The following is a 56,320-nucleotide window of genomic DNA, read 5'->3' on the forward strand; positions in this document are numbered from 1 at the left end:
GCTGTTCCTCCGAGAGTGAGAAGAAGGGTGATGCCAAGGGTGGTGAGGGCTCGGCCCTGAAGACCGCGTCCGCCCTGACGGTCAAGGGGCGGGAGTCCATGTCGGGTTACACCCGGACGAAGTTCGGCCAGGCCTGGGCGGACACCGACGGGAACAAGTGCGGCACCCGGGACGACATCCTCAAACGCGACCTGTCCGAGGTGAAGTTCGGCGACGGCCGCTGCACGGTCACCTCCGGCACGCTCGCCAAGGACCCGTACACGGGGAAGTCGGTCCGCTTCGAGCGGGGGAAGAGCAAGATAGACATCGATCATGTCGTCGCCCTGTCCGACGCGTGGCAGAAGGGCGCCCGCGCGTGGGACCCCGCCAAGCGCGTCGCCCTCGCCAACGACCCGCTCAACCTGATAGCCGCCGACGCCTCCGCCAACCGCAGCAAGGGCGACGGCGACACGGCGAAGTGGCTGCCGGACAACGAGGCCTACCGCTGTGAGTACGTCGCCCGTCAGGTGGCGGTGAAGAAGAAGTACGGCCTGTGGGTGACCGACGTGGAGAAGGCGGCCATGGTGAAGGTCCTCTCCACCTGTCCCTCCCGCAAGCCGCCCACCGGGGGCAACCCCACCGCGGCGCCGACCCGGTTCACGACCAAGTAGACGCAGGTCCTGCCGGCCGGTCACGCCGGCCGACAGGACCTCGTCACGGTCAGGAGCGTGTGGTCGCCGAGGACGGTTTGGGTGTGCCCGGTGCGCTCCCCAGGGGGACGTACCAGGTCTTCCCGGTCCGTTCGAGGGTCAGCCGGTGCCGGTAGGTGCGGCCCTTGCTGTCGGTGCCCCAAATGGCGACGTCCGCGAAGTCGGGGCCGAATTCGTGGTTCACCGCCACGTCCTCGACCTGTATGCCCCGGCCGCCCTCGCGGTTGACGAGGTCGCGGGCCCCCTGCTGCGCGCCCTGGTCGCCGGGGCGCCCCAGCTTCGCCAGGGCGTCCGGGTCACGGGCGTTGAGGGCCTCGACGTAGGCCGAGGCGGTCTCCTTCTCCGTTCTCGCCTCGTCCTGGTTCTCGCTGTCGCAGCCGGTCAGTGCGAGCAGTGCCGCTGTGGCCAACCCTGCCGCGCCGAGCGCGGCCGTGCGACGTGCTGTCATCTGTGCCCCCAGGGCCAGGCGGGTCGGACGGCCCGATACCGGGTCGGTATCAGGTGCGGTGTGCGTAGTACCAGGCGTCGGGACGCTTGGCCAAGAGGTTGCTCAGCTTCCGGTTGTGTGTGTTGCCCGTGTGGTAGGTGAGGTACCGCTCGGTGCGCGTCAGCGCGGTGACGATCATGGAGTGGTCGATGTTGTTGTTGGGGCGCGGGCCCCAGTCGGCCTGGAGCACGTCCGCGGTGCCGAGGGCCCAGATGTTGCGCAGCGGCTTGGTGCGCTTGGAGTGCACCTGGGCGAAGAAGTACCAGTTCTCGGCGCCGGCCCAGGTGTAGCTGGTCCACGGCTGAGGGCCGTAGAACCACTTCTTGTTGTTCCTGCGGTCGAGAAGGGACCCGCCCACGGGCTTCCAGCCGCCCGCGTACATCGCCTGGGAGATGAAGTTGGTGCAGTCGTTGCCGTAGGTGCGGTAGTCGTCGTTCGGGTGCTTCCAGTACTTGTTGGCGTAGGCGACCATCTTGCGGTAGTTGTACGACGCCGCGGCCTTCGGGGACTGCTCCGCGGGGCGGGCGAGCGAGGCCCGCACGGCGGGTGTGTCCTTGTCCTGGGAGTCGGGCTCCGTGCGGCCCTCTTCCGGCGCCGCCGCATAGGTGGTGACGTCGCCGGTGCCCAGGTCCGGCTTGTCGGAGGCGAGCTGCCAGCCGCCCGCCGCGGTCCGGGTGAAGGTGAGCGTGTGGGCGAGGGAGTACTCCTCCGCCTCCGGGGCGCCCTTCGGGACGTCCGGGTAGAGGAGCCTGGTGTCCTCGGTGAGCTCGAGCGTGGCGGTGTCGCCGCTCCGCGTCGCCGCGCCCGGGGTGGCCTTCACCTCGGCGCGGGTGTAGCCGCCGCTGGCCTTCTCGTAGGCGCGGCCCTGCTTGGCCAGGGTCGTGAACTCCTGGGCCAGCCGGGCCCGCAGCGAGGCCTCGGCGGCCTGCGGGACGACGGGCGCCTTCCGGTTCCGCCCGGTGGCGGTCACGGTGTCCGCGCGCTGGTTCAGATAGCCGTCGGCTATCCGGACGAGCTCGGAGGTGTCGGTGGCCGAAAGCGGTGTGTCGGCGGCAGCGGCGGAATCCGGCCGTTCGGCGGCCAGGGCCGCGGGCGCCGCACCGAGCGCCAACGCGGTGGTGACGGTGACCGCACAGGCGGCATGGGTCAGTTTCCTCGGCATGTGCTCCCCCATAAGCAGTAGCTGATTGACCGAAACCACAGTCACTCGGGGGAACGCGAGTGGCGAGGGTGGTGGTTGCCGTGTGGCTGGAACACCCCGGCGAAATGGCCGGGTCCGCCCTCTCGCCCGCGGCGGGCTCAGGTGCCGAGGGGCGCTTCGGCTGGGGGGACCGTCTTTGCCGCCTGCGGCGGCGGGGCGCCCTTCGGGCTCGCCCCCAGGCCCGCTGGGAGCCTCCCAGCGGTAGCCGGGGGAGGGATGGAGAGCACCGCGCAGCGGGAGGGCGGGCGACGCCGTCTAGGGGATCCGCTTCAGCACGACGTAGCCGCCCTCGCCGCCGAGGACGCCGAACCGCGAGCCGGGATGCCGCCGCTGGGCCTCGGCGGCCAGCTCCTGGGGCGGCTTGCCGTCGGTGACGTGCTGGGCGACGTAGTCGGGGACGACGCCCCGGGTGTCCCCGATCCACAGCACCCGGCAGCGGGAGACGAGCCGGCTTATCGGGCCGACGTCGGATTCGACGACGGCGCCGTCGGGGATGCGGGCCAGCAGGCGTTCGGTCGCCTTGACGCCCTCGGATATCCGGTACGTGTCGGGCTCGGTCAGCCCGTACAGCGGCAGCGAGGCGCTCAGCGCGAGCGCCGCCGCGAGCACGGCGGCGGGCAGCTGGTGCGCGTAGCGGCGCAGCCACCGGCGTCGGCTGCGCCGTGCCGTGGCCAGCGCGTCGACGAGGGCGAGGAAGACGACGGGCATCAGCACGGCGCTGTAGTGCCAGTCGGTGCCCCAGTAGTGCTCCTCGTGGGAGAGGAACCGCCAGCCCAGCGTCGGCAGTGCGACGATCAGCAGCGGCGAGCGCAGCGCCAGCAGCCCGGTGGTGGGCAGCAGCACCCACAGCAGGGTGCGGACCGCGGTGTCGAGGGGGATGGTGGCGGTGGGGCCGGTGCCGTTGACCTTGTTCCAGTAGTCGTACGAGCCGCCGGTGTTGAAGCCGGGGATGATCAGGCCGACGGTGACGGCGAGGGCGGCCAGCCCGAACGCGACCAGCCCGACGGCGAGCGCCGTCGCGCGCGGGTCGCGCTTCGTGCCGCGCAGCCGCACGAGGATCAGCACCCCGATGGCCGCGGCCGTGACGCCCAGGTCCTCCTTGACGAGGACGAGCGGCAGCGCCCACCACACCGCGGCCCGCCACCGCCGGCGCACCACGGCCTCCAGGGAGAAGGCGAGCAGCGGCATGGCGAAGGCGATCTCGTGGAAGTCGAAGTCGACCGCCCGCTGCACCCCCCACGACAGTCCGTACGCGACGCCGACGGCCAGTCCGCGGGCCCGGCCCAGCAGCCCGGCCGCGAGCCGGGTGACGGGCACGGCGGACAGCGCGAACAGCGCGGCCTGCGCGACGAGCAGCGTGACGGGGCTGGGGAAGACCCGGTAGAAGGGCGCGATCAGCGCGGTGACCGGACTGAAGTGGTCGCCGAGGATATGGGTGCCGGGCCCCTTGAGGTCCGCGACGGGCGCCTGGAGGTGGGCGTAGGCGCGTATCGCCTGCTCGAAGATGCCCAGGTCCCAGGACATGGTCAGCATCCGCCGGTGCCGGCACACCGACACCGCGGTGAACAGGACGAAGAGGACGGCGCCCACCCAGTACGGGTCGGCCCGCGGCCCGCGCAGTGCGGCGGCGCGCGGCTTGGTCCCGGACGCGGACCGGGCCGGGCTCCGGCCCGGTGCCGAGACGGCGGCTGCGGCCGAATCCATGGGCGGTCCTGTCCTCTCTATTGCGCTGTGTCCGACGAGCCGCCGGGGCCACGGGGCGCCGGGGCGAATGTCGAAAAGATACGCGAAAGCGACCGGGGCCGGTCAGAAGCCGATTCCCGGCCGGGAGCCGTGCCGTCCTTCTCCGGCCTCCTCAGCAGAGACGGCTCCCAGAGGGCGGTGGTTCACTCGGCCGGGCTTTCGCGACGCACCTCACGCCCCCACCGCATCGGGTGCCACTGGCGAATCGTTGGCCGAATCAGTGGCCTACGTCACGTGGACTCCCTAACATCGATCAACGCAAGGCCGACTGCCCGCCCGTCATCGTCCACGACCCAGCCGGGAGGCTCCATGCACCGCCGTAGGACCGCGCTCGTTGTCTCCGCCGCCGTGCTCCTCCTCTCCGCGCCCCTGCTCACCGCGTGCGGATCCGCGGCGCATCCCGGCGCCGCGGCCGTCGTGGGCGACGACCGGATCACGGTCTCGCAGCTCCAGCACGAGGTGAACGACGTACGGGACGCGCAGCAGTCCTCCCCGCAGGGCCGGCAGCTGCAGGCCAACAGCGCCCGGCTGAACCAGGACACCCTGATCCGCCTCGTCCAGTACCGGATCGTGGCGCGGGCCGCCGAGGACAACGGCGTGGAGGTCACCCGCCGCGAGGCGCAGCGCCGCCGCGCCGACGTCGAGCGGTCCAACGGGGGAGCGGAGGCGGTGCGGAGCAGGTTCCTCGCCCTCGGCATCGCACCCGACCGGATCGACGAGGCGCTGACCATGGACCTCACCCGGGCCAAGCTGGACGGCAAGCTCGGCACCGCCCGGACCAACGACGTCCTGCGGCGCACCTCCGACGCCCTGCACGTGGACGTGAACCCGCGCTACGGCACCTGGGACCCCAAGCGCGGCATCGCCCAGCCCACGCAGGAGCCGTGGCTGCGGGCCGCCGCTCCCGCCCCGGGCGAACCGCAGCGCCCGGCGTGAGCCGCCGCCGGTGCCGTCACCTACGCTCGGCGGTGTGAACGACTCCGCACCTGGCCGCATCGTCCTGCTCACCACCAGCCACCGGGTCGCCCCCGGTCTGCTGTCCTGGCCCGCCTGGCAGGTGCTGCGCGCCGCCGACCGGGTGCTGTGCGCCGACCCCGCCCACCCGCAGCTGCCGTATCTGCGGGAGGCGGGCGTCGAGGTCGAGGAGGGCGGCGCCACCGCCCGTGAGCTGGTCGACTACTGCGTGGGCGACGACCGCACGGCCGTGGTGCTCACCTCGGCCGTCGGCGAGTCCGCCCTCACCGACGGCCTGGCCCGTCTCGCGGGCTCCGGCCGCGAGACGATGCCCGCCCTGGAACTGCTCCCCGGCTCCTACGACCTGCCCGGCGCGCGCCTGATCGACCTCGTCCAGGTCATGGATCGGATCCGGCGGGCCTGCCCGTGGAGCGGCATCCGCACCCACGAGGACCTGGCGAAGTACGGCCTGGAGGAGACGTACGAGCTTCTGGAGGCCATCGAGACCGGTGACCGGGAGTCGCTGCGCGAGGAGCTGGGCGACGTGCTGCTCCAGGTCGTCTTCCACGCCCGGATCGCCCAGGACGACCCGGACGAGCCGTTCTCGGTCGACGACGTGGCGGGGGTGATCGTCGACAAGCTCATCCACCGCCACCCGCACGTCTTCGGCGAGGAGACCGCCGAGACGCCCGAGGACGTCAAGGCGCACTGGCTGCGGACGAAGGCGGTCGAGAAGGGCCGCGAGTCGGTCACCGAGGGGGTTCCGCTCGGTCAGCCGGCCCTGGCCCTGGCCGCGAAGCTGGCCTCCCGGGCCCGGGCCGAGGGCCTGGAGGTGACCCCGCCGACCGGGGGCGGCGTCGGCTACGAGCTGCTCGCCCTGGCCGTACGGGCCGAGGCGGACGGCGTCGAGCCGGAGACCGCCCTGCGGGCCGCGGCCCGCGCCTACCGCGACGCGATCCGCGCGGCCGAGGGCGGGCCAGCCGGAAGCTGACCCGGCGGGGCCGTGGCGGCCGGGCACCCGTTCGGCCCAGGTTCGGGGCTGTCCGCGCGCAGCCGGGGTAACCGGACCGCATGCTGGAGAACATGGACCTCGCCAACCGCGACCACCTCGTCGGTATCGCGCCCGCGGTCGTCGGCGTGATCGTCACCATCCTCCTGGTGATCGCCGTCTTCTGGGGGCGCCGGAAGCGTGACGCGGAACCGCCGCCCCCGGCCGCGCCGCAGCGGCGCATGGGCGCGTGGAGCACGCCGGGCGAGCGGGAAGGCCCGAAGTCGCCCGACCACGGCCCGGGCCACGACGACGACGAGGACACGGTCGGCTATGTCACCGAGCACCACGAACAGGACGAAGTGCCCGTACAGGACCAGGAACACCGGCTGCTGCCGCACGAGCTGAACCCCGCCACCCACGAGGAAGAGCTGTCGGAGGAGCGCAAGAAGTGGCACGAGGGCGGCAGCGGCGGCTTCGGCAGCGGCGGCGGCGGTCACACGTAGGCCTGTCCGGCGGATCTCCGCCTGCGGGCTGTCGTGCCGACTGCGGACCGTCTTGCCGCCTGCGGGCTGTCGTGCCGACTGCGGGCCGTCTTTGCCGCCTGCGGCGGCGGGCGCCCTGCGGGCGCGTCCTCAATCGCCGGACGGGCTGAAATCAGCCCGTCCGGCGCTTGAGGACACGGCACAGTAGCCCGTCCGGCGATTGAGGACACGGCACAGTAGCCCGTCCGGCGATTGAGGACACGGCACAGCAGCCCGTCCGGCGATTGAGGACACCGCCGCGCAGCGGAGGCACACGCCACGGCCCGCAGGGCCCAGAGGTAGCGTCGGGGGGTGCACGACGACAAGGACACACCCCCCGCGCCGCCCCTGTTCACCTGGGAATTCGCCGCCGATCCGTACCCCGCGTACGCCTGGTTGCGCGAACACGCGCCCGTGCACCGCACCGCCCTGCCCAGTGGCGTCGAGGCCTGGCTCGTCACCCGCTACGCCGACGCCCGCCAGGCCCTCGCCGACCAGCGGCTGTCGAAGAACCCCGCGCACCACTCCGAGTCCGCGCACGGCAAGGGCAAGGTCGGCATTCCGGGCGAGCGCAGCGCGAACCTGATGACGCACCTGCTCAACATCGACCCGCCGGACCACACCCGGCTGCGCCGGCTGGTGTCGAAGGCCTTCACCCCGCGCCGCGTCGCCGAGTTCGCCCCGCGCGTGCAGGAGCTGACCGACCAGCTCATCGACGCCTTCATCGACAAGGGGGAGGCGGACCTGATCCACGAGTTCGCCTTCCCGCTGCCCATCTACGCGATCTGCGACCTGCTCGGCGTGCCCCGCGAGGACCAGGACGACTTCCGCGACTGGGCGGGCATGATGATCCGCCACGGCGGCGGGCCGCGCGGCGGGGTCGCGCGGTCGGTGAAGAAGATGCGCGGCTATCTCGCCGAGCTGATCCACCGTAAGCGGGAGGAACTGGGAGAAGGAGGGGACGACGACCTCATCTCCGGACTCATCCGCGCCAGCGACCACGGCGAGCACCTCACGGAGAACGAGGCCGCCGCCATGGCCTTCATCCTGCTGTTCGCCGGTTTCGAGACCACCGTGAACCTGATCGGCAACGGCGTCTACGCCCTGCTGCGCAACCCCGGCGAGCGCGAGCGCCTGCAACGCGCCCTGGCCGAGGGCGACGAGAGCCTGCTCGCCACCGGCGTGGAGGAACTGCTGCGCTACGACGGGCCGGTGGAGCTCGCGACCTGGCGGTTCGCGACCGAGCCGATCACCCTGGGCGGGCAGCGCATCGCCGCCGGCGACCCCGTGCTCGTCGTGCTGGCAGCCGCCGACCGCGACCCCGAGCGGTTCGCCGAGCCGGACACCCTCGACCTGTCCCGGCGTGACAATCAGCACCTCGGCTACGGCCACGGCATCCACTACTGCCTGGGCGCGCCGCTCGCCCGGCTGGAGGGCCAGGCCGCGCTCGCGACGCTGTTGCGCCGCCTGCCGGACCTGCGGCTTGCCGCCGATCCGGAGGAGTTGAGGTGGCGCGGCGGGCTGATTATGCGTGGTCTACGCACGCTTCCGGTGGAATTCGCTCCGCGTATCAGATGACCATACGTCAACTCGCGTGACCTTCGCGTGACCTCCGCTACACCGGCTTGTGACTCCTGTGGTCCGTCGCTATGTTCGACCACCATCAACTGAGCCGCCAACGAGAGGCCCACGCATGCGCTCCGGCAACGGTAGACACCGCAGACCCCGTCAGGTACCGGCGATCGTGGTCGCGGCGGGGGTGACGGGCGCGTCCATCGCCATGCCGCTGCTCGCCGCCACCGGCGCGAACGCCGCCGAGGCCCAGACGTGGGACAAGGTCGCCAAGTGCGAGAGCGGAGGCGTCTGGAGCTCCAACTCCGGCAACGGCTTCTTCGGCGGACTGCAGATGACGCCGGAGATGTGGCAGCAGAACGGCGGCACGGACTACGCGCCGCGCCCCGACCTCGCCAGCCGCTCGCAGCAGATCGCCGTGGCCGAGCGGATCCTCGCGAACCGCGGCCCGGACGCCTGGCCGAGCTGCGCGGTGTCCTCGGGACTCGCGAAGGGCGGCAAGGCGCCGGAGGTCAACCCCGGCAATACGCACACCCCCGAGCCGGAGGCGCCCGCCAAGCCCGCGCCGACGCGCAACACCCCCTCCACCCCGTCGACCCCTTCCCCCGACTCCTCCGAGAAGCCCTCTCCCTCCGAGAAGCCCTCCTCCGAGAAGCCGTCCTCCCCCTCTTCCACGCCCTCGTCCCCCGACTCGTCCGCTTCGCCCTCCACGCCCACGGGGACCGGCGAGCCGACCGGCAAGCCCACCGAACCGGTGCCCGGGGAGTCCACGCAGCCCACGGACGGTTCCACGGAGGGCGGCAAGCACCGCAAGCCCTCCACGGACGACCCCACCGAAATCCCCTCGACCACGCCCGGCGCACCCTCGGGCACCCCCGGCGCGGACACGGGCTCCTCCGGCACGCCGGCGCCCGGCGCCACGGACGGCACGGGCACGGACAAGGACCACGCCGGTACGCCGCGTTCGGACGACGGGCGTGCCTCGCGGGACGGCGGCGCGCGGACGGAACAGCCGGGCGCCGGCGACTACACGGTGCGCCCCGGTGACAATCTGTCAGCCATCGCGGAGGAGCACTCCGTCGAGGGCGGCTGGTCCTCCCTCTACCAGGACAACAAGAAGGTTGTCGGCGCCGATCCGGACCTGATCCAGCCTGGTCAGAAGCTTGAGGTCAAGAAGAAAGCCGGGAAATAGAGCAGACTTCTGAGGGAATGTCCGTTCCGGTCGAAAGTGAGACATGGGTCTCGTTGACTTTTGGTCGGAAGGCGCCCGTCCGGAGTTTGTTCATGGTCTCCCACCTGCGGAAACGAGGTGTTCCCGTGGGTAACCAGAGGCAACTGTGGCTGGAATCAGGGGTTTGAACCCGTACGCCAGCTGTGTCTAACGTCGTCACCGCTCGCCACCGCGAGCACCACGGCCGCCACGCCGAATCCTGCCGGCGGCCGGAGGGGTCGTCGCGAAAGCGCCGTAGGCAGGAGCGGGGGAACCAAGGTAGGCGCCGGAACGGTCCAGCCGATCATCCGATCGACAGGGGCGGGACGGCTTGGGGTGAAGCCGAGTGTGCACCGCACACCAGGCCGGGCAACTCACAGCCCGAACCCGACAGCTCACCTCGTAGGCGTCGGTGAGGAAACCGACTTATGTCCAAGGGCAAGCACCGCCGTCCGTCCAAGGCCGTTCGTATGGTCACGCTCGCCGGCGTCGCCGGTGTCGCCGTGGCCGCCCCGCTGATGGCCGCGACCTCCGCCAATGCCGCCTCCGTCGACACCTGGGACGCCGTCGCGCAGTGCGAGTCCGGTGGCAACTGGTCCATCAACACCGGCAACGGCTACTACGGCGGCCTGCAGTTCTCGCAGTCCTCCTGGAACGCCGCCGGCGGCCAGGCCTACGCCGACCGCGCCGACCACGCCACCAAGAGCCAGCAGATCGCCGTCGCCGAGAAGCTGCTCGCCATGCAGGGCCCGGGTGCCTGGGGCTGCGCCGGTGCGGGCGGTCTGACCGCCGGTGGCGCCAAGGCCGACGTCGACACCTCCGGCTCCTCCTCGCGCGGCACCTCCACCAAGTCGCACGCGGACCGCAGCGAGCGCCAGGCCCCGAAGCAGACCGCCCCGAAGGCCGCCCCGCAGCTGCAGTCCGACGACGAGGACGACGCTCCGGCCCCGGCCCCGAAGCAGACCGCGCCGAAGGCCACCCCGAAGTCCTTCAAGAAGGGCGACGGCGAGTACGAGGTCAAGGCCGGCGACACCCTCGCCAAGATCGCCGAGGCCAAGAAGGTCAAGGGCGGCTGGCAGAAGCTGTACGACCTCAACAAGGACATCGTCGAGGACGCCGACCTCATCTTCGTGGGTCAGCAGCTGCACCTCAGCTGATCCGGCGGGCCGGCCACCGTGCCGCGCCCCCCTGTGCTCACAGCGGACCGCCCCGCTCCGACGCGCCTTCCCCCCGGGGCGCGTCGGGGCGGGGCTCCGCCGTTTCCGGGGCTCCGTCGTTTCCGGACCACCCGGCCGCCCGGGCCCCCGCGTCCGCATTCTCCGCTCGGCGAACACATCGGCTATTCGTCCGATGATCTCGGCATTTGTGCGGTTTTTCGGCTCGCCAAGTGGTCCACCGGCGGGGGGAACCCCCGGAGCCCGTTAGGCTCGGGGGCAGAACTCCAGACACACACGAAGGAGACGCACGTGCCGTCTATCGACGTCGTCGTAGCTCGCGAGATCCTCGACTCGCGAGGCAACCCCACGGTCGAGGTCGAGGTCGGCCTCGACGACGGCTCCACGGGCCGTGCCGCCGTGCCGTCCGGCGCCTCCACCGGCGCGTTCGAGGCCATCGAGCTCCGCGACGGTGACAAGAACCGCTACCTCGGCAAGGGCGTCGAGAAGGCCGTTCTCGCGGTCATCGAGCAGATCGGCCCGGAGCTCGTCGGTTACGACGCCACCGAGCAGCGCCTGATCGACCAGGCCATGTTCGACCTGGACGCCACCGACAACAAGGCCTCGCTCGGCGCCAACGCCATCCTCGGCGTCTCCCTCGCCGTCGCGCACGCCGCCTCCGAGGCGTCCGACCTGCCGCTCTTCCGCTACCTCGGCGGCCCGAACGCGCACCTGCTGCCCGTTCCGATGATGAACATCCTCAACGGTGGGTCGCACGCCGACTCCAACGTGGACATCCAGGAGTTCATGATCGCGCCGATCGGCGCGGAGTCCTTCTCCGAGGCGCTGCGCTGGGGCACCGAGGTCTACCACACCCTCAAGGCCGTCCTGAAGCGCAAGGGCCTGTCCACCGGCCTCGGCGACGAGGGCGGCTTCGCCCCGAACCTCGGCTCCAACCGCGAGGCCCTCGACCTCATCCTCGAGGCCATCAAGGAGGCCGGTTACACCCCCGGCCAGGACGTCGCGCTCGCGCTCGACGTCGCCGCGTCCGAGTTCTTCAAGGACGGCTCGTACGAGTTCGAGGGCAAGTCCCGCTCGGCCGCCGAGATGACGGACTACTACGCGGAGCTCGTCGCCGCGTACCCGCTGGTCTCCATCGAGGACCCGCTGTTCGAGGACGACTGGGACGGCTGGAAGACCCTCACCGAGCGTCTCGGCGACAAGGTGCAGATCGTCGGTGACGACCTGTTCGTCACCAACCCCGAGCGCCTCGGCCGCGGCATCGAGGAGGGCGCCGCCAACGCCCTCCTGGTCAAGGTCAACCAGATCGGTTCGCTGACCGAGACCCTCGACGCCGTCGAGCTGGCCCAGCGCAACGGCTTCAAGTGCATGATGTCCCACCGCTCCGGCGAGACCGAGGACGTCACCATCGCCGACCTGGCCGTCGCCACCAACTGCGGCCAGATCAAGACCGGTGCCCCGGCCCGCTCCGAGCGCGTCGCCAAGTACAACCAGCTGCTGCGCATCGAGGAGATCCTCGACGACGCCGCGGTCTACGCCGGCCGCAGCGCCTTCCCGCGCTTCAAGGGCTGACACCCACCGGCTCAAGGGCTCTGAACGGGCGCTGAACGCTCCCGGCCGAAAACCCTCCCGGGACAGACGGCAGCCTCACTACGTCCTCGGCCACGGTCCCGTACCGTGGCCGAGGACGTACGTTCGTTCAGAGACCACGGGGAGGCGACGTGGCGGCGGAACGGTTGCCCACCGCGACCAGGCTCAAGGCGCTCGGCACGGTGCTCGTACAGGGCCCGTCGGCCCGGGGCGGCCGGGTCTACCGCGCGCGGCCACCCCGCCGCAGCCGGCTCACCGGCCGCGCCGCGCTCCTCGTGCTCGTCGTCTGCTCCCTGCTCGTCGCGCTGGCCTACCCCATGCGCCAGTGGGTCACCCAGCGCTCGGACATCGCCGACCAGCGGCGCCAGTCCGAGCGCGCCCGTGAACAGGTCAAACGGCTGCAGGAGCAGAAGGCGCGGCTGGAGGACCCGGCGTACGTCGAGCAGCAGGCGCGCGAGCACCTGCACTACGTACGCCCCGGCGAGACCGGCTACAGCGTGGTGGACGGCAGCGGGCCCGCCAAGCGCCGCACGGACCAGGGCGCGGCCAGCCGCCCCTGGTACAGCAACCTCTGGGACGGCGTGGACGCCACGGACTCGCCGTAGAGCCCCACTTCCCGTCCCGCCCCCGACCATTCGAGAACACCGAGTACGAGCGAGCACATGGACACCCCTCCTCCGAAGACCGAGCCCACCGAGCCGACCGACGCGGACATCGCGGCGTTCAAGGAGCAGCTGGGCCGCCCGCCGCGCGGTCTGCGCGCCATCGCCCACCGCTGCCCCTGCGGCAACCCCGACGTCGTCGAGACGCAGCCGCGTCTGGAGGACGGCACGCCGTTCCCGACGCTGTACTACCTGACCTGCCCGCGCGCCGCCTCCGCGATCGGCACGCTGGAGGCGGACGGCGTCATGAAGGACATGACCGCCCGGCTGCAGAGCGACCCGGAGCTGGCCGACGCCTACCGCGCCGCGCACGAGGACTACATCACCCGCCGCGACGCCATCGAGGTGCTGGAGGGCTTCCCGAGCGCCGGCGGCATGCCGGACCGGGTCAAGTGCCTGCACGTGCTCGTCGGCCACTCCCTCGCCGCGGGTCCCGGTGTGAACCCGCTGGGCGACGAGGCCATCGCGATGCTCCCCGAGTGGTGGGCCAAGGGCCCCTGCGTGAGCCCGTGCGACACCGACGGGACGTGCGACGCCGACGCGAAGGCGTGAGCCCCGCCCGGCAGCAGACCCCCGGGCGCTCCGCCCGGGGTGCGAAACCAACCCTTCAGGAGTGCGCATGACTCGCGTCGCGGCCATCGACTGCGGCACCAACTCCATCCGGCTCCTCGTCGCGGACGCCGACCCGGTGACCGGCGAACTCAAGGAGCTCGACCGGCGGATGACGATCGTCCGGCTCGGCCAGGGCGTGGACCGCACGGGCCGGCTCGCGCCGGAGGCGCTGGAGCGCACCTTCGCCGCCTGCCGGGAGTACGCCGAGGTCATCAAGGAGCACGGCGCGAGCCGGCTGCGCTTCGTCGCGACGTCCGCCTCCCGGGACGCGGAGAACCGCGAGGACTTCGTGCGCGGCGTGGTCGACATCCTGGGCGTCGAGCCCGAGGTGATCAGCGGTGACCAGGAGGCGGAGTTCTCCTTCACCGGCGCCACCAAGGAACTGACGGGTCGCGACGACCTGGCGAAGCCGTACCTGGTGGTGGACATCGGCGGCGGCTCGACGGAGTTCGTCGTCGGCGAGGAGCACGTGGGCGCGGCGCGCAGCGTGGACGTGGGCTGCGTCCGGATGACCGAGCGTCATCTGGTCCGCGACGGCGTCGTCACCGACCCGCCGACCTTCGGTCAGCTGTCGGCGATAAAGGCCGACATCGAGGCCGCGCTGGACCTGGCGGAGCAGAGCGTCCCCCTCACCGAGGCTCGCACCCTCGTCGGCCTGGCCGGCTCGGTCACCACGGTCGCGGCGATCGCGCTGGGCCTGTCGGAGTACGACTCGTCCGCGATCCACCACGCGCGGATCTCCCTGGAGCAGGTCCAGGAGATCACCGGCATGCTGCTGTCCTCGACGCACGAGCAGCGCGCGGCGATCCCCGCGATGCACCCGGGCCGGGTGGACGTGATCGGCGCCGGGGCGCTCGTCCTCCAGACGGTGATGGAGCGGATCGGTGCGCGGGAGGTCGTGGTGAGCGAACACGACATCCTGGACGGCATTGCTTGGTCCGTGGCGAACGGCGACGCCTGACCGTTCGGATCCGCGGTACGGGCCGCTCGGAGTCGTGGGACTCCGGGCGGCCTGGTTCGTTCAGGCGTTGCGCCGGCCGTCGCGCTCCGCGAACAGGTCCGCCGCCGGTTCGGCCATCGTCACGGTCGGAACGCCTTCGGCGAGGACCGCCTCGACTGCGAAGCACTCCGTGACTACTGCGGGCGGCTGTTCTCGCGTACGCAGTCGAGGCACACCCACCCCTTACGGGCCACCAGCTTCGTCCGCTCCTTGGGGTGCTCACCGCACCATTCGGAGGGCCCGGACCTGTCGGGCAGATCGCGCTTGATCAGCAGCCCGATCATGAACCTGTTGGTCGGCGGCTCGTCCGGGAACGGCGTGTCGTCAGTCATCGCCTTTGTCGTCCTCCTCCGGCTCCGACACCGTCGTCTGTCGTCGCCATGCGAGTGGGTTCCTCTAAAGCTTGGCCGACCACGATCCGCGAGCCAGGTACGTTGAGCCATTCGGCTTGACGAAGACACGAGCTCCGCGCACCGGTAGTTCGCCATTGGCGAGCCAGTGGTCACGAACCGCATCGAGGGCGTCCCAGAGGCGGCGCGGCCCGCCTTGGTGGACGGTGGGCGAGTCCGTGCCGTGGGCGGTCGCGCGTGCCCAAGAGCCATCCGCGTGAGCCATGAGAGCCGTGCGGAACCCGTCCACTTCTTCGAATTCGTGCTCGATCCCCGGCGTGGTGACGTCGAGCATCGAAGCGAGGTCCCACGCTTCCGTCACCTGGACGACGGGATACCTGCCGGTCGTGATGTCCTCGCCGTCATGGTCGCGAGCAGTGGCGAGCAACTCGGCGAGGCCCGGCGGGTAATCGGCCCCGCTGCGGGCGTGCATGAAGCCGGCCCGGTCCCATTCGACGCGCCCGGACGCGCTCCCGTCCTCATTCTTGTCGGCGGTGATGAGAAGGGAGGTACCGGCGATCGTGGTCACCAGCCGGCCGCCGGGGTTCAGCGCTACGAGCCAGCTCGCGGGGATCGGCCGGACGGCGACAGTGGCGACGATGCGGTCGAAGCTGCCGGGAAGCTCGCCGGTGGCGTCGACGGTTTCGAGGGTGGGGTGCAGGCCCAGTTCGCCGAGGCGTTCCCTTGCGGCCTCGACGAGGTACGGGTCGACATCCATGCTGGTGACCTGTTTGTCGCCGAGGCGGTGGCACGCGAGACAGTCGCCGTAGCCCGGTCCCGTGCCGATGTGCCCGAGCGTGTCCTTGTCGCCGATTCGGGCGTGTTGAAGCATCTGGATGTTGAGGCTGGGCAAGGTCGAGGAGGAGGTCGGCCGTCCGGTCGGCCGTTCGTCGCCGGTCGCGTGGTCGGCGTGCAAGAGGCCGACACTCGTGACGAGTGTCTGGTCGCTGTACGCGACGTCGAGCCATCGCTCTTCGTCCGCCATCCCGTCCTGCACCGACCAGCCATCGGGGCTGCGCTCCCACCACCGTTGGACGAGTGCGTGTCGTGGGGTTCGGGCTACGGGGGCGCGCCATCGCGACGCGCGGTGGGTGACGCGCTCGGCAAGCGCCACGGCGTGAGGCTCCCACTCCATTGCGTTGCTCCTAATCTTCGTCGTCTTCTTCGTCGTCCGGGAATGATGGGGCGCAGGCCGGTGTGCTGGCGGGATCGCAGTCGTTGCTGTCGTCAGGTGTGCAGGCGTTGCGTGTGACGGGGATGCTCGCGGTGATCTGTGCCCACTTGTCGCCGGTGAGAACAGTGCTGAGTCCGTCCGTCTTCACGTTCCCGGCGAGCAAGTGCCGGGACAGAATGCATCCGTACACGTCTCCGTCAGGGGAGATCGCGGCCCGGTGGTGAAAGCAGCGCCCGCACAGCTCGTCGAGGCCTGGAGTGGGGACGTCAGGGTCGGCGGCGCGCCCGACCTTCCGCACGCGGTCGATCTTTGTGTGCTTCACACCAAGGGCGTGCAGTTCGGTCTTGGCCTCCCGGACGCGCTGGCTGGTGAGGACTTCGACAAGGCCGACGCGGAGAGGGATGCTGCGACGCACGGCTTCGATGATGTTTGACCGGGTGCGGACGTGGCTGCCCTTGGTCCGGGTGATCTGATCATGCTGGACCGGATCGTCGCTGTAGTAGCTGGTTGCCAGACGGACGCCTTTGCGCTCGAACAGGCGCCAGAGGGCGGGGCGGATGATGGCGAGATTTGAGTAGATCTCGACGCCGAGTTTACGGTCGAGGGCGTAGGTCACGAGGGCGGGTAGATGGGGCGACAGTGTGGGTTCGCCACCGATGAACTGCACCGCCGGGATCGCCAGTTCTGCGATGTCGTCGATGACCCTCTGCCAATCACTGAGGCCCATCGTTCCGTGGCTGACCTTCGGGCCCGACAGCGTGCAGCAGTGGCTGCACCCGTGATTGCAGAGCCCCGTGAGTTCGCACTCGACCGAATCGAGAACGACCCCAGTGGTTTGCTGTGCCTGCATTACAGAGGACATGGCTGTACCTCCTGCGGCTGTGGCGGGCCCGGGTGGCCCGCCGGGTTGTGGTGGGGCCCTTCCAAGACGGGCCCGCGTGCCGTGCGGTGGTTCAGCTGCCGGGCACTACGCGCATGTGCCTCGGCCGAGTGTTTGGCCTGTCCTGGCTGGGCATATCGCGCCGCACTCGCCCGCGTCAACGAGGCCCGGTGAGGACAGGGGCGTCGGGAGGTAGTCCGGCGGCATCCACACCGCGCGGTACTCGGTGAAACGGCGGACGGGGCAGTGGGGGCACTGTTCTACACCGTCGTCACTACGTACCCACCCGACAGGGTGTCGGCACTGCCCGGCGGTGCGGCTGAACACAGACCTTGAGGTGGGTATCCGGGCCGTCGCAGGAGGTACACCCGCGTGGTCCCATACGGAGCGCATGGTCAGCACCGTTCCGGACGGGCCGGTCAGTGCCACGTGAGCTCCGCCCAAACGGTCTTTCCGAGCGGCCGGTCATCGACTCCCCAGATTTCGGCGAGATGTTCCACGATGAACATGCCGCGCCCTCGCTGCCGTTCTTCTGACTCCGGTTTGAAGCGCGGCCGACGACGGGTGGGGTCGTGCACCTCGACGCGCACGCGGTTCGCCGAGGCCGAGATGGTCAGGGCGACTCTGTCCCCGGGCTCGGTGCCGTATCGGAAGGAGTTGGTCACCAACTCGGAGACGACCAGTTGCACATCGGCTACGTGGGCCGGGGCGATACCGGGTGCGTCGCGTTCAATGATCTCGAGGGCGTAGCCACGGGCCGCGCCAACCGATTCAGGGGCGCTCGGGAACGTGGTGTGCGAAGGCGGACCCACCGACGGACGGCGGGGGGACTGGGCCAACGGGCTCGGATACATGAACACCGTGCAAATCCCCTTACGGGCAGTGTCGACCAGCGCCGATCCATGTCACGGCAGTGATCGCACGATGACGTTTCGTAGTTTCAGGGTGCTCTCACTACTGCATCACCGCAAGCGTTTCTCACGTAAGAGTGAGAATTTGCAGGGACCTCTAAGGGTGACGGCGAACAAATGATCAGCACAGATGACATGGCCAGAGGGCAGGCGGCAGACTGGCAGCCAGAACGCAATGACGGAGGGTCACGTGAGCACACCAACAGTGCGTCGTCGCAGGCTGGGGGCGAAGTTGCGCGCGCTCCGCGACGTCTTGGGGCTCACCCTCGAAGAGGTTGCGGAGAAGTCCGCAGGCAAGATCACGGTAGCCAAGCTGTCCCGCTTGGAGACGGCTCGCACCGCGGCAAAGCCCGACGATGTCGAGATGCTCCTCAGTCTGTACGGCGTTGACGACCCGGAGCTTCAAGCGGCGCTGCTGGCCCTCGCGAGCGAAGGTGCGCGGCGCGGTTGGTGGCACTCGTACCGTGGGGTCCTGTCGCCGGTCTACGAGGATCTGATCTCTCTCGAAGCCGATGCGGCGTCGGCGCGGTCGTGGCAGATGGGCGCCATTCCGGGCCTGCTCCAGACCGCCGAGTACGCTCGCGAGATCATCACCACCACAGCCATGTCGGCTGCGGTTGAAGAACGGGTAGACGCGTTGGTCGAGGTTCGGCTTGCGCGCCAGGCGGTGCTCACGTCACGGGAGCGGCCTCTCGATCTGTGCGTGATCATCGCCGAGAACGCGCTTCACACGCGGTGCCTGGGCGAGGGAGTAATGCACGACCAGCTCACGCGCTTGCACACGCTGAGTCGGCGACCCAACATCACTATTCAAGTGATGCCGCCGGACGCCCCGCCCCACGTCGGGCAGATGGGGTCGTTCTCGATCCTTGGGTTCAACGGTCACGCCGACCTCGACGTCGTCCACGTGGAAAGCCTGACCTCGGCGCTCTACGTCGAGGACGGCGAACAGGTCGGCGTCTACCAGGACGCGTTCGATCGGTTGCGCGCCGCTGCGCTTCCGGCTGAAGCGTCCGCTGACCGCATCGCAGAGATAAGGAAGCTGGCATGAGCCACATAGACGATGCCTCGACTCTCCCCGTGAGCTGGTGGAAATCGACGGCATCCGGCGCGGTGTCCGACTGCGTCGAGTTCGGCATCGTCGACGAGCGGGTCGTCGCGGTCCGGGACAGCAAGAACCCGACGGGGCCGGCCCTGCTGCTGAGCTTCGGGCAGGTGCACGGCCTTGTCGCGGCGGTTCGCGACGGCAGATTCGAGTAAGGGCGCGATTGCTCCTGAACGGCACGAGTGGCCCACCCCCGCGGGATTCGGGGGCGGCCACTCGCTGTGCGGAGGAGGCGCTACCGATCGGTGGCCCGATACGGCAGCAGGGCCCGGACCGCGCGTCGCGGTCCGGGCCCTGCCCCGTGCGGTGCCGCCCTGCGGCGGCGGTGCGTCAGCTCTGTGCGGTGTCGTCGCCGGTGTCGTCGCCCGCCTGCCCGGCGCTCTCGGCTGCGGCTGCCTTCTCGCGCATCTTGCGCACCAGCTCCGCCTTCTGGTCGGCCGCACCCCGGCGGTCGAGGTTGCGGTGCGGACCGTTGTTCTGCCGTTCGGCGCGGGACTGCCTCTTGCGCTGGCCGCCGCCCTGGCCCACGGGGTTGTTGATGTTCTTGCTCACGGTCACGGGTTCTCCCGGTAATGATGGTGAAGTGATCTACGGATTCATCGGTGGGGGACGGGCGGCGACGTCGAAGGACGTCAGCAGGGGCCCATCACGCTCTCACTCGTAAATCGGCGCCTGGAAGAACATGACAAAGACGTTACCCGGTTCCGTCGGCCCCGCGCACCAGCCTTTTCGCCTCCCAGGGCGTTGTCGTGGCCGTGGGTGAGGTCGCCCCCGGCAAGGGGGGCCAGGGGGCGGTTCACGTGGGCTGTACGTCCGGATCCTGTGCGTGCGCGGAGACTGCCGGCTTTTGTTCACCCCCCGGCGCGGGGTCAGGGGCGCCCCGGTGGGTGCCTGGAGCGCCGAGCGGGGGGCTCCGAAGGCCCTCCGCGAAAAAGGTTCGTGAAATCCTTCACATGAAAAAGTGGCTCGACGGGCACCCACAGGGGCCTTCCGGCCCCCTTTCGGGGCCCGACAGGCCCTGGCGGCCGCAAACAGTCCGGTTTCATGCGGGTTAAAGGAACGTTTATGCACGCGGTCCCGTGCCACTGGTCCAGCCGCCGCGAAGGACGCAAGGCCAGTTCAGCAGGGGTGAACAACGGACGCGACCGAAGAGTGGTTCCCTTACGGGAGTATGGCGTGGGTCACGAGGGCGGCGGAGTGTAGCAGATGGACCCTCAGACCTTGTGAAGGGGCTCACGAGCACCCCTCCCGAGAGTGCTGGATACTCGAAACATGAGCACCACGGAGCGTCCACGGATCCTCGTAGTAGGCGGTGGGTACGTCGGCCTGTACGCGGCGCGCCGCATCCTTAAGAAGATGCGGTACGCGGAGGCGACCGTCACGGTCGTCGACCCGCGCTCGTACATGACCTACCAGCCCTTCCTGCCCGAAGCAGCTGCCGGCAGCATCTCCCCCCGCCACGTCGTGGTGCCGCTGCGACGCGTGCTCCCCAAGGCGGAGGTCCTCACCGGCCGCGTCACCACGATCGACCATGACCGGAAGGTCGCCACCGTCGCGCCGCTCGTCGGCGAGGCGTACGAGCTGCCCTTCGATTACCTGGTCATCGCGCTCGGCGCCGTCTCCCGTACCTTCCCGATCCCCGGCCTCGCCGAGAACGGCATCGGCATGAAGGGCATCGAGGAGGCCATCGGCCTGCGCAACCACGTCCTCGAGCAGCTCGACAAGGCTGACTCCACGACCGACGAGGAGATCCGCCGCAAGGCGCTGACCTTCGTCTTCATCGGCGGTGGCTTCGCGGGCGCGGAGACCATCGGTGAGGTCGAGGACATGGCGCGCGACGCCGCCAAGTACTACCCGACCGTCAAGCGCGAGGACATGCGTTTCGTCCTCGTCGACGCCGCCGACAAGATCCTTCCCGAGGTCGGCCCGAAGCTCGGCGAGTACGGCAAGAAGCACCTGGCGAGCCGCGGCATCGAGATCCACCTCTCGACGTCCATGGACTCCTGCATCGACGGCCACGTCGTGCTGAAGAACGGCCTCGAGGTCGACTCCAACACGATCGTGTGGACCGCGGGCGTCAAGCCCAACCCGGCGCTGGCCCGCTTCGGCCTGCCGCTCGGTCCGCGCGGCCACGTCGACACCTCCGAGACCCTCCAGGTCCAGGGCACCGACTACGTCTGGGCCGCGGGCGACAACGCCCAGGTTCCGGACATGGTCGGCCGCAACGCCGGCAACCCGAACGCCTGGTGCCCGCCGAACGCCCAGCACGCGCTGCGTCAGGCGAAGGTCCTCGGCGACAACGTGATCTCCGGCATGCGCGGCTTCCCGCAGAAGACGTACTCGCACGCCAACAAGGGCGCCGTCGCGGGCCTCGGCCTGCACAAGGGCGTCGCGATGATCGTCATGGGCAAGATGAAGATCAAGCTCAAGGGCCGTCTCGCCTGGTACATGCACCGTGGCTACCACGGCATGGCGATGCCGACCTTCAACCGGAAGATCCGCGTCCTGGCCGACTGGACGCTGGGCATGTTCCTCAAGCGCGAGGTCGTCTCGCTCGGTGCCATGGAGAACCCCCGCGAGGAGTTCTACGAGGCGGCCAAGCCGGCCCCGCAGGCCAAGAAGGCCGACGCGGAGAAGGCCAAGGCCTCCTAGCGTCAAGCCGCAGCACGTAGTCCGAAGGGCGTCCATCTTCCGTGGGGTGGGCGCCCTTCGGCATGTTTAGCGGCAGGGGAGTTGACCAAGTCTCAGGGGACGGGAGTACAGCGCGACCCGTAGGTGTTTAGGTGTCAGATGAATCTTTTCCTGGCGCTTCATCACGGAGGTGTGCGACATGGCCGACGCCGCTGGACGGCTCACCGCGCTCGCGGAGCAGGTACTGGGAGCCCCGCTCCCGGTGCGGCTCCGCGCCTGGGACCGCAGCGAGTCCGGCCCTCCGGGGACCCCGGTCCTGGTCATCCGCCGTCGTCGGGCCCTGCGCAGGCTGCTGTGGAAGCCGGGCGAGCTGGGCCTGGCCCGCGCCTGGGTCGCCGGTGACCTCGACGTCGACGGCGATCTCTACGAAGCCCTCGACCTGCTCTCCGGCTCCCTCTGGGAGCGCGGCGAGGACACCACCCGCACCTCGGGCCTCACCGCCCTGCTGAGCGCCCTGCGCGACCCGGGAACGCGCGCCGCGGGCATCGAGCTGATCAAGATCGCCGGGCCCGGGCTGCCGCCGACGCCGCCGCCCGAGGAGGCGGCCCGCACCCGCGGCGGCCGGCTGCACACCCCGCGCCGCGACAAGGCGGCCATCAGCCACCACTACGACGTGGGCAACACCTTCTACGAGCGGGTCCTCGGCCCCTCGATGGTCTACTCCTGCGCCTATTGGGAGAGCCCCGGCTCCACCCTCGAAGAGGCCCAGCGGGCCAAGCTCGACCTCGTCTGCCGCAAGCTGGCCCTCGAACCCGGACAGCGCCTCCTGGACGTCGGCTGCGGCTGGGGCTCGATGGTGCTGCACGCCGCCCGCGAGTACGGGGTGAGCGCGGTGGGCATCACGCTCTCCGAGGAGCAGGCCGCGTACGCCCGCAAGCGGATCGCCGAGGCCGGGCTGGCGGACCGCGTCGAGGTACGGGTCCAGGACTACCGCGAGACCTTCGACGGTCCCTTCGACGCCATTTCCTCCATCGGCATGGCCGAGCACGTCGGCTCCGCGCGCTACGCCGAGTACGCCGCCGAGTTGTACGGGCTGCTGAAGCCCGGCGGCCGGCTGCTCAACCACCAGATCGCCCGCCGGCCGCTGACGGACGAGGGGGCCTACGAGGTCGACGAGTTCATCGACCGCTACGTCTTCCCCGACGGTGAGCTGGCGCCCGTCGGCCGGACCGTCGGACAACTGGAGCGGGCCGGGTTCGAGGTCCGCGACGTGGAGGCGCTGCGCGAGCACTACGCCCTGACGCTGCGCCGCTGGGTGGCCAATCTGGAGACCCACTGGGACGAGGCCGTCCGGCTCGGTTCGCCCGGTCGCGCCCGTGTCTGGCGTCTCTACATGGCCGCGTCCGCGCTGTCCTTCGAGCGCAACCGGATAGGGGTCAACCAGGTGCTGGCGGTCCGTACGCCCGAATCCGGCGCGTCGGGGCTGCCGCTGCGGACCCGGGAGTGGCGGGGCTGAACCCGGACGAAGAAGGTCCGCTCCGTACGGAGAAGGCCCGGCCCGTACGGAGGAGGCCGGCGTACGAAGAAGGCCCGGTCCGCGCGACGGGAGGTCGCGCGGGCCGGGCCTTGTCCACGGGCGTCGCGGTCGGATTCGGGCCGACCGCGACGCCCGCGTCCGCTACTCGGCCTTGATGGCCGAGAGCATGTTCAGCCGGGCCGCCCGGCGGGCGGGCCACAGCGCGGCCAGCACGCCCACGGCGGCGGCCAGCAGCAGGAAGATCCCCATGCGGCCCCACGGGAGCACCAGCTCGTAGGTGGCCATGGCGTTGCGGATCAGCTCGCCGGCCGCCCAGCCGAGGAAGACACCGAGGCCGATGCCGAGCACACCGCCGAAGAGCGAGATGACCAGCGACTCCAGCCGCACCATCCGCTTGATGCCCTTGCGGTCCAGGCCGATGGCGCGCAGCATGCCGATCTCCTGCGACCGCTCGAAGACGGACATCGCGAGGGTGTTGACGACGCCGAGCACCGCGACGATCACGGCCATCGCGAGCAGCCCGTAGAGCATGTTCAGCATCAGGTTGATCGCGCCGGCGATGGACTCGGAGATGTCCTTCTTGTCCTGGACCAGGATGGCCGGGTTGTCGCCGAGGGCCTTGTGCAGCGACTCCTTGGACGCCTCGCTCACGCCGGCCTTGGTCTTGACCATGACCTGCTGGTCGGTGATCTCGCTCTGGTGCGGGGCGAGGGTCCTGGTGTCGACCATGATGCCGCGCATCAGGTCGTTGCCCACGTAGACACCCGAGACCGTGAGCTTGCCCCGCTTGCCGTCCTCAAAGGTGGTGTCGAGGGTCGAGCCGAGCTTCCAGCCGTAGCTGCGGGCGGTCTTGTCGTCGACGACGACCTTGTTGCCGGAGAGGCCGGCGAACGAGCCCTTGGTGAAGTCGAGCTTGGTGAGGTCGGTGATGGTCTTGCTGTTCACCCCGACCAGCTGCTGGAAGTCGCCGTCGATCCGGGACGGGGACTGGCGCAGCGGGCTGGAGGCGGTGACCCCGTCCAGCGCGGACAGCTTCTTCTCGACGTCCGGGGAGAGCGGGGTCCGGCTCGCCATGGAGACGATGTAGTCGGCCTTGATGGCCTCCGTGGCCATCTTGTCGATGGCCTTGGACACGCTGCCCGCGATGACCGTGAGGCCGGTGATCAGGGTGAGGCCGATCATCAGGGCCGAGGCGGTCGCGGCGGTGCGGCGCGGGTTGCGGACCGCGTTCTGCCGGGCGAGCTTGCCGGAGATCCCGAAGACGCGCAGCACGGGGGCCGCGGCGGCGATCAGCGGGCGGGACAGCAGCGGGGTGAGCACGAAGACGCCGACGAGCAGCAGCGCCGCGCCCATGCCGAGGATCGACTGGGTCTTCGAGACGAGGACGAGCGCGACACCCGCGGCGGCGAGGACGGCGCCGATGGAGTTGCGGACCACCAGCGACCGGGTGGTGGCCACGGCGTGCACGCTGTTCATCGCGGCGACCGGGGGGATCTTCGCGGCACGGCGGCCGGGCAGCCAGGCGGCGAGCATCGTCACGACGATGCCGACGACCAGCGAGCTGATGATCGCGGAGGGCGGGATCACGAGCGGGCCGTCGGGGACGGTGGCGCCGGTGCCGTTCATCAGGGCGCGCAGACCGGAGCCGATGCCGATGCCGGCCACGAGGCCCGCGACGGCCGCGACCGCGCCGACGACGAACGCCTCGATGAGCACGGAGCGGGTGACCTGACGGCGGCTCGCGCCGACCGCGCGCATCAGCGCCAGCTCCTTGGTGCGCTGGGAGACCAGCATGGTGAAGGTGTTGGCGATGATGAAGATGCCCACGAAGAGCGAGATGCCCGCGAAGATCAGCAGGCCGTCCTTCATGCCGTTCATGCCGGTGGCGATGATCTTCGCCTGGTCGTCGGCGAGCTTCTTGCCGGTGGTGGCCTCGGCGTCGCGCGGCAGGATCTTGTCCAGCTCGGTCTTGAGCGCGGTCTGGGACGTGCCGGGCGCGGCCTTCACGTCGATCTCGCTGAACCGGCCGGGCTTGGCGTAGAGCTTCTGCGCGGTCGGGGTGTCGAAGAGGGCGAGGCTGCCACCGGCGGCGACGTTGCCGTCGTCGGTGGTGAAGATGCCGGTGACCTTCTGCGGCAGCACCGGGCCGTTCACGGAGACCCGGACGGTGTCACCGACCTTGTAGCCCGCGCGGTCGGCGGTGGTGGCGTCGAGGGCGATCTCGCCCTTCGCCTGCGGCGCGCGGCCGCTCTTCATCGGGTAGCGGGGGTCCTTGCCGCCGGTGCCCGGGTAGTAGTTGGCGCCGGAGGAGGCGAAGCCCTCACCGAGGAGCTTGCCCTTCTTGTCCGATATCGCGGCGAAGCCGTTCACGGAGCCGGTGACCGAGGCGGCGCCCGGCACCTTCGCGGCCCGGTCGAGCAGGCCCTGGCCGAGGTCGGGCGCGGCACCGGGCTTGCCCTTGTCGCCGTCCTCCCGGTGGGGCTGGATGGCGACGTCGACGCCGGTGAAGCCCTTCTGGGAGCTCTTCTGGTACGCGTCCGAGATGGTCGAGGTGAAGACCAGGGTGCCGGAGACGAAGGCCACGCCGAGCATGACGGCGAGGACGGTCATCAGCAGCCGGGCCTTGTGCGCGAGCACATTGCGCAAGGCGGTACGGAACATGGTCAGTCCTGAGTGGGGTTCCCTCGTCCCTGTGACGGGTGAGGGGCGAGGGGGGACGAGAGGGAGGGGGCCCTGTGGGCGTCGGTTCGGGGGCTGCCCCCGGTCCTCAGCTCGTGCGGCCCTTGGCGTCGAAGCGCTTCATGCGGTCGAGGACCGCGTCGGCGGTGGGCTCGCGCAGTTCGTCGACGATGCGGCCGTCGGCGAGGAAGACGACGCGGTCGGCGTAGGAGGCGGCGACGGGGTCGTGGGTGACCATGACCACGGTCTGGCCCAGCTCGCGCACCGAGTTGCGCAGGAAGCCCAGCACCTCGGCGCCGGAGCGGGAGTCGAGGTTTCCGGTCGGCTCGTCGGCGAACATGATCTCGGGGCGGCCGGCCAGGGCGCGGGCCACGGCGACGCGCTGCTGCTGGCCGCCGGAGAGCTGGTTGGGCCGGTGCTTGAGCCGCCCGGAGAGCCCGACGGTGTCGACGACCATGTCCAGCCACTGCTTGTCGGGCTTGCGGCCCGCGATGTCCATGGGAAGCGTGATGTTCTCCAGGGCGTTCAGCGTGGGCAGCAGGTTGAACGCCTGGAAGATGAAGCCGATCTTGTCGCGCCGAAGGCGGGTGAGCTTCTTGTCGTTCAGCGAGGTGAGCTCGGTGTCGCCGATCCGCGCGGAGCCGCCGGAGACGGAGTCGAGGCCCGCCATGCAGTGCATGAGCGTCGACTTGCCGGAGCCGGACGGGCCCATGATCGCGGTGAACTCGGCCTGACGGAACTCCACGGACACGGCGTCCAGGGCGACCACCTGGGTCTCGCCCTGTCCGTAGACCTTGGTGAGGTCCGTGGCGCGGGCCGCCACCGCGGTGGTGCGGACGGCGGTCTGGACGCCGAAGGGGGTGGTGGTCACGGTGGAGCACTCCTGTCGGGACGAGGGCGGGGACGTATCTCCATCGTCCTGTGCGGATATGCCGCCGGGGTCAGACCCAGCTCCCGTTCCCGGGACAGACTCAAGGGGTAGCCGCCGAGCGGTTCGTCATCCTTTGGTAGGAGGGCGCCCCTGAGTGCCGGAGACGAGATTGCGACAATTGCGGGCGGCGCCGGGGGCGGGGGGATGGACAGGGGAGATCGGGGGAGATCGGCCTCTGGCATGTGCCAATGGCGTCATCCCTGCACTGATAGGCCCTCAGTTGCCAATAAAATAAGACAACCTCGGGTCATCGTTCCGCTGTTTGGGGGGCGCTCCCCGGATAGGCTCGTCCTGCTCTCTTCTGGTGAGGCGCGCGCGCCTCCCAGCCCGTTACGGCCCGAGAGCTCTGCCCGGATGGTGGAATGCAGACACGGCGAGCTTAAACCTCGCTGGCCTTACGGCCGTGCCGGTTCGAGTCCGGTTCCGGGCACCAACGCGCACCGTGCTGTATCCGCACACGGGCGCGGTCTCCGCCGGAAGCGGAATGTACCCCACCGTTTCTCGGTGTGCGACGCGTCACGTGGAACCGACCGGCTTCGGTTTGCGTTGTGAGGGAAGACGCGCAAAGAAAAGATCGTCCCCAAGCAGGAGGGCCATTTCTTTGCCTACCTATTACCCTTGTCGCAAGGCCGCGCAGGGTGGCCATGGAGGAGTGAAATGAGGAGCAGCAACCCGGTCTTCTCGCGACGGGGGTTCAGCCGCGACAACGGCGGCTACGCGGGCTTCAACGCGGGGCCGCAGGCCGGGGCCGCGACCCAGGGCAACCCCTACGCGACCAACCCGTACGCCGAGCCCACCAACCCCTACGCGGCGAACCCGTACGCGACCGGCGGGCCCGATCTGCAGCACGGTGCCCCGCAGGCTCCGGCGCAGCCCGGCCGGATGACCATGGACGACGTCGTCTCGCGCACCGGCATGACGCTGGGCGCCGTCGTCGTCGCCGCCGGTCTGGCCTGGGCGCTCGAGCTGCCCGTGGCGCTCGGATTCGGTGCCGGTCTCGTCGCGATGGTGCTCGGCTTCATCCAGGCGTTCAAGGCCAAGCCCGTCCCCGCGCTGATCCTCGGCTACGCCGTCTTCGAGGGCCTGTTCCTCGGCGTGATCAGCCAGGTCTACAACAACGTCGCGCAGGGCGCCCCGATGCAGGCGGTGCTCGGTACGACCGCCGTCTTCGTGGGTGTCCTGATCGCCTACAAGACCCGCCTCATCCGGGTCGACCGCAGGTTCGTCCGCTTCGTGATGGCGGCCGCGATCGGCTTCGTGCTGCTGATGGCCGTCAACATGCTGTTCGCCGTCTTCGGCGGTGGCGACGGCCTCGGCTTCCGCACCGGCGGTCTGGGCATCGTCGTCGGCATCGTCGGCGTGCTGCTCGGCGCGGCGTTCCTCGCGCTGGACTTCAAGCAGATCGAGGACGGCGTCCGCTACGGCGCGCCCCGCGAGGAGTCCTGGCTGGCGGCCTTCGGCCTGACGCTCTCCCTCGTGTGGATCTACACCGAGATGCTCCGCCTGATCTCGCTGCTGAGCAGCGACTGACGGCAACAGCAGTAGTAGTGGGAACCGGTCGCCATGGCGACCGGAAGGGCCCGGGAAGGCATCGCCTTCCCGGGCCCTTCGTCGTCTGTCGGGGGTCGTTTCGCCGGGTGTGCGGCTATCCCAGCTTCCGCGCCGCCCGCCGGAGGTCGTACTCGTGGACGATCGCTTTGGCGTGGCCGTATGCGAGGTCGTGCTCTCCCCGCAGCCAGCTGACCTTCTCCTCGAAGCGGAAGAGAGAGGGGCCTTCATCGACCGTGCGCAGCCAGTCGGCGATCTCGCGACCGGTGCATTGGGGGATTCGGGAGAGCAGATTCCGGTGGGTTTCGTCGGAGAAGACGTGGGTCATCGGCGCCTCCGGACGCGTCGAATGATGGTCCTTCATGTCACCGTGCCTGAGTGTTCAGGCGTTGGCAACAGTCGGTGGGCGGCGCATAGGCTCGCGGCGTGGATGATGTGACGCCTCTTCTGGCCGCTGTGGACGCCTTCGCCGACCGGCTGCGTGCCCTGCCGCAGTCCCGACTGAGCAGGGGGGCGGCGGCGGAAGCGCTGGCCCTGGCCCGAGACCTGGCCGCCTGGACGCAGCGGATCGAGGAGCCGGGGACGGCCGCGCCCAGGGAGATGCCGGAGGCCGGCATGTTCGCGGTCGCCGACCAAGTGGCCGTGGCCGGCCACGATTTGGCCGAAGCGCTGGCCCTCGGCGGTGGGGATCCGGCCGCGACGGGTCCGGGGGTGGCCGAGGCCGTGGCCCTCGTCGAGGCCGCGGCGAAGCGCTGCGGCCTGTAAACGCCTTACGGAGGGCGGCGGAAGGCCCGCCGGGCCCCCGGGGCGTGCGGGAGTGCGTACGGGCCCTGCCGGGCCCGTGAGGGGCCTACAGGGAGGCGATGACGCGGTCGGCGAGGACGTAGACGTTCCCCGACGCGCAGCCGAACGTCAGGGCGTACGCGCCGGAGACCCCGGAGCCGCCCAGCAGGACGGGGGCGTCGCCGGTGCGCAGTGCGTCCGCGAGCTGCTCGGCGGTCTCGCGGTGGCCGGGGGTCATGCAGATCGTGGTGCCGTCGGCGAAGACGTACACGTCGAGGGTGCCGAGCGGTCCGGGGCGCACGTCGGCGAGCGGCATCCGCGTCTCCGCCAGCTCGGCGAGCCGCTCGACGGTGCGCTCGTGATCGTCGACCTGGGGGAACGGCGAGAAGTCCGGGTGCGAGGGGTGGCGCCGGCGCGCGGCGGCCAGCTCGGGCGATTCGGCGGCCTCCGCGTCGGCGACGGCCTCGGCCGCCTCGGTCAGCGGGTCGGTGCCCGGCAGCGGCTCCAGACCGGCGAGGTCCGCCTGGCGGGGCACGAAGAGCCCGCCGTAGGGGCCCTCGGGCGTCAGCAGGTCGTCACCGAGGCCGGCCAGGCCGCCCAGCAGGGACGGGGCGTCGGCGGCGTCCCGGGCCTCCTGTGCCGCCCAGAAGGCGCGAGCCTCGGCCAGCTCCCGCTCGCGCTCCTCGGCGAGCGCGTCGGCAACGGCCGCGCGTATCTCGGAGAGCTCCGCGACGGGGGCGGTCCGGGCGGCGGGCACCGGCGCGTGGACCGGGCGGTCCGCGGTGGCGGCCGCCAGCTCGACGCGCAGGGCGGTGATCTGCCGGCGCAGACCGCGCGTGGTGTGGAGGGCGGCGGCGCCCGCCGCCGTCGCGGTGGCAGCGGCAAGCAGCAGGGCAAGGGACATGGCGCTCACTGACGTACTCCCGGTTGCAATAGATCCCCCGAATTCCTACCTCAGCTTCGCGCGCGATGCCCCCGGAGCGTAGTGCAAAACGTCATGAAACGGGCGGGACCAAGGGCCTGGACGTTGTTCCTTCAACGACTCTGACCTGGGGAAACGAATCTCCCCCGGGACATTGGTCACATCCTGGGGGAGATTCGGTCACGTTCCCGCACGGCCACGCCGGAGGCCGATATGGGGTCAGATGTGCGTCGAGCGGGAGACCTTGCAGGTCAGCTCAGACTCAGCTCAGCCGCTCGATCACCATGGCCATGCCCTGGCCGCCACCGACACACATCGTTTCCAGGCCGAACTGCTTGTCGTGGAACTGGAGCGAGTTGATGAGCGTGCCGGTGATGCGCGCGCCGGTCATACCGAAGGGGTGACCCACGGCGATGGCGCCGCCGTTGACGTTCAGACGGTCCAGGTCGATGCCGAGGTCCCGGTACGAGGGGATGACCTGCGCCGCGAACGCCTCGTTGATCTCGACCAGGTCGATGTCGCCGATGCCCAGCCCGGCCCGCTTCAGGGCCTGCTTGCTGGCCTCCACCGGCCCGTAGCCCATGATCTCGGGGGACAGGCCCGAGACGCCGGTCGAGACGATCCGGGCGAGCGGGGTCAGGCCCAGCTCGCGCGCCTTGGTGTCGGACATGATCACCAGGGCGGCGGCACCGTCGTTGAGCGGGCAGCAGTTGGCCGCCGTGATCAGACCGTCGGGGCGGAAGGCGGGCTTCAGGCCCGAGACGCCCTCCAGGGTCACACCCGCGCGCGGACCGTCGTCCTTGGTGACGACCGTGCCGTCCGGGGTGGTGACCGGGGTGATCTCGCGCTCCCAGAAGCCGTTCTTGATGGCTTCCTCGGCGAGGTTCTGCGACCGTACGCCGAACTCGTCCATGTCCTGGCGGGTGACGCCCTTGAGGCGGGCCAGGTTCTCGGCCGTCTGTCCCATCGCGATGTACGCGTCCGGCACGAGGCCGTCCTCGCGCGGGTCGTGCCAGTCCGTGCCCTCCTGCGCGGCGCGCTCGGCGGTGCGGGCCTCGGCGTCCGCGAAGAGCGGGTTGTGGGTGCCGGGCAGGCCGTCGGAGGAGCCGTTGACGGACCGGGAGACCATCTCGACGCCCGCCGAGATGAAGACGTCACCCTCGCCCGCCTTGATGGCGTGCAGCGCCATCCGCGAGGTCTGGAGCGACGAGGAACAGTAACGGGTGATCGTGCAGCCCGGCAGGTGGTCCATGCCCATCTGCACGGCCACGATGCGGCCCAGGTTGTGGCCCTGCTCACCGCCGGGCAGACCGCAGCCGAGCATCAGGTCGTCGATGTCGCGCGGGTCGAGCTCGGGGATCTTGGCGAGCGCCGCCTGGATGATCGTGGCGGTCAGATCGTCGGGGCGCAGGTCCTTCAGCGAGCCCTTGAAGGCGCGGCCGATGGGGGAGCGGGCGGTTGAGACGATCACGGCTTCGGGCATCACGGCTCCAAGGGGCGAGTGAAGGTGCGGCGCGCAGCGCCTCGTTGAGGGGTGGTGGCCGGGTGGCGGGCGGGATGGACTCAACTGGAAGTTACCCGCACGTAGGGCCATGGTCACCGACTCCGTGCTGTGATGCGGGCCTCTTTTCTAAGCGGCTGCTCAGGCGGGGTGCGGGTGCGGCGGGGCCGGCCGCCCGGCACCACCGCACCCGCCCGCCGCTCAGGCCTCGCGCCGCGCCCGGGACCAGACGTGGTGGGGCGTGGCCTCCGTGTGCGCCGGCAGGCGCCGCCGCCTGCGGTGCTTGAGCAGAGCCCACCGGCCGCGGGCCGCCGTGACCTCCGTACCGCCCTCGGCCGCCGCCTCGGCGGCCGCCCGGGCCACGGGCAGGATGCCCTCGCGGCGGGTCGCGTCCGGCCGCTCCTCGTCCTCCGGCCAGAAGCCCAGCGCCGCGCACAGGGTCGGCAGCACCGCCATGGCCGCCGTCGCGTACCCCTCGGCCGAGGGGTGGTAGTTGTCCGGGCCGAACAGCTCCCGCGGGTTCTGCTCGAACTCCGGACCCAGCAGGGCGCCCAGCGAGACCGTGCGGCCGCCCGCCTCCAGCACCCCTATGGTCTGCGCCGCCGCCAGCTGGCGGCTCAGCTTCCGGGCCAGCCAGCGCAGCGGCTGGTACACCGGCTCGATCGTGCCCAGGTCGGGGCAGGTGCCCACGACCACCTCGCAGCCCGCCTCCCGCAGTCTGCGCACCGCGTCGGAGAGCAGCCGCACGGACCGGGCGAAGGGCATCCGGTGGGTGACGTCGTTCGCCCCGATCATGATCACGCAGACGTCGGGGATCCGGGCCGGATCGGACAGCAGCACGGTGACCTGCCGCTCCAGGTCGTGCGACTGCGCACCCGACAGCGCCGCGTTGCGCAGCTCCACGGGCCGCTCCGCGACCGCCGCGAGCCCCGAGGCCAGGAGGGCCCCCGGCGTCTGCCGGGGGCGGTGCACGCCCTGCCCGGCGGCCGTGGAGTCGCCGAGCACGCCCAGCAGCAGCGGCTCGTGCCCCAGCCGGTGGACGAAGGAGGAGCCGTAGCGGCCGTCCGCGCGCGGCGGGGCGTCGTTGTGCCCGCCGACCACCCGCCGGGCCAGCGCGACCTCCGTGAGCAGCACGCCCAGCGCCGCCCCGCCCAGCAGTCCGACCCCGCCGCCGCCGTACGCGGCGGCGGCCGCGATCCGCCGTGCGACCCTCGCCCTCGACATGGACATAGGCCCGGGCCTCCTCCCGATCCACCGCCGTGCACCCTTGCCCGACCGTGCTAACAGCTTGTTGCCCCGAGCGCCCGCCCGCGCAACGCGCCGCTAGTGCACTCGGCGGCGCAATAGGCTGGATGTATGGGTACGCGACGACCGCTAGTACCCCCGACCGCGGAGATCACCGTGCAGTATCACGATTCGATGATTGAGCTCGTTGGCAACACCCCGCTCGTGAAGCTCAACAGCGTGACCGAAGGCCTTCAAGCCACCGTGCTTGCCAAGATCGAGTACTTCAACCCCGGCGGCTCGGTGAAGGACCGTATCGCCGTGCGGATGATCGAGGCCGCCGAGAAGTCCGGGGAGCTGAAGCCCGGCGGCACGATCGTCGAGCCGACGTCCGGCAACACGGGCGTGGGCCTTGCGATCGTGGCTCAGCAGAAGGGCTACAAGTGCATCTTCGTCTGCCCGGACAAGGTCTCCACTGACAAGATCAATGTGCTGCGGGCGTACGGCGCGGAGGTCGTGGTCTGCCCGACCGCGGTGGACCCCGAGCACCCGGATTCCTACTACAACGTTTCCGACCGACTCGTTGCGGAGACCCCCAACGCCTGGAAGCCGGACCAGTACAGCAACCCGAACAACCCCCTCTCCCACTACGAGTCCACCGGCCCCGAGCTGTGGGAGCAGACGGCGGGGAAGATCACCCATTTCGTCGCGGGCGTCGGCACCGGCGGCACGATCAGCGGCACCGGCCGCTACCTCAAGGAGATCAGCGGCGGCCGGGTCAAGGTCATCGGCTCGGACCCGGAGGGCTCGGTCTACAGCGGCGGCTCCGGCCGTCCGTACCTGATCGAGGGCGTCGGTGAGGACTTCTGGCCGACCGCCTACGACGGCACGGTGACCGACGAGATCATCGCGGTCTCCGACAAGGACGCCTTCCAGATGACCCGCCGCCTCGCCAAGGAGGAGGGCCTGCTCGTCGGCGGCTCCTGCGGCATGGCGGTCGTCAGCGCCCTGCGCGCCGCCGAGGGTCTCGGCCCGGACGACGTGGTCGTCGTCCTGCTGCCCGACAGCGGCCGCGGCTACCTCAGCAAGATCTTCAACGACGAGTGGATGGCGGACTACGGCTTCCTGGAGGAGGCCGGCGACGCCGCGCGCGTCGCCGACGTGCTGCGCCGCAAGGAGGGCGACATGCCCTCGCTGGTGCACATGCACCCCGAGGAGACCGTCGGTGAGGCCATCGAGGTGCTCCGCGAGTACGGCGTCTCGCAGATGCCCATCGTGAAGCCGGGTGCGGGGCACCCCGATGTGATGGCCGCCGAGGTGATCGGCTCGGTCGTGGAGCGCGAGCTGCTGGACGCCCTGTTCGCCCAGCGTGCCTCCCTCTCCGACCCGCTGGAGAAGCACATGTGCCCGCCGCTGCCGCAGGTCGGCTCCGGCGAGCCGGTCGCGGACCTGATGGCCGTGCTCGGCCAGGCCGACGCGGCGGTCGTCCTCGTCGAGGGCAAGCCGACCGGTGTGGTGAGCCGTCAGGACCTGCTGGCCTTCCTGGCGGAGGGCGCGGGCGGCGCCAAGTAGCGCCGGTGGCCTGCGGGCCAACGGACGGGCCGTCAAAGGCACGTACAAGTCACGTGCTCGCAGCACGGACTTAACAACGGTCCGGCATATTGAGGGGTGTCGGCACGGGCTTTCCGCCCGGGCCGGCACCTCACAAACGGCGGCAGGAATTCCGGAGCGGCTCCCGGACTCCAAGGTCGCCCGGACGCGGACGCCGGTTCGGACCGCGTCCTCAGGGGGACCGCCGTCGTCCCGACCCTGGCCTCGGCCGGTGGTGCGGCGGTCCCCCCTTTTTTTGGACTCGTTCGCCTCCGGGGCTCTGATCCCCTGTCGACACTCCTCGACACTGCGCTTTGTCGCTCGTTCCTCGCTCCGACGCTTGGTCTCGTCGCTTTCGACAGGGGCGCCCCTTCGGCTCACTCGCAGCGGAAGCGGGGGTACCCGGAGCGATTTCGCCCCCTAATCCCAGTGGGGTTCTTCCTTCTTCCGGCCGTGCAGCCAGGGGAAACCTCCCGCCGACTGCGCCAGGTTGACGCCGACTATGCCCGCCCAGCTCACCAGCAGGCCGGACAGGCCCGCGTTGACCACGGCTATGGCGGACAGCGGGATCGCCAGGACCAGGGAGACCGCGGCGAAGCCGAAGCGCTCGCCGAAGCTGCCCGTGTCGGGGTCGCCCGCGCGGGGACGGCCGCCGCGGGCGATCGTCATCTGTTGTTCGGCGAGGTGTCGTCGCACCCGCTTGTCGACCGTGCCGTCGAGCGTCTGCTCGACTTTCCGCTCGATCTTCTCCAAGAAAGAGTCGATGAGTTCCGACTCGTACTCCGACCCCAGCTCCTTACGGGTCTGGAGGGTCGCGTCGAGTTCCTTTTTCAGCTCGGGGTCGCGGGCCATCATGCCCGCAACGGTACGGTCACTGGGGCCCCGTGGTCAGTGGGGCCAGCACCCGTATCCGCAGTAGGGGAAGTCCCCGCGACGCGAGGGCCCCCGTGGAAGGAGCAGTCCGTGCCCGTACCTCTGCTGTCGTCCCTCGCCGGACCCGGGGCCGTCGACCGGGCGGACGCCCTCACCGTCGCCGGGCAGTCCCTCTCGCGGGAGGAACTCCTGGGTGCCGCGGGCGCGGTGGCGTCCCGGATCGCGGGCGCGGCCTCCGTGGCCGTGCGGGCCGACGCGACCGCGGCGACGGTCGTGGCCGTCGTGGGCGGCCTGCTCGCCGGCGTGCCCGTGGTGCCGCTGCCGCCCGACGCCGGGCCCGCCGAGCGGGAGCACATCCTGCGGGACTCCGGCGCCGAACTCGTCCTGGGCGGCGGCGAGGACGCCGACGTGCCGGTGGACCCGCGAGAGCGCGCCGACTTCTCCGCCGTGGCGGAGGACCCGAAGACGACCGCGCTGATCCTCTACACCTCCGGGACGACGGGGGCGCCCAAGGGGGCGCTGATCCCGCGCGGCGCGGTGGCGGCGGGCCTGGACGGGCTCGCGGAGGCCTGGCAGTGGACGGCGGAGGACACGCTCGTGCACGGACTGCCGCTCTTCCACGTGCACGGCCTCGTGCTGGGCGTCCTCGGCGCGCTGCGCACCGGGTGCCGCCTGGTGCACACGGGCAGGCCGACCCCGCAGGCGTACGCGGCGGCCGGCGGCAGCCTGTACTTCGGGGTGCCGACCGTGTGGTCCCGCGTCGTCCGCGAACCGGACGCCGCGCGGGAGCTGAGCGGGGCACGGCTGCTGGTGTCGGGCAGCGCGGCGCTGCCCGCGCCCGTCTTCCGGGACCTGGAACGGCTCACCGGGCAGCGGCCCGTCGAGCGGTACGGCATGACCGAGACCCTGATCACCGTCTCCGCGCGGGCCGACGGGGAGCGCCTGCCGGGCTCGGTCGGGCTGCCGCTGGCCGGGGTGCGGACGCGCGTGGTGGCGGAGAGCGGCGCGGAGATCGGCGAGCTGGAGGTGTCCGGGCCGACGCTGTTCACCGGATACCTGGGCCGCCCGGAGGCGACGGCGGCCTCGTACACGGACGACGGCTGGTTCCGCACCGGCGACATCGCCGCCATCGACCCGGACGGCTCGCACCGCATCGTGGGCCGGGCCTCCACCGACCTGATCAAGTCGGGCGGTTACCGCGTCGGGGCGGGCGAGGTGGAGAACGCGCTGCTCGACCACCCGGCGGTGCGCGAGGCGGCCGTCGTCGGGGCCCCGCACGAGGACCTGGGCCAGGAGATCGTCGCCTATGTCGTGGCCGACGGGGTGAGCGAGAAGGCGCTGATCGACTTCGTGGCCGGGCATCTGTCCGTCCACAAGCGGCCGCGTCGCATCCGCTTCCTGGAGGCGCTGCCGCGCAACGCGATGGGCAAGCCCCAGAAGAAGCTGCTGCCGCCGCTGTAGGGGCTGTCCGGCGGGTCTTCGGCTGCGGGCCGTCGTTGCCGCCTGCGGCGGCGGGCGCCCTGCGGGCGCGTCCTCAATCTCCCCCAGCTACCGCTGGGAGGTGCCCCAGACGGGCTGGTTTCGAATGGGCTCAGCCCATTCCAGCCTGTCCGGCGCTTGAGGACACCACCGCGCAGCGGCGGTGCGCCCCCATGATCCGCCGGACAGGTGTAGGGCGCCGCAGTGGACGGCGACAGGGCGCTGCATATATTCATGCAGAGTCAGGGCCATCTGAATGGAGGTCCGAGGTCGAGTGAACCGTCGAACACCATGGAGGGCCCGATGACGGAGACCGGGGGCGAGCCGGAAGCCACCGCACGCCTGCAGAAGCTCTTCGAGGGGCACCGGCTGACGCCGACCCAGCGCCGCATCGCCCACTGCATGGTGCGGCGGGCGGCCGACGCGCCCTTCCTCTCCAGCGTCGAGCTGGCCGAGCTGGCGGGCGTCAGCCAGCCGTCGGTGACCCGCTTCGCGGTCGCCCTCGGCTTCGACGGCTACCCCGCCCTGCGTCGCCATCTGCGCGATGTCGTGCCCGCAGCCGAGGCGCCCGGCGAGGGCTCGTACAACGAGTACCAGCAGGCCGTCCACGCGGAGATCGACAACCTCCGCCACCTCGCCTCGCTGCTCGCCGACCCGGCCCCCGTGGCCCGGGCCGGGCGGCTGCTCGCCGCCTCCCGGCCGCTGCCCGTGCTCGGTCTGCGCGCGGCGGCCGCCCAGGCGGGCGGCTTCGTCTACTTCGCCCGCAAGGTCCACCCCGACGTCCGGCTCCTCGACGAGGGCGGCACCCTGCTCGCCGACCGCATCGACGCGGCCGTGCGGGCGGGGGCGAGCGCCCTGCTGTGCTTCGCGCTGCCCCGCCACCCGCGCGAGGTGGTCGAGGCGCTGGAGTACGCGCGGGGCGCGGGGCTGACCGTCGTCACCGTCGCCGACTCCACCTTCGCCCCCGTCGCGGGCCACACCGACCATCTGCTCCCCGCCGCCGTCGGCACGGGCCTCGCCTTCGACACGGCGTGCGCTCCGATGCTGCTGGGGCGGGTGCTGCTGGAGGCGATGTGCGACGCACTGCCGGACGCGCAGGCGCGGCTGGAGGAGTTCGACGCGAAGGCCGCTGCGCGGGGGCTGTTCGTGGAGTGACCTTGTCCCTGCGGGCCGTGGCGGGTACACCTCCGCTGCGCGGCGGTGTCCTCAAGCGCCGGACGGGCTGCCTGATTTCAGCCCGTCCGGCGCTTGAGGACAGAGCACAGCAGCCCGTCCGGCGCTTGAGGGCAAGGCGCAGCAGCCTGTCCGGCGCTTGAGGACAGAGCACAGCAGCCCGTCCGGCGGTTGAGGACGCGCCCGCAGGGCGCTCGCCACCGCAGGCGGCAAGACGGCCCGCGGGTCGACAGGACAAGCCGCCCTACCGGGCGAAACGCATCTCCGGGAAGCGGTCCGACGGGCCGTCGAGGAGATGGTCGTCGCGGCCCTTGAGGAACCGGTCGAAGAACGCGGCGACGTACGCCCGGGTCGCCGCCACCGCGCGCTCCGGCCGTACCGTCCCGAGCTGGTCGCGGACGGTCTCCGGGGGCACCGCGCCCTGAGCGGCGAGGGACGGCAGCAGCGAGGAGGCGTCGGTGAGGGAGCCGTGGCGCGAGCCGCGCAGCGTCACGTCGCCGCGCCAGCCGGTCGAGTTCTTCCACAGGGCCGCCCACGACGGCTGCCGACTGTGGTCGCCGGAGTCCGGGCTCTCCGTGCCCATCAGCAGGAACGGCCGGTCCAGGCCGTCGCGGGCCACCGTGCCCAGCTCGCTTCCGGAGCCGCCCGGCCCGGGGAACTCCAGTGTCCCGTCCATGTCGATCCCCGCCCGGATCCGGCGGTCGTCGTGCATGGTCTGGACGGCGGTGAAGCCGCCCGCGGAGTGCCCGGCCATGCCGACGCGCCGCAGGTCCATGGCGTTCGAGAGGCCCGGCGGGAGGGACGCGCGCCGCTTGGCGTTCCCGAGGGTGTCGAGGACGAAGCGGGTGTCGTCGACCCGGGCCTTCATCGCCTTGCGCAGCACGGCGCCGATGTCGGTACCGGGCTTCCGGGCCAGCTCGGGGAGGACCGACGTCGCCAGCCGCCCGCCGGGCAGGGCCACTTCCGACGAGTCGTAGGTGTGGTCGACGGTCACGACCACGTAGCCGCGCGAGGCCAGGTCCTCCACGAGGCCGGTGTTCCAGGTGCGGGGGTCGCCCAGGCCCGCCGAGTACAGCACGACCGGGTGCTTGCCCGAGCCCCGGGCGACGGGCGCGTCCACCGTCGCGTGCGTGCGCGCGGCGGCCCAGTCGGCCTTCCCGGCCGGCACGCCGTAGTTGAGCGGGCCCGCCCCCGTGGCGGAGCCGAAGTGGGCCGCCGCGCGCTCGTCCATGTGCCGTGCCGTCCGGCCCCCGTGCCCCCGTTCGGCCGGGTACCAGAAGCTCACCATCACCTCGCGGTGCCCCGACCCGGGCCGCCACGGGTCCCGCCGCCCGTCGTCGACCAGGTGCCGGGCGGTGGTGCCCACGGCGTACGGGCCGGTGGGCGCCGGCAGGTCTCCGTGCGGGCGGCCCGCTCCGGCCGCCTCGCGCGCGTCCGCCTCGGGGGCGGTCGTGCCCAGCAGGCACGTCACGGCCAGCGCCCCCGCCGCGATGACCGCCCGCCGCTTCAGACCACGCTCGTACGCAGGCATCCCGGTTCCTTCCGATCGGCTGATGAGCCGACTTTAGGGAGCGAACGGGTGCCCGGGCGTCATACGTCGGAGCCAAGTCACGGGGGATACCCGGGTATGACCCCGGTGAGCGTGGGTTCTCAGCCGGTCCTCAGATTGGTCGGTTAGCGTGCCGCGCGGACAGGCGAACAGAGAGCAAAAGGAGGTCTGCCGTGGGGCGCGGTGCGTATGCGCTGGCGCGGGTGGCGGTGGTCGTACGGGCACCCGCCGGCCCGCTGTGGTGGCTGGGCGTGCTGAGCGCCGGCGTCGGGGTACTGGTGCCGGGGCTCACCGGACGCCGGATCGGCGTGCTCGCCGGGGCGGCGCTGTTCATCGTCGCGGCGTGCGTGGCGTTCGCGGCGCGGCGGAGGCGGTACGCGGAGCTCGCGCTCGGCGCGTCGCGGGCGGGCCGGTCCGTCATCCTCCAGGACCGCGCCGTGACGATACGGAACTGGCGGCGCAACCGGCGCTGGTGGCTCGCGGCGGCCTTCCTCGCCGCCGTGGCCGTCTCCTTCGTGGTCCCGGCCGCGGCGGGGATGGCGATGGCCGGACTGGGCGTCGGTCTGTGGGCGAAGGCCCTGTGGCTGGGCGGCCTGGAGCGCGCCGGCGAGGTGCTCCTGTGGGTCCGTACGGACTCGGCGCGGGGCAGCGCCGCCGGGAAGCCGGTACGTGGCTACTTGACCACCGGGCTGTCGGCGGGGGACGCGGCGCCGGGTGGCTCCAAGCGGGTCCGCGCGGGCGCGCGGGGTTGACCGTGACGGGGCTCCGCCCCGGACCCGGTCCTCAATCACCGGACGGGCCCAAAATGAGCGGAGCCCCGGTTTACGGGTTCAGCGCAGAGCCGTGAGAGCCGCGGCGTACGCCTCACCGCTCTCGGCCACGAGCTCGTCCAGCGTCTGCGGCGCACGCACCGGGGCGAACCGTACGGCCTCGCCGTCTTCCGCGAGCGCGTAGCCGTAAACCCCCGGGCGGGGGAGCGAGTTGTACGCGAAGTGGTTCGAGAAGTAGTACGCGCCCGTGTCGAGCAGCGCGACATGGTCCCCGGCCTCCAGGAGGGGCAGCGGTCGGTTCACGGCGACCAGGTCGCCCGCGAAGCAGCACGGTCCGGCGACGTCCTGCGGCACCGGCTCGGTCGTCTTCGGCCGTCCCAGCGCGTCGAACACCGCCACCCGCAGCGGCCAGGACTCCGGCGCGAACACCGTGCGCGTGGCGACCTGGGCACCCGCGTGCGTCACCGCGATCCGGCGGCCCCCGGCGGACTTGGTGTACTCCACCCGGGCCAGCACCGTGCCGCTCTTGGCCAGCAGCGACCGGCCGAACTCGGTGACCAGCCCGTACCGCCCGTCGAACAGCCCCGGGACGGTCGCGGCCAGGAGCCGCGCGTAGTCCCGGAAGGCGGGCGTGACCTCGTCGGACGTGAAGTTGACGGGCAGGCCGCCGCCGATGTCCAGGGTGTCGATCTGCTGCCGCCCGACGACCCCGTTGATCTCCTCGGCCAGCTCGTAGGCGATCCGCACCCCCTCGGCCATCAGCTCCAGGGGGCAGCCCTGCGACCCCACGTGGGCGTGCATCCGGGTCAGCCACGGCCGCTCCGCGTAGGCGCCGATCAGCCAGTCGCGGGCCCCCGCGTCACGCAGCGCCACCCCGAACTTCGAGGTCTCCGTGGCCGTGCTCAGCGCGTCGATGCTGCCGCAGCCGACCTGGGGGTTGACCCGTACACCCAGGGGCGAGTCGGTCGGCGCGGACCGCACCAGCGCGTCCAGCCGGGCCAGCTCCTCGCGGCTGTCGGCGTTGACGGCGATGCCGAGCGCCAGCGCCTCGCGCAGCTCCGCGCCCGTCTTCGCGGGCGAGTCCAGCACGGTGTGCCCCGGCGGCACGCCGGCCGCGCGGGCCAGCGCCAGCTCCCCGGGGCTCGCGACCTCGCAGCCCAGCCCCTCGTCGGCGAGGAGGCGCAGCACGGGCACCAGGGCCGCGGCCTTCACGGCGAAGGCGTGCAGCACCTCCACGTGCCCGCCGACCTCCGCGAAAGCGCCCCGCAACGCGGCGGCGGCCTCACGGATGCCCCGTACGTCCAGCAACCCGGCCACGGGGTGCGCCGCCCCCACGACCCCCTGCCCCACAGCGGCCAGCACGGCGGCCGCCCGCCTGTCGTCTGCGCTCTGCCCGGTCATGCCTCCACTCCACCACCTGCGGCCGTGGGCGGGGAGGGTTTGCGGCCGGTCCCGGCGTGGCGTGCGGCGGGACGGCCGGCCGATGGCCGAGCCCGGCCGGATCATGCCCGCCGGGGGCACCTCCCGGCGTCGTCCGGGGGAGTTCCGGGACGGCCTCGGGCGCGGTTCCGGTCCCGAAACCGTCGACCGCCCGCCGTAAGGCGCCCCGCACCTGTTGACTAGCGCTATTCAGCGCCCCAAGATGTGCAGTGTTCTATTCAGAGCCAGGGAGGCAGGGCCCATGTCAGGACCGCGACCCGTGCGAGCGCCGCGAGGAACCGAGCTCACCGCCCGGGGGTGGCAGCAGGAAGCCGCACTGCGGATGCTGCAGAACAACCTCGACCCCGAGGTCGCCGAGCACCCGGACAAGCTCGTCGTCTACGGCGGCACCGGCAAGGCCGCCCGCGACTGGCGCTCCTTCGACGCCATGGTCCGCACCCTGACCACGCTCAAGCAGGACGAGACGATGCTCGTCCAGTCCGGCCGCCCGGTCGGCGTGATGCAGACCCACGAATGGGCGCCGCGCGTCCTCATCGCCAACTCCAACCTGGTCGGCGACTGGGCCAACTGGGAGGAGTTCCGGCGGCTGGAGGCCCTCGGCCTCACCATGTACGGGCAGATGACCGCCGGTTCGTGGATCTACATCGGCACCCAGGGCATCCTCCAGGGCACCTACGAGACCTTCGCCGCCGTCGCCGCCAAGCTGCATTCAAAGGGCAAAGGAGGGGTCAACGGCACCCTCGCCGGGACGATCACCCTCACCGCCGGCCTCGGCGGCATGGGCGGCGCCCAGCCGCTCGCCGTCACCATGAACGACGGCGTCGCCATCTGCATCGACTGCGACCCGCGCGCCATCGACCGCCGCATCGAGCACCGCTACCTGGACGTGAAGGCCGACTCGCTCGACCACGCCCTCCAGCTGGCCACCGAGGCCCGCGACGCCCGCCGTCCGCTGTCCATCGGCGTCCTCGGCAACGCCGCCGAGCTGCTTCCGCAGCTCCTCGCGATGAACGCCCCCATCGACATCGTCACCGACCAGACGAGCGCCCACGACCCGCTCGCCTACCTCCCCGTCGGCATCGACTTCGACGAGATGGCCTCCTACGCGGCCGAGAAGCCCGCCGACTTCACCCAGCGGGCCCGCGAGTCGATGGCCCGGCACGTCGAGGCCATGGTCGGCTTCATGGACGCGGGCGCCGAGGTCTTCGACTACGGCAACTCCATCCGCGGCGAGGCCCAGCTCGCGGGCTACACCCGCGCCTTCGACTTCCCCGGCTTCGTGCCCGCCTACATCCGCCCCCTCTTCTGCGAGGGCAAGGGCCCCTTCCGCTGGGCGGCGCTCTCCGGCGACCCGGCCGACATCCACAAGACCGACAAGGCGATGCTCGAACTCTTCCCCGAGAACGAGTCCCTCGCCCGCTGGATCAAGATGGCCGGGGAGCGGGTTCACTTCCAGGGCCTGCCCGCCCGCATCTGCTGGCTCGGCTACGGCGAGCGCGACAAGGCCGGTGAGCGCTTCAACGAGATGGTCGCCGACGGCACGCTCGCCGCGCCGCTGGCCATCGGCCGCGACCACCTCGACTGCGGCTCGGTCGCCTCCCCGTACCGCGAGACCGAGGCCATGCTCGACGGCTCCGACGCGATCGCCGACTGGCCGCTGCTCAACGCCATGGTCAACGTCGCCTCCGGCGCGTCCTGGGTCTCCCTCCACCACGGTGGCGGCGTCGGCATGGGCCGCTCCATCCACGCGGGCCAGGTCACGGTCGCCGACGGCACGGCCCTCGCGGGCGAGAAGATCCGCCGCGTGCTGACGAACGACCCGGGCATGGGCGTGATCCGGCACGTGGACGCGGGTTACGACATCGCGGAGTCGGTGGCGGCCGAGCGGGACGTCCGCATTCCGATGCGCGAGGACGACGCGTCGTGACCGATGCCGAACAGCCCGTCCGGCGTGCGGACACCGGGCCCTCGTTCCACGAGATGTGGCGCGACCTCCTGCCCGTCGGCCGCGACCAGGGCAGCGGCGGCTACCGCCGCTACGCCTGGACGGGCGCCGACGCCGACTGCCGCGACTGGTTCCGCGCGCAGGCCGAGACCCGCGGCCTGACCTACGAGCAGGACCGCAACGGCAACCAGTGGGCATGGCTCGGCGACCCCGCCGCCGGGGACGCCGTCGTCACCGGCTCCCACCTGGACTCCGTCCCGGACGGCGGGGCCTTCGACGGCCCCCTCGGCGTCGTGTCGTCCTTCGCGGCCCTCGACGAGCTGCGCGCCCGCGGCACCCGGCCCACCCGCCCGCTCGCCATCGTGAACTTCGGCGACGAGGAGGGCGCCCGCTTCGGGCTCGCCTGCGTCGGCTCGCGGCTCACCGCGGGCCAGCTCACCCTCGACAAGGCCCACGCGCTGCGCGACGCCGACGGCGTCTCGCTCCCGCAGGCCATGGAGCGCGCCGGCTACGACCCGGAGGCCATCGGGGCGGACCCCGAGCGGCTCGCCCGGATCGGCGCGTTCGTCGAACTGCACGTCGAGCAGGGCCGCGCCCTCGCCCACACGGACCACGCCGTCGGCGTCGCGTCCGCCATCTGGCCGCACGGCCGCTGGCGGTTCGACTTCCACGGCGAGGCCAACCACGCCGGCACCACCCGCATCGAGGACCGCCGCGACCCGATGCTCACCTACGCCAACACGGTGCTGGCCGCCCGCAAGAAGGCCCGCACCGCCGGTGCCCTCGCCACCTTCGGCAAGGTCAGCGTCGAGCCGAACGGCGTGAACGCCATCGCCTCCCTGGTCCGCGGCTGGCTGGACTCCCGCGCCGCCGACGAGGAGACCCTCGCCGCCGTCGTCGAGGAGATCGAACGCGCGGCGGCCGAGCGCGGTGCCCGCGACGGCGTCGACGTCCGCGTCACCCGGGAATCGTTCACTCCGGTGGTGGAATTCGCGCACGACCTCCGCGACGAGCTGGCGAAGCTGCTGGGCGATGTGCCCGTGTTGCCGACGGGAGCGGGACACGACGCGGGTATTTTGTCCGGCGTCATCCCCACCGCCATGCTGTTCGTGCGGAACCCGACCGGTGTCTCCCACTCACCCGCCGAAACGGCGGCCGAGGACGACTGCCTGGCCGGGGTGACCGCTCTCGCCGACGTACTGGAGGGTCTCGCGTGCAGGTGACTTACTGGGCGGAGCACGCGTGGCTCGAGGACCGCGTCGAGCACGGCGTGGCCATCGAGACGACGGACGGGCGGATCACGGCCGTCCGCACCGAGGTCCCGCTGCCCCCGCCCGGCGCCACGACCCTGCGCGGGCTGACCCTCCCCGGGCTCGCGAACGCCCACAGCCACGCCTTCCACCGCGCCCTGCGCGGCGTCGTGCAGGCCGCACCCGGCCTCGCGCTCCCGGGCCTGGGCGACGACCGCTCTCCCGCCGGCACGGACCGGGCGCCGGACTCCTTCTGGACCTGGCGCGAGGTCATGTACGGCGTCGCCGACCGGCTCACCCCCGAGAGCTACTTCGCGCTCGCGCGGGCGACCTACGCCGAGATGGCCCTCGCCGGCATCACCTCCGTCGGCGAATTCCACTACCTCCACCACGCCCCCGGCGGCGGCCGGTACGACAACCCCAACGCCATGGGCGAGGCCCTGATCGCGGCCGCCGCCGAGGCCGGTATCCGCATCACCCTCCTCGACACCTGCTACCTCTCCGCCGGATTCGGCGCGCAGCCCAACCGGCACCAGCTCCGCTTCAGCGACGGCACCGCCGAGCGGTGGGCGGAGCGCGCCGACGGGCTCAAGGCCGACGCCAACACCCGGATCGGCGCGGCCATCCACTCCGTCCGGGCCGTGCCCGTCGACCAGCTGTCCACGGTCGCCGCCTGGGCGCAGGACCGCACCGCCCCGCTGCACGTCCACCTCTCCGAGCAGACCGCCGAGAACGACGCCTGCGTGGAGGCCCACGGCTTCACCCCCACCACGCTGCTGGCCGACCACGGCGTCCTGGGACCGCACACCACGGCCGTCCACGCCACCCACCTCACCCACGGCGACATGCGGCTCCTGGGCCGCTCGGCCACCGGTGTGTGCATGTGCCCCACCACCGAGCGGGACCTGGCCGACGGCATCGGCCCGGCCCTGCAACTCCAGCGCGGCGGCTCCCCGCTCTCCCTCGGCAGCGACAGCCACGCCGTCATCGACATCCTCGAAGAGGCGCGCGCCATGGAGATGGACGAGCGGCTGCACAGCCGTGCCCGCGGCCACTGGTCGGCGGCCGAGCTGCTGCGCGCCGCCACCGCCGACGGCCACGCGGCCCTCGGCTGGGACGAGGCGGGCCGCATCGAGGCCGGCGCGCTCGCCGACCTCACCACGATCGCGCTGGACACCGTCCGTACGGCAGGACCGCCGCCCCGGCTCGCCGCCGAGGCGGCCGTATTCGCGGCGACCAGCGCCGACGTCCGGCACACGGTGGTCGGCGGCCGTCACGTCGTGCGCGACGGAGTGCACCAGTCGGTGCCCGACGTCCCGTCAGCCCTGGCCGAAAGCATCGCCGCGCTGCGCGGCTGACGAAGGAGAACCTCCCCGAGATGAGCCCCGAGACGATCCCCGGCGCCACGCCCGACCCCGCGGACGGGAAGAAGAGGGCCGACACGACGGCCATCACCAACATCGCCACTCTCGTCACCAACGACCCCTCCCTCGGCTCGGGCCCCCTCGGTCTGATCCAGGACGCGGCGATCGTCATCGACGGCGACCGCATCGGCTGGGTCGGTCCGTCCAGCAAAGCACCCACCACTGACAACCGGGTCGACGCGGGCGGCCGCGCGGTCATCCCGGGGTTCGTCGACTCCCACTCCCACCTGGTCTTCGCCGGCGACCGCACCGCCGAGTTCAACGCCAGGATGTCCGGGCAGAGCTACTCGGCCGGCGGCATCCGCACCACCGTCGCCGCCACCCGCGCCGCCTCGAACAACGAGCTGAACGCCAACGTCGCCCGCTACGTCCGGGAAGCGCGGCGGCAGGGCACCACCACCATCGAGATCAAGTCCGGCTACGGCCTCACCACCGAGGACGAGGCCCGCGCCCTGACCATCGCCTCCGTCCACACCGACGAGGTGACCTACCTCGGCGCCCACGTCGTCGCCCCCGAGTTCGCCGACCACCCCGAGGCGTACGTCGACCTGGTCACCGGCCCGATGCTCGACGCCTGCGCCCCGCACGCCCGCTGGATCGACGTCTTCTGCGAGCACGGTGCCTTCGACGGCGACCAGGCCCGCACGATCCTCACCGCCGGCAAGCGTGCGGGCCTGCTGCCGCGCGTCCACGCCAACCAGCTCACCCACGGCCCCGGCGTCCAGCTCGCCGTCGAGCTCGACGCCGCCTCCGCCGACCACTGCACCCACCTCACCGACGCCGACGTCGACGCCCTCGCCAACGGCTCCACGGTCGCCACCCTGCTCCCCGGCGCCGAGTTCTCCACCCGGGCCCAGTGGCCCGACGCCCGCCGCCTCCTCGACGCGGGTGCCGTCGTCGCCCTCTCCACGGACTGCAACCCCGGCTCGTCCTTCACCAGCTCGATGCCGTTCTGCATCGCCCTGGCCGTACGGGACATGGGGATGACCCCGGACGAGGCCCTCTGGTCCGCCACCGCCGGCGGCGCGGCGGCCCTGCGCCGCACCGACGTCGGCCGCCTCTCCCCGGGCGCCCGCGCGAACCTCGCCCTCCTCGACGCCCCCAGCCACGTCCACCTCGCCTACCGCCCCGGGGTCCCCCTGGTCTCGGCGGTCTGGCAGGACGGCGAACTCGCCTGACGGCTCCGCGTTAGCCGACCCGCTCCAGCGCCAGCAGCGGAATGTCCCGACCGGACGCCAGCGCCCGCTGCCGGAAGTCCGCGAACGCGGGATCGGCGGCGATCTGCCGCTCCCACACCGCCTCGCGCGCGGAGTCCTCGACGAGGCGGGCCCGCACGGGATAGCGCTCCCCGCCCACCTCGACGACCGCCTCGGGCGCGGCCGTCAGATTGTGGAACCAGCCCGGCGCGGCGGGCGCACCGCCGTTCGACGCGAAGACGATCAGCCGCTCGCCGTCCGGGAGATGAACGAGCGGCGTCGTGCGGGGCAGCCCGCTGCGGGCGCCGCGCGTGGTGAGCAGCAACAGCCGCGTACCGGCGAACTGCCCGCCGACCCGGCCCGCGTTGGCCCGGAACTCCTCGATGACGCGGAGGTTGAAGGGGTTGCTGTTGTTGGGCGGCGCGGCCGGGGAAGTCGGGGAATGAGTGGCGCCGGTGGCTGTGTTCGTCATGGACGCAACGCTAAATTCTCACACCCGTGTGAGATTCAAGCCCTTGTGAGGCAGGCCACATGAAGATCGGGGAGCTGGCGCGCGAGACCGGCGTGAGCGTGCGCCTCCTGCGCTACTACGAGGAAGTGGGCCTGCTCACCCCCCACCGCCCCGGCGGCGGCCACCGCCGCTACGCCCCGGACGCCCCCGAGGCGGTCCACCGCATCCGCGTCCTCCTGGCGGCCGGTCTCCCGACCCGTGTCATCCGCGAGATCCTGCCCTGCGTCCAGGGCACGGGCACCGACTTCGACCCCTGCGTGACGACCCACCTCCGCGCCCGCCTGACCGAACTCGACACCCACATCACCGACCTCCACGCAGCCCGCTCCTCACTCGCGGCCCTTCTCACCGCCACGGAACGGGCGACGACGCCGGCGTGACACGGCCGGTCCGGTTGCCCGCCGCGTTCGTCTCGCCGGCGTAGAACATCAGCGTGCCGGTGCCCTCGTCCGTGGTGGTCCACAGGTCCGCCGTCCTGTTGCCGTCCGCGATGGCGGCGCCGGCGAGGAGGGGGCGGTTGGCCGGGCCGTAGCCGTGGCCGTAAGCGGCCGTCCAGGGTCATCGCACCCGGAACGCCGCGCGCCGCCCGGATGTCCGGGCGGCGCGCGGCGTGGGGAGAGGATCGAGGCCGGAGGCTAATCCTCCGTCAGCAGCCCCTTGCGGAGGCGCCCCAACGTGCGCCCCAGCAGGCGCGAGACGTGCATCTGGGAGATGCCGAGCTCGTCCCCGATCTCCGATTGCGTCATGTTCGCCACGAAGCGCAGGGAGAGGATCTGCCGGTCGCGCGGGCGCAGTTCGGCGATCAGCGGCTTCAGCGACTCGACGTACTCGATGCCCTCGAGGCCGTGGTCCTCGTAGCCGATGCGGTCCGACAGCGCGCCCTCGGAGTCGTCCTCGTCGGGCTGGGCGTCCAGCGAGCTCGCGGTGTAGGCGTTGCTCGCGGCCATGCCCTCGACGACCTCCTCGCGGGAGAGGCCGAGCCGCTCGGCCAGCTCGCCGACGGTGGGCGCGCGGTCGAGCTGCTGCGCCATCTCGTCCCCGGCCTTGGCCAGGTCGATCCGCAGCTCCTGGAGTCGTCGCGGGACCCGGACCGACCAGCTGGTGTCGCGGAAGAAGCGCTTGATCTCACCGATGATCGTCGGCATCGCGAAGGTCGGGAACTCGACGCCGCGGCTGAGCTCGAAGCGGTCGATGGCCTTGATCAGGCCGATCGTGCCGACCTGAATGATGTCCTCCATCGGCTCGCTGCGGGAGCGGAACCGGGAGGCGGCGAACTTCACCAGGGCCAGGTTCAGCTCGACCAGCGTGTTGCGGACGTAGGAGTACTCGTGTGTGCCCTCTTCGAGCGACTCGAGGCGCGCGAAGAGCGTCTTGGACAGGGCCCGCGCGTCGACCGGTCCCACCTCGTCGTACGGCGGGATCACGGGGAGACCGAGATTTTCGGGCTCGATCTGCTCGGGCGGGGTTGTCGACGAGGCGGTCTCCCGAGAAGATTCGGTGCGCGGTTCGTCGAGCAGGGGTGACATGGGTGTCCTCCATCATTCTCGGCGTATGGCTGCCGATGCCGTGACCTCTTGCTGCGGTGTGCGGCGCCTCCAAAGCCGTCCGTGGTGGATGTACCTATCTAGCCCTACCCGTCTTCACCTCCACATGGCAAGTCCACGTTGTCCGTTTATATCCGAATATGACGGATGTTCGGCTTTCAGCCTGCGTATCGAAGGCGTAGGCTTCTCACAGCGCCACGCAGGTACAGCAACACCACGCAGCACACCGAGAAGGGACGCGCATGGACCGCGGGATGGTCGGCAGTGCGAGCAGGGGCCGGCTGAATGTAGAGGTCCGTCGGCAGGGGTCGAGCGCGATCGTCAGACCGGCGGGTGAGCTCGATCACCATACGGCGGAATTGCTGCGCGAGCCCCTGGAGGCGTGCGCCGAGGAAGCCGGGACCCGAGTGATCGTGGACTGCTCCGAGCTCGCGTTCTGTGACTCCACCGGGCTGAACGTGCTGCTCGGCGCCCGGCTGAAGGCCGAGGCCGTCGGGGGCGCGATCCATCTGGCCGCCATGCAGCCCGTGGTCGCCCGGGTCTTCGAGATCACCGGCGCCGAGGCCGTCTTCGCCGTGCACGACACGGTCGACGCGGCGCTCGTCGGCTGACCCTGCGGCCCGGTTCCGCCGCCCGTCCGGCCCGTCCACCGTCCGGCCCGCTTCCTGTGGCGTTACTCATGCGTTATCCGAGTCACAGGAACCGCGCCCAAGAAGTGGGTGTTCTCACGGATCGGTCGGGCAGGAGTCTGCTGAATCTGTTCAATGTGCCAGGTATCCAACATTTCTCAATCGGTGAATCGGTGAGGTGAAGCGCTGATGAGCACCACCCGGCCGTACCCGCCGCCGGGCGACCGCGGTCCGGAGGCGGACGGCGCTGCCTCGGCCGGCCCGCCGCGGCCGAGCGGGCAGGTCCGCAGGCTCCACCTCGTCGGGGTCAGCGGTGCCGTGCCGCGTTCCCGCGACTTCACGAGGCAGGCGCTGTACGACTGGGGCTGGCTGCCCGCGGCCACCGCCGATCACCGGGCCGCCGCCGAGGACGTCCTGCTCGTCGTCTCCGAGCTGGTCACCAACGCCTGCCTGCACGCGAACGGCCCCGACGAGCTGCGGGTGGCCTTCGCGGGCAAGGTGCTGCGGCTGGAGGTCGTCGACCTCGGCAGCGGTACGCCCACCCCCCGCAATCCGCACCGCGCCGGCCGCCCCGGCGGCCACGGCATGTTCATCGTGGAGCGGCTCTGCCTGGACTGGGGCGTGGTCCGCAACGAGGGCGGCAACGGCAAGACGGTCTGGGCCGAGCTGGCCGCACCCGCGTAACCGGGTCGGCCGTTCCCCGCGACCGGCTGACCTGCTCGTTCCGCTTGCCCCCGGCCCCGCCGGGCGGCCGCGGACACCGCCGACACACGCCGCCGGACATCACGGCGGCGTGTTCTGCGTCTTCCCTCGACAAGGTCCCCGGCGTACTGTCGGCGCCCGATCTGATGTGTCGTCAGTGATTTTCGGGTACGGCACCGGACGAGAGGGGAACGAGGTGTCCCACCCCCAGCGCCACCCCCGACGGAACGTCCGCCGCGCCCCCGCGCGCCGCGCCGCCGCGCTGACCCTGGCCACGGCCCTCGCCGGCGGGACGGCGTTGCTGCTCGCACCGGCCGCGCACGCCGAGACGGTCGACGTCAACTACCAGTGCAAGACGCCGATCGGGGACAAGAGCGCCGTATCGCCCATCGACATCAAGGGTGTGGCGAGCGGCAGCACCTACAAACTCACCATGTCCTTCCAGAAGGGCGTCTCCTCCAGCCCCGTCGAGCTCGGCAAGGGCGCGATGAAGCCAAGTGCGGTGATCAAGCTCGGTGGCGCGGAGAGCGGGACGGTGGCGGTGGCGGGGCCCGCCAACGACGCGCCGATCCCGGCCAACACCCCGATAAAGATCAGTGACTTGTCGGGCACCTACACCCCCAAGAAGAGCGGCAAGGTCACCTTCACGGCGGGCACCCTCACCATCGTCGCGCTGGGCACGACGACCACGTGCACCCCCTCCAACGCCCCCAAGCCGTCGCTGACCCTCGACGTGAAGGGCCCGGGCGGCGCCGACGGTACGGGTGGCGGTACGGGTGGTACGGGCGGGAGTGCGGGCACGGGCGGCTCCCCGAGCTCCACCGGCGGCGGGCAGCTGCCGCGGACCGGGCCCGCGGACTCGGCCGTCGCCCTCGGCACCCTGGGCGGCACCGTGCTCCTCGCCGGAATCGCCGGCACCCTCTGGCTGACCCGGCGTCAGCGCACCGGCACCGCCCGATAGCGCGGCCCCCGAGGCCCGTACGCGTCCGCACAGGGAGCCGCCGATGCCGTCCCGTACCACCTGTACCCGTGCCGCCGTGACCGCCGCCGTCGCCGCGCTGTGCGCGCTGTCCGCGGCGCCCGCCGCCGCGGACACCCGGCCCTGGTCGGCCGCGCCCGCACCGGGCGGCACCCGGGGGCCGGGCGCGGAGGACCGTTCCTCCTTCTTCCTGGAGGGCGGGCCGGGCACGGTGATCGAGGACAGGCTCACGGTGGTCAACCCCGGCGGCCGGGCACGCACGGTCGCCCTGCGCGGCACCGGCCCGTGGATCGCCCTCGCCGCGCGGCGGGTGACGGTCCCGCCGCGCACCCGCGCCGACGTGCCGCTCACCGTCACCGTCCCGGCCGGCACCGCGCCCGGCGACCGTCACGCGGCGGTCGTCGCCACCGGGGACGGCCTGCGCATCCGGGTGCCGATGGCGGTACGCGTGAGCGGCCCCGCGCTTCCCGCGCTCACGGTCGAGCACGTGCGGGTCAGCGGCACGTGCGGAGCCGCGGTCATCCGGTACGCCCTGGTCAACCGTGGCAACACCACCCTCGCCCCGCGCCTGACGATCCGTGCGAAGGGCCACTTCGGCGAGGTGCTGAACCGCGTCGCGCGCGGCGTCCCCGCCGAACTCGCGCCGGGCAGCGCGGTCCGGCTGACGGAGAAGTGGCCGGACGCCCCACGGCTGGACCCGGTCGAGGTCCGGATCACGGCACGGGCCCCGGGCGCCGCCCCGGCCACCGCCTCCGGCTCGTACACCCCGCTGCCCTGGCTCCTGCCGTCCGTGCTGACCGGGCTCGGCCTGGCGGGCGCGGGCGCGGCCGGCCGGCTCCTCGTACGCCGCCGCCGTGGCCGTCCCGGCGTGGGAGCCCCGGCATGAGCCGCCGCCCGGGGAGGCCCGGGGCGCTGGCGGCCTCGCTGCTCGCCGTCGCCGCGCTCGTGCTGCTGCCGGCCGAACGGGCGGCGGCGGACGGGCCCACGGCCGCCGTGGACCGCGCCGAGGCGGGCAAGGGCGGCAGCGTCACCGTGACCGGCACGGGATGGCGGCCGGGGGCCCTCCTCACGCTGCTGATCTGCGGTCAGAACATGGTCGGCGGCACCAACGACTGCGCCAACGCGGACGGCCGGGCCGTCCGCGTCGGCGACGACGGCCGGTTCGGCCGGAAGATGCCCGTCGCCGAGCCGCCGAAGCCGTGCCCGTGCGTCGTGCACGTCGCGACCGTCACGGGCGAGCGGGCGGCCGCGGACGCCGCCTTCCGCGTCGCCGGCCACCCGGTCGAGCCGCTGCCCCGGCAGACCGGCGGGGAACGGCTGAGCGTGCTCGGGGCCCGGCTGGAGGGCTCGAGCGGCCTGCTGACCTGGTTCGGCGCACCCCCGCGCCGCAAGCTCGTCGTCACCGTCGGCAACCTCGGCCCGACCCCCGCCCGGGACCCGGTCTTCCGCGTCGGCACCGCGCACGGCGTGCTCGCCCCGGCCTGGGAGGAACAGCGCTGGCGCGGCACGGTCGCCGCGGGGGCGAAGGCGCGGGTCGCGCTGGACGTGGAGCTGTCGGCCGGGGCGCACGGCGACTACGTCGTCTCGCTGGAGTACGGCGGCAAACTGCTGGTCGAACAACCGTGGGCCGTGCCCCGGCCGTGGGGCGTGACGCTGTTCTGGGCCCTGCTGTGCGTGGTCGTCCCGGCGACGGTCTTCCGGGCGGCGATGGCGGCGGTGGCGGCGGCGGCCCGCCGGCGGGACGGCCCGGCGGCGGGCGGCACGGACCCAGCCCGCCGCCACCGGGCGGTACGGGCCCCTCGGGGCTGGACCCGGGCACCGTCACGGCCGCCGGGCGCGGGCCGTGGCGCTGCCACGGGTGCGGTCCGTGGCCCCGGGGCGGGCCGCAGCCCCGACGCGGGGGCGCTTCCCGAGCCTGGCGCCGGCGCGGATGCGGTCCGTGGCCCCGGCGCGGCCACGGATGCCGGTCCTGGCGTCGGCACCGGCACGGACATCCGCGCGGGTGCGAACCCCGCTTCCAGCACGGGCGCGGCGCCCGGCACCGGCGCGGACATCGGCGCGAGCCCCGACCCGGGCCGCACTGTGAGCACGGACCTCGGCCCCGGCGCGGGCCCCAGGCCCAGCCCCTGCGGGGGCCCGGAGGCCGGCCCCGGCGCGGATGCCGTTCCCGGCCCCGGCGGCCGTTCACGCCCCGGCGCGGCCACGGATGCCGCTCCTGGCGTCGGCACCGGCACGGGCACCCGCGGGGTCGCGAACCCCGCCCCCGGCAGTGGCCCCGCGCCGCGCCCCATCGCCGCCCGCGAGGGCCTCCCGTGGTTCGGCGCTGATACGCAGCCACGGGTTTCCGCACCATCCGAGGACGGACCGACGAAGGGAACGACGTGAGTACGCGACGGAGAGCGCGCGCGGCAGGGCTCGCGCTGATGCTGGGGGGTGCGGGCACGCTGCTGAGCGTGGGGACCGTGCACGCCGCCGAGGTGTCGTACGCGACCGAGTGCATACCGCCCCCGATCTCGCAGCTGCCGCCCGTGAAGGGCACCACGCGGGCGGACATCATCGCGCCGGCGACGGCGAAGGTCGGCGACGAGGTCGAGGTGGTGTGGAAGACGGTCCAGGCCGCCTCCAAGAACCCCGACATCCTCGACCTGGACAAGGACACCGTCAAACCGACCGGGAAGATCACGCTCGGCGGCGCGCAGACCGGCGAGCTGGCCGCGGAGGGCCCGCGGCAGAACCCGCCCATCCCCAAGAACAGCGCCATGATCCTGCCCGACATGAAGGCCAAGGTGAAGCTGACGAAGGCGGGCGAGGTGACGCTCACCCCCGGCGCCTACGCGATCAACGTCAGCAAGCCGCTGCCCACGGACACCAAGTGCTCACCGAAGGAGGCGGTGCGGCCCGCGGCCACGATCAAGGTGTCGGACGGCTCGTCCGGCACCAGCGGCGGTACGACGACGACCGGTGGCAGCACGACCGGCGGAACCACCGGCACAACGGGAACGACCGGGACCACCGGCACCACCGGCACCACCACGACCTCCGGTGGATCCACCGGAGGCAGCACCACCACCGGCGGCAGCACAGGCGGCACCACCACCTCCGGCGGCACCACCGGCGGAGGCGACCCCGGCGACGGGCCCCTCACGGGCAAGGAGCTGAACGTCGAGTACCAGTGCAAGACGCCCATCGGCGACAAGAACGTCACCTCGCCGGTCCAGATCAACGCCCTCCGCAAGGGCGGCAGCTTCGAGCTCACCGTGAAGTTCGGCAAGTCCGTCATGGACAGCCCCGCCGAGATCCCCGCGAAGTCCGTCGTCCCGTCCATGGCGGTCACCGTCGGTGGCGCGGACAAGGGCAAGGTCGAGGTCGTCGGCGAGCCCAACAAGGATCCGATCAAGACCGGGCAGCCCATCGTCGTCCCCGACCTCAAGGGCACGTACAAGCCCGGCGCGAGCGGGAAGGCGACGCTCACCCCCGGCGTCCTGACGGTCAAGGCCCTCGGCACGACCACCGTCTGCACCCCGGCCAAGGACCCGGGCGTGTCCCTCGAGGTGGACACCAAGGAGCAGCCCGGCGGCACTACGGGCACCACAGGCACCACAGGCACCACGGGATCCACGGGGTCCACGGGCACGACCGGGACCTCCGGGACCACCGGGACGACGGGCACCACCGGCACCGGTAGCGGCAGCGGAAGCGGCGGCCTCGCCGCGACCGGTGCGAGCGGCCCCCTGAAGGCGCTCGCCTTCGCCGCCGGGACGCTCGTCCTCGTCGGCGGCGCGGTCCTCGCCTTCGTCCCCGGGCGCCGGCTGCGCCGCTGAGATACGGCAGACGGTGACGGGCGCACGCGAAGGGCCCCGGCGCGGAGATCCGCGCCGGGGCCCTGTCACGACCGTCAGGGGTTACTTCACGTCGCCCATCAGGGCTTCGATCTTCTTGCGGTACATCCACACCGCGAAACCGGCGATGGCCGCGAGCGCCGCCTGCAGCAGGATCATGCCGGTGCCGTTGAGGTCCACGCCCGCGATGGACAGCAGACCCGTGGTGCAGTCACCGGCGGTGACGGCGAGGAACCACACGCCCATCATCTGGCTCGCGTACTTCTGCGGCGCCATCTTGGTGGTCAGCGACAGACCCACCGGGGAGAGGCACAGCTCACCCATGGTCTGGATCATGTAGATCGACAGCAGCCACATCGGGCTGACCTTGGTGCCGTCACCGGCCATCGCCATCGGAACGGCGAAGACGAAGAACGAGGCACCGATGACGACCATGGCCATCGCGAACTTCACCGTGGTGCTCGGCTCGCGGTCGCGGCGGGCGAGCCACATCCACAGCCAGGCGAAGACCGGGGCCAGCGCCATGACCCACAGCGGGTTGACCGACTGGAACCAGGTCGACGGGAACTCGATGCCGAACACGTTGTCCGCGGTCTTCTTCTCGGCGAAGGTCGACATCGTCGAGCCCGCCTGGTCGAAGATCATCCAGAACACGGCGGCGGCGACGAAGAACCAGATGTAGCCGCTGACCTTGGTCTGCTCGGTCGCCGAGAGTTCCTTGTCGCGCTTGATGCGGGCCAGGACGGTGACCGGGATGACCAGACCGGCGAGGGTGATCGGGATCAGCGCCCAGTTGAGGGTGAAG

General features: G+C 71.7%; 52 protein-coding genes, 1 tRNA gene, 2 pseudogenes and 1 riboswitch (2 of these 56 running past the window's edge). Of the genes and pseudogenes, 33 read left to right on the forward strand and 22 right to left on the reverse strand.

Going from position 1 to position 56,320, the window contains the following annotated elements:
• Positions 1-650 carry the 3' portion of an HNH endonuclease family protein gene (locus tag FHS38_RS15345; RefSeq protein ID WP_184734078.1) on the forward strand. It extends 76 nt beyond the left edge of the window, so 650 of the gene's 726 nt are visible here — the last part of the coding sequence; the start codon falls outside the window, past its left edge; its stop codon occupies positions 648-650.
• A gap of 49 nt (positions 651-699) precedes the next feature.
• Here the strand turns inward: FHS38_RS15345 and FHS38_RS15350 are convergent, their stop codons facing one another.
• From FHS38_RS15350 to FHS38_RS15360, 3 genes are all read right to left on the reverse strand, one after another.
• Positions 700-1,137, reverse strand: coding sequence for a hypothetical protein (locus FHS38_RS15350; protein WP_184734079.1), 438 nt, complete (start codon positions 1,135-1,137; stop codon positions 700-702).
• Between the two features lie 49 nt (positions 1,138-1,186).
• Positions 1,187-2,338, reverse strand: coding sequence for an amidase domain-containing protein (locus FHS38_RS15355; RefSeq protein WP_184734080.1), 1,152 nt, complete (start codon positions 2,336-2,338; stop codon positions 1,187-1,189).
• Between the two features lie 294 nt (positions 2,339-2,632).
• A complete protein-coding gene (locus tag FHS38_RS15360) occupies positions 2,633-4,081 on the reverse strand; it encodes a DUF2079 domain-containing protein (protein WP_184734081.1) in 1,449 nt (482 codons plus the stop codon).
• Between the two features lie 348 nt (positions 4,082-4,429).
• Between FHS38_RS15360 and FHS38_RS15365 the strand changes: the two genes are divergently transcribed.
• The 10 genes from FHS38_RS15365 to FHS38_RS15410 all read left to right on the forward strand — a co-directional run bounded on the left by FHS38_RS15365 (position 4,430) and on the right by FHS38_RS15410 (position 14,368).
• Complete coding sequence (locus FHS38_RS15365; RefSeq protein WP_184734082.1) at positions 4,430-5,056, forward strand: SurA N-terminal domain-containing protein; 627 nt, start codon at positions 4,430-4,432, stop codon at positions 5,054-5,056.
• Positions 5,057-5,090: 34 nt separating this feature from the next.
• Entirely contained in the window at positions 5,091-6,065 is a 975-nt protein-coding gene (locus FHS38_RS15370; protein ID WP_184734083.1) for a nucleoside triphosphate pyrophosphohydrolase, read from the forward strand.
• A gap of 80 nt (positions 6,066-6,145) precedes the next feature.
• Positions 6,146-6,568 (forward strand): DUF6479 family protein, encoded by a 423-nt coding sequence (locus FHS38_RS15375; protein ID WP_229822476.1) that lies wholly within the window; start codon positions 6,146-6,148, stop codon positions 6,566-6,568.
• A gap of 330 nt (positions 6,569-6,898) precedes the next feature.
• Entirely contained in the window at positions 6,899-8,164 is a 1,266-nt protein-coding gene (locus FHS38_RS15380; protein WP_184734084.1) for a cytochrome P450 family protein, read from the forward strand.
• Between the two features lie 115 nt (positions 8,165-8,279).
• The gene (locus FHS38_RS15385; protein WP_184734085.1) at positions 8,280-9,350 is read left to right on the forward strand and encodes a LysM peptidoglycan-binding domain-containing protein; all 1,071 of its coding nucleotides are present in this window, start codon (positions 8,280-8,282) and stop codon (positions 9,348-9,350) included.
• 259 nt (positions 9,351-9,609) lie between these two features.
• Positions 9,610-9,792, forward strand: a riboswitch (cyclic di-AMP (ydaO/yuaA leader).
• A gap of 4 nt (positions 9,793-9,796) precedes the next feature.
• Positions 9,797-10,525 (forward strand): LysM peptidoglycan-binding domain-containing protein, encoded by a 729-nt coding sequence (locus FHS38_RS15390; protein ID WP_184734086.1) that lies wholly within the window; start codon positions 9,797-9,799, stop codon positions 10,523-10,525.
• A gap of 309 nt (positions 10,526-10,834) precedes the next feature.
• Positions 10,835-12,115 (forward strand): phosphopyruvate hydratase, encoded by a 1,281-nt coding sequence (eno, locus tag FHS38_RS15395; protein ID WP_184734087.1) that lies wholly within the window; start codon positions 10,835-10,837, stop codon positions 12,113-12,115.
• Between the two features lie 149 nt (positions 12,116-12,264).
• Positions 12,265-12,738, forward strand: coding sequence for an FtsB family cell division protein (locus FHS38_RS15400; RefSeq protein WP_184734088.1), 474 nt, complete (start codon positions 12,265-12,267; stop codon positions 12,736-12,738).
• A gap of 57 nt (positions 12,739-12,795) precedes the next feature.
• Complete coding sequence (locus FHS38_RS15405; protein WP_184734089.1) at positions 12,796-13,347, forward strand: DUF501 domain-containing protein; 552 nt, start codon at positions 12,796-12,798, stop codon at positions 13,345-13,347.
• Positions 13,348-13,414: 67 nt separating this feature from the next.
• Positions 13,415-14,368, forward strand: coding sequence for a Ppx/GppA phosphatase family protein (locus tag FHS38_RS15410; RefSeq protein WP_184734090.1), 954 nt, complete (start codon positions 13,415-13,417; stop codon positions 14,366-14,368).
• Positions 14,369-14,428: 60 nt separating this feature from the next.
• Here the strand turns inward: FHS38_RS15410 and FHS38_RS15415 are convergent.
• The 6 genes and pseudogenes from FHS38_RS15415 to FHS38_RS15435 form a co-directional block, all read right to left on the reverse strand.
• A pseudogene (locus tag FHS38_RS15415) lies at positions 14,429-14,521 on the reverse strand (type II toxin-antitoxin system Phd/YefM family antitoxin); the annotation flags it as partial.
• Between the two features lie 20 nt (positions 14,522-14,541).
• Positions 14,542-14,739, reverse strand: a complete 198-nt coding sequence (locus tag FHS38_RS15420) for a hypothetical protein (RefSeq protein ID WP_184734091.1) — start codon at positions 14,737-14,739, stop codon at positions 14,542-14,544.
• A 64-nt stretch (positions 14,740-14,803) separates the two neighbouring features.
• Complete coding sequence (locus FHS38_RS15425; RefSeq protein ID WP_308433537.1) at positions 14,804-15,910, reverse strand: methyltransferase domain-containing protein; 1,107 nt, start codon at positions 15,908-15,910, stop codon at positions 14,804-14,806.
• A 31-nt stretch (positions 15,911-15,941) separates the two neighbouring features.
• Entirely contained in the window at positions 15,942-16,832 is an 891-nt protein-coding gene (locus FHS38_RS15430) for a radical SAM/SPASM domain-containing protein (protein ID WP_184734093.1), read from the reverse strand.
• Between the two features lie 105 nt (positions 16,833-16,937).
• Positions 16,938-17,243, reverse strand: coding sequence for a DUF6255 family natural product biosynthesis protein (locus FHS38_RS36340; RefSeq protein ID WP_373301819.1), 306 nt, complete (start codon positions 17,241-17,243; stop codon positions 16,938-16,940).
• A 26-nt stretch (positions 17,244-17,269) separates the two neighbouring features.
• The gene (locus FHS38_RS15435; protein ID WP_184734190.1) at positions 17,270-17,704 is read right to left on the reverse strand and encodes an ATP-binding protein; all 435 of its coding nucleotides are present in this window, start codon (positions 17,702-17,704) and stop codon (positions 17,270-17,272) included.
• A gap of 247 nt (positions 17,705-17,951) precedes the next feature.
• On the opposite strand from FHS38_RS15435, the gene FHS38_RS15440 reads away from it, so the two are divergent.
• Positions 17,952-18,812 carry a helix-turn-helix domain-containing protein gene (locus FHS38_RS15440; RefSeq protein ID WP_311775274.1) on the forward strand — a complete coding sequence of 287 codons (861 nt, stop codon included), beginning with the start codon at positions 17,952-17,954 and terminating at the stop codon, positions 18,810-18,812.
• Positions 18,809-19,021: a DUF397 domain-containing protein gene (locus tag FHS38_RS15445; RefSeq protein ID WP_184734095.1), complete on the forward strand. Its 213-nt coding sequence runs from the start codon at positions 18,809-18,811 to the stop codon at positions 19,019-19,021. Before FHS38_RS15440 ends, FHS38_RS15445 begins: the two co-directional genes overlap by 4 nt.
• A 175-nt stretch (positions 19,022-19,196) precedes the next feature.
• Here FHS38_RS15445 and FHS38_RS15450 read toward each other — a convergent pair whose 3' ends face one another.
• Positions 19,197-19,424, reverse strand: a complete 228-nt coding sequence (locus tag FHS38_RS15450) for a DUF6243 family protein (RefSeq protein WP_184734096.1) — start codon at positions 19,422-19,424, stop codon at positions 19,197-19,199.
• A 714-nt stretch (positions 19,425-20,138) separates the two neighbouring features.
• Between FHS38_RS15450 and FHS38_RS15455 the strand changes: the two genes are divergently transcribed.
• Together FHS38_RS15455 and FHS38_RS15460 are read left to right on the forward strand one after the other, a co-directional pair.
• A complete protein-coding gene (locus FHS38_RS15455; RefSeq protein WP_184734097.1) occupies positions 20,139-21,518 on the forward strand; it encodes an NAD(P)/FAD-dependent oxidoreductase in 1,380 nt (459 codons plus the stop codon).
• A gap of 178 nt (positions 21,519-21,696) precedes the next feature.
• Complete coding sequence (locus FHS38_RS15460; protein WP_184734098.1) at positions 21,697-23,013, forward strand: class I SAM-dependent methyltransferase; 1,317 nt, start codon at positions 21,697-21,699, stop codon at positions 23,011-23,013.
• Positions 23,014-23,175: 162 nt separating this feature from the next.
• On the opposite strand, the gene FHS38_RS15465 is transcribed toward FHS38_RS15460, so the two are convergent.
• Both FHS38_RS15465 and FHS38_RS15470 read right to left on the reverse strand, forming a co-directional pair.
• Entirely contained in the window at positions 23,176-25,695 is a 2,520-nt protein-coding gene (locus FHS38_RS15465; RefSeq protein WP_184734099.1) for an ABC transporter permease, read from the reverse strand.
• Between the two features lie 106 nt (positions 25,696-25,801).
• Positions 25,802-26,584: an ABC transporter ATP-binding protein gene (locus FHS38_RS15470; RefSeq protein WP_184734100.1), complete on the reverse strand. Its 783-nt coding sequence runs from the start codon at positions 26,582-26,584 to the stop codon at positions 25,802-25,804.
• Between the two features lie 408 nt (positions 26,585-26,992).
• Here FHS38_RS15470 and FHS38_RS15475 point away from each other — a divergent pair.
• Both FHS38_RS15475 and FHS38_RS15480 read left to right on the forward strand, forming a co-directional pair.
• Positions 26,993-27,077, forward strand: a tRNA-Leu gene (locus FHS38_RS15475).
• A gap of 224 nt (positions 27,078-27,301) precedes the next feature.
• Entirely contained in the window at positions 27,302-28,174 is an 873-nt protein-coding gene (locus tag FHS38_RS15480) for a Bax inhibitor-1/YccA family protein (protein WP_184734101.1), read from the forward strand.
• 115 nt (positions 28,175-28,289) lie between these two features.
• On the opposite strand, the gene FHS38_RS15485 is transcribed toward FHS38_RS15480, so the two are convergent.
• Complete coding sequence (locus FHS38_RS15485) at positions 28,290-28,520, reverse strand: DUF4287 domain-containing protein (RefSeq protein WP_184734191.1); 231 nt, start codon at positions 28,518-28,520, stop codon at positions 28,290-28,292.
• Between the two features lie 98 nt (positions 28,521-28,618).
• On the opposite strand from FHS38_RS15485, the gene FHS38_RS15490 reads away from it, so the two are divergent.
• A complete protein-coding gene (locus FHS38_RS15490) occupies positions 28,619-28,957 on the forward strand; it encodes a hypothetical protein (protein ID WP_184734102.1) in 339 nt (112 codons plus the stop codon).
• Positions 28,958-29,042: 85 nt separating this feature from the next.
• Here FHS38_RS15490 and FHS38_RS15495 read toward each other — a convergent pair whose 3' ends face one another.
• From FHS38_RS15495 to FHS38_RS15505, 3 genes are all read right to left on the reverse strand, one after another.
• Positions 29,043-29,888: a hypothetical protein gene (locus FHS38_RS15495; RefSeq protein ID WP_184734103.1), complete on the reverse strand. Its 846-nt coding sequence runs from the start codon at positions 29,886-29,888 to the stop codon at positions 29,043-29,045.
• Between the two features lie 271 nt (positions 29,889-30,159).
• The gene (locus FHS38_RS15500; protein WP_184734104.1) at positions 30,160-31,380 is read right to left on the reverse strand and encodes an acetyl-CoA C-acetyltransferase; all 1,221 of its coding nucleotides are present in this window, start codon (positions 31,378-31,380) and stop codon (positions 30,160-30,162) included.
• Positions 31,381-31,599: 219 nt separating this feature from the next.
• Complete coding sequence (locus tag FHS38_RS15505) at positions 31,600-32,628, reverse strand: SGNH/GDSL hydrolase family protein (RefSeq protein ID WP_184734105.1); 1,029 nt, start codon at positions 32,626-32,628, stop codon at positions 31,600-31,602.
• A gap of 171 nt (positions 32,629-32,799) precedes the next feature.
• On the opposite strand from FHS38_RS15505, the gene FHS38_RS15510 reads away from it, so the two are divergent.
• Positions 32,800-34,194: a cystathionine beta-synthase gene (locus tag FHS38_RS15510; RefSeq protein WP_184734106.1), complete on the forward strand. Its 1,395-nt coding sequence runs from the start codon at positions 32,800-32,802 to the stop codon at positions 34,192-34,194.
• A 438-nt stretch (positions 34,195-34,632) separates the two neighbouring features.
• On the opposite strand, the gene FHS38_RS15515 is transcribed toward FHS38_RS15510, so the two are convergent.
• Positions 34,633-35,067 carry a hypothetical protein gene (locus FHS38_RS15515; protein ID WP_184734107.1) on the reverse strand — a complete coding sequence of 145 codons (435 nt, stop codon included), beginning with the start codon at positions 35,065-35,067 and terminating at the stop codon, positions 34,633-34,635.
• A gap of 108 nt (positions 35,068-35,175) precedes the next feature.
• On the opposite strand from FHS38_RS15515, the gene FHS38_RS15520 reads away from it, so the two are divergent.
• Together FHS38_RS15520 and FHS38_RS15525 are read left to right on the forward strand one after the other, a co-directional pair.
• Complete coding sequence (locus FHS38_RS15520; RefSeq protein WP_184734108.1) at positions 35,176-36,546, forward strand: acyl-CoA synthetase; 1,371 nt, start codon at positions 35,176-35,178, stop codon at positions 36,544-36,546.
• A gap of 321 nt (positions 36,547-36,867) precedes the next feature.
• Positions 36,868-37,719: a MurR/RpiR family transcriptional regulator gene (locus tag FHS38_RS15525; RefSeq protein WP_184734109.1), complete on the forward strand. Its 852-nt coding sequence runs from the start codon at positions 36,868-36,870 to the stop codon at positions 37,717-37,719.
• A 262-nt stretch (positions 37,720-37,981) separates the two neighbouring features.
• Here FHS38_RS15525 and FHS38_RS15530 read toward each other — a convergent pair whose 3' ends face one another.
• A complete protein-coding gene (locus FHS38_RS15530) occupies positions 37,982-39,268 on the reverse strand; it encodes an alpha/beta hydrolase family protein (protein WP_184734110.1) in 1,287 nt (428 codons plus the stop codon).
• Between the two features lie 191 nt (positions 39,269-39,459).
• Here FHS38_RS15530 and FHS38_RS15535 point away from each other — a divergent pair, with 191 nt between their 5' ends.
• Positions 39,460-40,038, forward strand: coding sequence for a hypothetical protein (locus FHS38_RS15535; protein WP_184734111.1), 579 nt, complete (start codon positions 39,460-39,462; stop codon positions 40,036-40,038).
• Positions 40,039-40,116: 78 nt separating this feature from the next.
• Here FHS38_RS15535 and FHS38_RS15540 read toward each other — a convergent pair whose 3' ends face one another.
• Positions 40,117-41,457: a type III PLP-dependent enzyme domain-containing protein gene (locus FHS38_RS15540; protein ID WP_184734112.1), complete on the reverse strand. Its 1,341-nt coding sequence runs from the start codon at positions 41,455-41,457 to the stop codon at positions 40,117-40,119.
• 280 nt (positions 41,458-41,737) lie between these two features.
• On the opposite strand from FHS38_RS15540, the gene hutU reads away from it, so the two are divergent.
• From hutU to hutI, 4 genes are read left to right on the forward strand one after another with little or no spacing between them, the layout of a single operon-like run.
• Entirely contained in the window at positions 41,738-43,423 is a 1,686-nt protein-coding gene (hutU, locus tag FHS38_RS15545) for a urocanate hydratase (RefSeq protein ID WP_184734113.1), read from the forward strand.
• 53 nt (positions 43,424-43,476) lie between these two features.
• Positions 43,477-44,664 (forward strand): allantoate amidohydrolase, encoded by a 1,188-nt coding sequence (locus FHS38_RS15550; protein WP_184734192.1) that lies wholly within the window; start codon positions 43,477-43,479, stop codon positions 44,662-44,664.
• Positions 44,655-46,049: a formimidoylglutamate deiminase gene (locus tag FHS38_RS15555; RefSeq protein ID WP_184734114.1), complete on the forward strand. Its 1,395-nt coding sequence runs from the start codon at positions 44,655-44,657 to the stop codon at positions 46,047-46,049. The genes FHS38_RS15550 and FHS38_RS15555 overlap by 10 nt, the downstream gene beginning before the upstream one ends.
• Positions 46,050-46,069: 20 nt before the next feature.
• Complete coding sequence (gene hutI / locus FHS38_RS15560) at positions 46,070-47,293, forward strand: imidazolonepropionase (protein ID WP_184734115.1); 1,224 nt, start codon at positions 46,070-46,072, stop codon at positions 47,291-47,293.
• Between the two features lie 10 nt (positions 47,294-47,303).
• Here hutI and FHS38_RS15565 read toward each other — a convergent pair whose 3' ends face one another.
• Positions 47,304-47,783, reverse strand: coding sequence for a nitroreductase/quinone reductase family protein (locus tag FHS38_RS15565; RefSeq protein WP_184734116.1), 480 nt, complete (start codon positions 47,781-47,783; stop codon positions 47,304-47,306).
• A 59-nt stretch (positions 47,784-47,842) separates the two neighbouring features.
• Between FHS38_RS15565 and FHS38_RS15570 the strand changes: the two genes are divergently transcribed.
• Positions 47,843-48,202, forward strand: a complete 360-nt coding sequence (locus tag FHS38_RS15570; protein ID WP_184734117.1) for a MerR family transcriptional regulator — start codon at positions 47,843-47,845, stop codon at positions 48,200-48,202.
• A gap of 255 nt (positions 48,203-48,457) precedes the next feature.
• On the opposite strand, the gene FHS38_RS15575 is transcribed toward FHS38_RS15570, so the two are convergent.
• Complete coding sequence (locus FHS38_RS15575) at positions 48,458-49,348, reverse strand: RNA polymerase sigma factor SigF (protein ID WP_184734118.1); 891 nt, start codon at positions 49,346-49,348, stop codon at positions 48,458-48,460.
• A gap of 260 nt (positions 49,349-49,608) precedes the next feature.
• Here FHS38_RS15575 and FHS38_RS15580 point away from each other — a divergent pair, with 260 nt between their 5' ends.
• From FHS38_RS15580 to FHS38_RS15605, 6 genes and pseudogenes are all read left to right on the forward strand, one after another.
• Entirely contained in the window at positions 49,609-49,977 is a 369-nt protein-coding gene (locus tag FHS38_RS15580; RefSeq protein WP_184734119.1) for an STAS domain-containing protein, read from the forward strand.
• A gap of 207 nt (positions 49,978-50,184) precedes the next feature.
• A complete protein-coding gene (locus FHS38_RS15585) occupies positions 50,185-50,679 on the forward strand; it encodes an ATP-binding protein (protein ID WP_184734120.1) in 495 nt (164 codons plus the stop codon).
• A gap of 214 nt (positions 50,680-50,893) precedes the next feature.
• Complete coding sequence (locus FHS38_RS15590) at positions 50,894-51,658, forward strand: peptidase (protein WP_229822481.1); 765 nt, start codon at positions 50,894-50,896, stop codon at positions 51,656-51,658.
• Positions 51,659-51,701: 43 nt separating this feature from the next.
• Positions 51,702-52,562 (forward strand): COG1470 family protein, encoded by an 861-nt coding sequence (locus FHS38_RS15595; RefSeq protein ID WP_184734121.1) that lies wholly within the window; start codon positions 51,702-51,704, stop codon positions 52,560-52,562.
• Positions 52,559-53,557 (forward strand): annotated as a pseudogene (locus FHS38_RS15600) (hypothetical protein); the annotation flags it as partial. The gene FHS38_RS15595 and the pseudogene FHS38_RS15600, both read left to right, overlap by 4 nt.
• A gap of 542 nt (positions 53,558-54,099) precedes the next feature.
• The gene (locus tag FHS38_RS15605; protein ID WP_184734194.1) at positions 54,100-55,497 is read left to right on the forward strand and encodes a hypothetical protein; all 1,398 of its coding nucleotides are present in this window, start codon (positions 54,100-54,102) and stop codon (positions 55,495-55,497) included.
• Between the two features lie 81 nt (positions 55,498-55,578).
• On the opposite strand, the gene FHS38_RS15610 is transcribed toward FHS38_RS15605, so the two are convergent.
• Positions 55,579-56,320, reverse strand: partial view of a peptide MFS transporter gene (locus FHS38_RS15610; protein WP_184734122.1) — the 3' portion only. It continues 791 nt past the right edge of the window; the window shows 742 of its 1,533 coding nt (coding positions 792-1,533); its start codon lies beyond the right edge, outside the window — the gene reads right to left on this strand; the stop codon is at positions 55,579-55,581.

The sequence above is a fragment of the Streptomyces netropsis genome (assembly GCF_014203545.1).
Lineage (GTDB): Bacteria > Actinomycetota > Actinomycetes > Streptomycetales > Streptomycetaceae > Streptomyces > Streptomyces netropsis.

Coding starts and splice junctions, on each gene's coding strand:
- FHS38_RS15525 (WP_184734109.1), top strand. CDS start 36,868: ATGACGGAGACCGGGGGCGAGCCGGAAGCCACCGCACGCCTGCAGAAG.
- FHS38_RS15595 (WP_184734121.1), top strand. CDS start 51,702: ATGCCGTCCCGTACCACCTGTACCCGTGCCGCCGTGACCGCCGCCGTC.
- FHS38_RS15500 (WP_184734104.1), bottom strand. CDS start 31,380: ATGCCCGAAGCCGTGATCGTCTCAACCGCCCGCTCCCCCATCGGCCGC.
- FHS38_RS15355 (WP_184734080.1), bottom strand. CDS start 2,338: ATGCCGAGGAAACTGACCCATGCCGCCTGTGCGGTCACCGTCACCACC.
- FHS38_RS15460 (WP_184734098.1), top strand. CDS start 21,697: ATGGCCGACGCCGCTGGACGGCTCACCGCGCTCGCGGAGCAGGTACTG.
- hutU (WP_184734113.1), top strand. CDS start 41,738: ATGTCAGGACCGCGACCCGTGCGAGCGCCGCGAGGAACCGAGCTCACC.
- FHS38_RS15410 (WP_184734090.1), top strand. CDS start 13,415: ATGACTCGCGTCGCGGCCATCGACTGCGGCACCAACTCCATCCGGCTC.
- FHS38_RS36340 (WP_373301819.1), bottom strand. CDS start 17,243: ATGCGCTCCGTATGGGACCACGCGGGTGTACCTCCTGCGACGGCCCGG.
- FHS38_RS15430 (WP_184734093.1), bottom strand. CDS start 16,832: ATGTCCTCTGTAATGCAGGCACAGCAAACCACTGGGGTCGTTCTCGAT.
- FHS38_RS15530 (WP_184734110.1), bottom strand. CDS start 39,268: ATGCCTGCGTACGAGCGTGGTCTGAAGCGGCGGGCGGTCATCGCGGCG.
- FHS38_RS15365 (WP_184734082.1), top strand. CDS start 4,430: ATGCACCGCCGTAGGACCGCGCTCGTTGTCTCCGCCGCCGTGCTCCTC.
- FHS38_RS15405 (WP_184734089.1), top strand. CDS start 12,796: ATGGACACCCCTCCTCCGAAGACCGAGCCCACCGAGCCGACCGACGCG.
- FHS38_RS15455 (WP_184734097.1), top strand. CDS start 20,139: ATGAGCACCACGGAGCGTCCACGGATCCTCGTAGTAGGCGGTGGGTAC.
- FHS38_RS15435 (WP_184734190.1), bottom strand. CDS start 17,704: ATGTATCCGAGCCCGTTGGCCCAGTCCCCCCGCCGTCCGTCGGTGGGT.
- FHS38_RS15515 (WP_184734107.1), bottom strand. CDS start 35,067: ATGATGGCCCGCGACCCCGAGCTGAAAAAGGAACTCGACGCGACCCTC.
- FHS38_RS15480 (WP_184734101.1), top strand. CDS start 27,302: ATGAGGAGCAGCAACCCGGTCTTCTCGCGACGGGGGTTCAGCCGCGAC.
- hutI (WP_184734115.1), top strand. CDS start 46,070: ATGAGCCCCGAGACGATCCCCGGCGCCACGCCCGACCCCGCGGACGGG.
- FHS38_RS15350 (WP_184734079.1), bottom strand. CDS start 1,137: ATGACAGCACGTCGCACGGCCGCGCTCGGCGCGGCAGGGTTGGCCACA.
- FHS38_RS15420 (WP_184734091.1), bottom strand. CDS start 14,739: ATGACTGACGACACGCCGTTCCCGGACGAGCCGCCGACCAACAGGTTC.
- FHS38_RS15575 (WP_184734118.1), bottom strand. CDS start 49,348: ATGTCACCCCTGCTCGACGAACCGCGCACCGAATCTTCTCGGGAGACC.
- FHS38_RS15485 (WP_184734191.1), bottom strand. CDS start 28,520: ATGACCCACGTCTTCTCCGACGAAACCCACCGGAATCTGCTCTCCCGA.
- FHS38_RS15390 (WP_184734086.1), top strand. CDS start 9,797: ATGTCCAAGGGCAAGCACCGCCGTCCGTCCAAGGCCGTTCGTATGGTC.
- FHS38_RS15605 (WP_184734194.1), top strand. CDS start 54,100: ATGCTGGGGGGTGCGGGCACGCTGCTGAGCGTGGGGACCGTGCACGCC.
- FHS38_RS15550 (WP_184734192.1), top strand. CDS start 43,477: ATGTGGCGCGACCTCCTGCCCGTCGGCCGCGACCAGGGCAGCGGCGGC.
- FHS38_RS15540 (WP_184734112.1), bottom strand. CDS start 41,457: ATGACCGGGCAGAGCGCAGACGACAGGCGGGCGGCCGCCGTGCTGGCC.
- FHS38_RS15445 (WP_184734095.1), top strand. CDS start 18,809: ATGAGCCACATAGACGATGCCTCGACTCTCCCCGTGAGCTGGTGGAAA.
- FHS38_RS15375 (WP_229822476.1), top strand. CDS start 6,146: ATGCTGGAGAACATGGACCTCGCCAACCGCGACCACCTCGTCGGTATC.
- FHS38_RS15570 (WP_184734117.1), top strand. CDS start 47,843: ATGAAGATCGGGGAGCTGGCGCGCGAGACCGGCGTGAGCGTGCGCCTC.
- FHS38_RS15360 (WP_184734081.1), bottom strand. CDS start 4,081: ATGGATTCGGCCGCAGCCGCCGTCTCGGCACCGGGCCGGAGCCCGGCC.
- FHS38_RS15565 (WP_184734116.1), bottom strand. CDS start 47,783: ATGACGAACACAGCCACCGGCGCCACTCATTCCCCGACTTCCCCGGCC.
- FHS38_RS15505 (WP_184734105.1), bottom strand. CDS start 32,628: ATGTCCATGTCGAGGGCGAGGGTCGCACGGCGGATCGCGGCCGCCGCC.
- FHS38_RS15580 (WP_184734119.1), top strand. CDS start 49,609: ATGGACCGCGGGATGGTCGGCAGTGCGAGCAGGGGCCGGCTGAATGTA.
- FHS38_RS15465 (WP_184734099.1), bottom strand. CDS start 25,695: ATGTTCCGTACCGCCTTGCGCAATGTGCTCGCGCACAAGGCCCGGCTG.
- FHS38_RS15585 (WP_184734120.1), top strand. CDS start 50,185: ATGAGCACCACCCGGCCGTACCCGCCGCCGGGCGACCGCGGTCCGGAG.
- FHS38_RS15385 (WP_184734085.1), top strand. CDS start 8,280: ATGCGCTCCGGCAACGGTAGACACCGCAGACCCCGTCAGGTACCGGCG.